The sequence below is a fragment of the Embleya sp. NPDC056575 genome (assembly GCF_042793325.1).
Taxonomy (GTDB): Bacteria; Actinomycetota; Actinomycetes; order Streptomycetales; family Streptomycetaceae; genus Embleya.
The window spans coordinates 170,955-228,116 of the sequence record NZ_JBHTVA010000005.1 but is presented as its reverse complement, the minus strand read 5'-3'; the positions used below and the strand labels follow the sequence as shown (position 1 = coordinate 228,116).

Annotated in this window: 51 protein-coding genes, 2 tRNA genes, 1 pseudogene and 1 riboswitch (2 of these 55 running past the window's edge); of the genes and pseudogenes, 21 read left to right on the top strand and 33 right to left on the bottom strand. The window is 70.5% G+C overall.

The window, feature by feature from the left end; translation table 11 throughout:
- Together ACFRCG_RS05805 and ACFRCG_RS05800 are read left to right on the top strand one after the other, a co-directional pair.
- Positions 1-1,238 carry the 3' portion of an ABC transporter transmembrane domain-containing protein gene (locus ACFRCG_RS05805; protein WP_380029148.1) on the top strand. The gene continues 478 nt to the left of window position 1, outside the view, so only the last 1,238 of its 1,716 coding nucleotides appear in the window; its start codon lies beyond the left edge, outside the window; its stop codon occupies positions 1,236-1,238.
- Positions 1,235-2,974, top strand: coding sequence for an ABC transporter ATP-binding protein (locus tag ACFRCG_RS05800; protein WP_380029146.1), 1,740 nt, complete (start codon positions 1,235-1,237; stop codon positions 2,972-2,974). The genes ACFRCG_RS05805 and ACFRCG_RS05800 overlap by 4 nt, the downstream gene beginning before the upstream one ends.
- Before the next feature lie 37 nt (positions 2,975-3,011).
- Here the strand turns inward: ACFRCG_RS05800 and ACFRCG_RS05795 are convergent, their stop codons facing one another.
- From ACFRCG_RS05795 to tgmA, 3 genes are read right to left on the bottom strand one after another with little or no spacing between them, the layout of a single operon-like run.
- A complete protein-coding gene (locus ACFRCG_RS05795; protein ID WP_380029144.1) occupies positions 3,012-4,211 on the bottom strand; it encodes a methyltransferase in 1,200 nt (399 codons plus the stop codon).
- Positions 4,208-5,149 carry an ATP-grasp ribosomal peptide maturase gene (gene tgmB / locus ACFRCG_RS05790; RefSeq protein WP_380029142.1) on the bottom strand — a complete coding sequence of 314 codons (942 nt, stop codon included), beginning with the start codon at positions 5,147-5,149 and terminating at the stop codon, positions 4,208-4,210. Before tgmB ends, ACFRCG_RS05795 begins: the two co-directional genes overlap by 4 nt.
- A gap of 10 nt (positions 5,150-5,159) precedes the next feature.
- On the bottom strand, positions 5,160-5,366 hold the full coding sequence (tgmA, locus tag ACFRCG_RS05785) for a putative ATP-grasp-modified RiPP (RefSeq protein ID WP_246127263.1): 207 nt from the start codon (positions 5,364-5,366) through the stop codon (positions 5,160-5,162).
- A gap of 925 nt (positions 5,367-6,291) precedes the next feature.
- On the opposite strand from tgmA, the gene ACFRCG_RS05780 reads away from it, so the two are divergent.
- The 3 genes from ACFRCG_RS05780 (at position 6,292) to ACFRCG_RS05770 (ending at position 8,095) form a co-directional block, all read left to right on the top strand.
- Positions 6,292-7,224, top strand: a complete 933-nt coding sequence (locus ACFRCG_RS05780) for a helix-turn-helix domain-containing protein (RefSeq protein ID WP_380029140.1) — start codon at positions 6,292-6,294, stop codon at positions 7,222-7,224.
- Positions 7,221-7,412, top strand: coding sequence for a DUF397 domain-containing protein (locus tag ACFRCG_RS05775; RefSeq protein ID WP_380029138.1), 192 nt, complete (start codon positions 7,221-7,223; stop codon positions 7,410-7,412). The genes ACFRCG_RS05780 and ACFRCG_RS05775 overlap by 4 nt, the downstream gene beginning before the upstream one ends.
- Before the next feature lie 197 nt (positions 7,413-7,609).
- A complete protein-coding gene (locus ACFRCG_RS05770) occupies positions 7,610-8,095 on the top strand; it encodes an NUDIX domain-containing protein (protein ID WP_380029136.1) in 486 nt (161 codons plus the stop codon).
- 200 nt (positions 8,096-8,295) lie between these two features.
- On the opposite strand, the gene ACFRCG_RS05765 is transcribed toward ACFRCG_RS05770, so the two are convergent.
- The gene (locus tag ACFRCG_RS05765; RefSeq protein WP_380029134.1) at positions 8,296-8,679 is read right to left on the bottom strand and encodes a winged helix-turn-helix transcriptional regulator; all 384 of its coding nucleotides are present in this window, start codon (positions 8,677-8,679) and stop codon (positions 8,296-8,298) included.
- Between the two features lie 102 nt (positions 8,680-8,781).
- Between ACFRCG_RS05765 and ACFRCG_RS05760 the strand changes: the two genes are divergently transcribed.
- Positions 8,782-9,177: a PPOX class F420-dependent oxidoreductase gene (locus ACFRCG_RS05760; protein ID WP_380029132.1), complete on the top strand. Its 396-nt coding sequence runs from the start codon at positions 8,782-8,784 to the stop codon at positions 9,175-9,177.
- A gap of 39 nt (positions 9,178-9,216) precedes the next feature.
- Here the strand turns inward: ACFRCG_RS05760 and ACFRCG_RS05755 are convergent, their stop codons facing one another.
- The 10 genes and pseudogenes from ACFRCG_RS05755 to ACFRCG_RS05710 all read right to left on the bottom strand — a co-directional run bounded on the left by ACFRCG_RS05755 (position 9,217) and on the right by ACFRCG_RS05710 (position 23,037).
- Entirely contained in the window at positions 9,217-11,142 is a 1,926-nt protein-coding gene (locus tag ACFRCG_RS05755) for a TIGR03960 family B12-binding radical SAM protein (RefSeq protein WP_380029130.1), read from the bottom strand.
- Positions 11,143-11,297: 155 nt separating this feature from the next.
- The gene (gene rodA / locus ACFRCG_RS05750) at positions 11,298-12,476 is read right to left on the bottom strand and encodes a rod shape-determining protein RodA (RefSeq protein ID WP_380029224.1); all 1,179 of its coding nucleotides are present in this window, start codon (positions 12,474-12,476) and stop codon (positions 11,298-11,300) included.
- 80 nt (positions 12,477-12,556) lie between these two features.
- Complete coding sequence (mrdA, locus tag ACFRCG_RS05745; RefSeq protein ID WP_380029222.1) at positions 12,557-14,812, bottom strand: penicillin-binding protein 2; 2,256 nt, start codon at positions 14,810-14,812, stop codon at positions 12,557-12,559.
- Between the two features lie 49 nt (positions 14,813-14,861).
- Positions 14,862-15,368 (bottom strand): annotated as a pseudogene (gene mreD / locus ACFRCG_RS05740) (rod shape-determining protein MreD); the annotation flags it as partial.
- 4 nt (positions 15,369-15,372) lie between these two features.
- Positions 15,373-16,404, bottom strand: coding sequence for a rod shape-determining protein MreC (mreC, locus tag ACFRCG_RS05735; protein ID WP_380029128.1), 1,032 nt, complete (start codon positions 16,402-16,404; stop codon positions 15,373-15,375).
- Positions 16,405-16,517: 113 nt separating this feature from the next.
- Entirely contained in the window at positions 16,518-17,537 is a 1,020-nt protein-coding gene (locus tag ACFRCG_RS05730) for a rod shape-determining protein (protein ID WP_026218256.1), read from the bottom strand.
- A gap of 430 nt (positions 17,538-17,967) precedes the next feature.
- Positions 17,968-18,378 carry a nucleoside-diphosphate kinase gene (ndk, locus tag ACFRCG_RS05725; protein WP_126642646.1) on the bottom strand — a complete coding sequence of 137 codons (411 nt, stop codon included), beginning with the start codon at positions 18,376-18,378 and terminating at the stop codon, positions 17,968-17,970.
- Positions 18,379-18,558: 180 nt separating this feature from the next.
- On the bottom strand, positions 18,559-18,894 hold the full coding sequence (locus tag ACFRCG_RS05720; protein ID WP_380029126.1) for a DUF4233 domain-containing protein: 336 nt from the start codon (positions 18,892-18,894) through the stop codon (positions 18,559-18,561).
- A 2-nt stretch (positions 18,895-18,896) separates the two neighbouring features.
- Complete coding sequence (locus ACFRCG_RS05715; protein ID WP_380029124.1) at positions 18,897-20,318, bottom strand: bifunctional folylpolyglutamate synthase/dihydrofolate synthase; 1,422 nt, start codon at positions 20,316-20,318, stop codon at positions 18,897-18,899.
- Positions 20,319-20,403: 85 nt separating this feature from the next.
- Positions 20,404-23,037, bottom strand: a complete 2,634-nt coding sequence (locus tag ACFRCG_RS05710; protein ID WP_380029122.1) for a valine--tRNA ligase — start codon at positions 23,035-23,037, stop codon at positions 20,404-20,406.
- Between the two features lie 248 nt (positions 23,038-23,285).
- On the opposite strand from ACFRCG_RS05710, the gene ACFRCG_RS05705 reads away from it, so the two are divergent.
- Together ACFRCG_RS05705 and ACFRCG_RS05700 are read left to right on the top strand one after the other, a co-directional pair.
- Entirely contained in the window at positions 23,286-23,996 is a 711-nt protein-coding gene (locus ACFRCG_RS05705) for a hypothetical protein (RefSeq protein WP_380029120.1), read from the top strand.
- Between the two features lie 132 nt (positions 23,997-24,128).
- A complete protein-coding gene (locus ACFRCG_RS05700; protein WP_380029118.1) occupies positions 24,129-24,260 on the top strand; it encodes a hypothetical protein in 132 nt (43 codons plus the stop codon).
- Positions 24,261-24,305: 45 nt separating this feature from the next.
- On the opposite strand, the gene clpX is transcribed toward ACFRCG_RS05700, so the two are convergent.
- From clpX to ACFRCG_RS05675, 5 genes are all read right to left on the bottom strand, one after another.
- Positions 24,306-25,586, bottom strand: coding sequence for an ATP-dependent Clp protease ATP-binding subunit ClpX (gene clpX / locus ACFRCG_RS05695; protein WP_078979485.1), 1,281 nt, complete (start codon positions 25,584-25,586; stop codon positions 24,306-24,308).
- A gap of 165 nt (positions 25,587-25,751) precedes the next feature.
- Complete coding sequence (locus tag ACFRCG_RS05690) at positions 25,752-26,414, bottom strand: ATP-dependent Clp protease proteolytic subunit (RefSeq protein ID WP_380029116.1); 663 nt, start codon at positions 26,412-26,414, stop codon at positions 25,752-25,754.
- 105 nt (positions 26,415-26,519) lie between these two features.
- The gene (locus tag ACFRCG_RS05685; RefSeq protein ID WP_380002931.1) at positions 26,520-27,161 is read right to left on the bottom strand and encodes an ATP-dependent Clp protease proteolytic subunit; all 642 of its coding nucleotides are present in this window, start codon (positions 27,159-27,161) and stop codon (positions 26,520-26,522) included.
- A gap of 360 nt (positions 27,162-27,521) precedes the next feature.
- On the bottom strand, positions 27,522-28,949 hold the full coding sequence (gene tig, locus ACFRCG_RS05680) for a trigger factor (protein WP_380029114.1): 1,428 nt from the start codon (positions 28,947-28,949) through the stop codon (positions 27,522-27,524).
- A gap of 116 nt (positions 28,950-29,065) precedes the next feature.
- Positions 29,066-29,141 (bottom strand) — tRNA-Pro (locus ACFRCG_RS05675).
- A 96-nt stretch (positions 29,142-29,237) separates the two neighbouring features.
- Here ACFRCG_RS05675 and ACFRCG_RS05670 point away from each other — a divergent pair.
- Positions 29,238-29,311 (top strand) — tRNA-Gly (locus ACFRCG_RS05670).
- A gap of 239 nt (positions 29,312-29,550) precedes the next feature.
- On the opposite strand, the gene ACFRCG_RS05665 is transcribed toward ACFRCG_RS05670, so the two are convergent.
- Positions 29,551-30,393, bottom strand: a complete 843-nt coding sequence (locus tag ACFRCG_RS05665; protein WP_380029112.1) for an EamA family transporter — start codon at positions 30,391-30,393, stop codon at positions 29,551-29,553.
- Positions 30,394-30,554: 161 nt separating this feature from the next.
- Between ACFRCG_RS05665 and ACFRCG_RS05660 the strand changes: the two genes are divergently transcribed.
- The 3 genes from ACFRCG_RS05660 to ACFRCG_RS05650 all read left to right on the top strand — a co-directional run bounded on the left by ACFRCG_RS05660 (position 30,555) and on the right by ACFRCG_RS05650 (position 33,713).
- Positions 30,555-31,448, top strand: coding sequence for an ADP-ribosylglycohydrolase family protein (locus ACFRCG_RS05660; protein ID WP_380029110.1), 894 nt, complete (start codon positions 30,555-30,557; stop codon positions 31,446-31,448).
- A 283-nt stretch (positions 31,449-31,731) separates the two neighbouring features.
- The gene (locus tag ACFRCG_RS05655; RefSeq protein WP_380029108.1) at positions 31,732-32,523 is read left to right on the top strand and encodes a hypothetical protein; all 792 of its coding nucleotides are present in this window, start codon (positions 31,732-31,734) and stop codon (positions 32,521-32,523) included.
- Between the two features lie 314 nt (positions 32,524-32,837).
- Positions 32,838-33,713: a hypothetical protein gene (locus tag ACFRCG_RS05650; protein WP_380029106.1), complete on the top strand. Its 876-nt coding sequence runs from the start codon at positions 32,838-32,840 to the stop codon at positions 33,711-33,713.
- Between the two features lie 56 nt (positions 33,714-33,769).
- Here the strand turns inward: ACFRCG_RS05650 and ACFRCG_RS05645 are convergent, their stop codons facing one another.
- Positions 33,770-34,768, bottom strand: coding sequence for a LacI family DNA-binding transcriptional regulator (locus ACFRCG_RS05645; protein WP_380029104.1), 999 nt, complete (start codon positions 34,766-34,768; stop codon positions 33,770-33,772).
- Positions 34,769-34,927: 159 nt separating this feature from the next.
- Positions 34,928-36,712 carry a bifunctional metallophosphatase/5'-nucleotidase gene (locus tag ACFRCG_RS05640; protein ID WP_380029101.1) on the bottom strand — a complete coding sequence of 595 codons (1,785 nt, stop codon included), beginning with the start codon at positions 36,710-36,712 and terminating at the stop codon, positions 34,928-34,930.
- A 242-nt stretch (positions 36,713-36,954) separates the two neighbouring features.
- Here ACFRCG_RS05640 and ACFRCG_RS05635 point away from each other — a divergent pair, with 242 nt between their 5' ends.
- A complete protein-coding gene (locus tag ACFRCG_RS05635; protein WP_380029099.1) occupies positions 36,955-37,767 on the top strand; it encodes a protein phosphatase 2C domain-containing protein in 813 nt (270 codons plus the stop codon).
- Positions 37,768-37,882: 115 nt separating this feature from the next.
- Here the strand turns inward: ACFRCG_RS05635 and ACFRCG_RS05630 are convergent, their stop codons facing one another.
- The 3 genes from ACFRCG_RS05630 to ACFRCG_RS05620 all read right to left on the bottom strand — a co-directional run bounded on the left by ACFRCG_RS05630 (position 37,883) and on the right by ACFRCG_RS05620 (position 40,044).
- Positions 37,883-38,374 carry a glutathione peroxidase gene (locus ACFRCG_RS05630; RefSeq protein WP_380029097.1) on the bottom strand — a complete coding sequence of 164 codons (492 nt, stop codon included), beginning with the start codon at positions 38,372-38,374 and terminating at the stop codon, positions 37,883-37,885.
- Between the two features lie 95 nt (positions 38,375-38,469).
- Positions 38,470-39,417 (bottom strand): NAD-dependent epimerase/dehydratase family protein, encoded by a 948-nt coding sequence (locus tag ACFRCG_RS05625; RefSeq protein ID WP_380029095.1) that lies wholly within the window; start codon positions 39,415-39,417, stop codon positions 38,470-38,472.
- Between the two features lie 255 nt (positions 39,418-39,672).
- Entirely contained in the window at positions 39,673-40,044 is a 372-nt protein-coding gene (locus ACFRCG_RS05620) for a hypothetical protein (protein ID WP_380029093.1), read from the bottom strand.
- Between the two features lie 814 nt (positions 40,045-40,858).
- Between ACFRCG_RS05620 and ACFRCG_RS05615 the strand changes: the two genes are divergently transcribed.
- From ACFRCG_RS05615 to ACFRCG_RS05590, 6 genes are all read left to right on the top strand, one after another.
- Entirely contained in the window at positions 40,859-41,719 is an 861-nt protein-coding gene (locus ACFRCG_RS05615) for a class II aldolase/adducin family protein (RefSeq protein WP_380029090.1), read from the top strand.
- Between the two features lie 138 nt (positions 41,720-41,857).
- Entirely contained in the window at positions 41,858-42,403 is a 546-nt protein-coding gene (locus ACFRCG_RS05610; protein WP_380029088.1) for an RDD family protein, read from the top strand.
- Between the two features lie 187 nt (positions 42,404-42,590).
- Positions 42,591-42,800, top strand: a riboswitch (cobalamin riboswitch).
- Positions 42,801-42,827: 27 nt separating this feature from the next.
- A complete protein-coding gene (locus ACFRCG_RS05605; RefSeq protein ID WP_380029086.1) occupies positions 42,828-43,541 on the top strand; it encodes an energy-coupling factor ABC transporter permease in 714 nt (237 codons plus the stop codon).
- On the top strand, positions 43,538-43,918 hold the full coding sequence (locus ACFRCG_RS05600) for an energy-coupling factor ABC transporter substrate-binding protein (RefSeq protein WP_380029083.1): 381 nt from the start codon (positions 43,538-43,540) through the stop codon (positions 43,916-43,918). The genes ACFRCG_RS05605 and ACFRCG_RS05600 overlap by 4 nt, the downstream gene beginning before the upstream one ends.
- Before the next feature lie 3 nt (positions 43,919-43,921).
- Positions 43,922-44,665, top strand: coding sequence for a cobalt ECF transporter T component CbiQ (gene cbiQ / locus ACFRCG_RS05595; RefSeq protein ID WP_380029081.1), 744 nt, complete (start codon positions 43,922-43,924; stop codon positions 44,663-44,665).
- Positions 44,662-45,501, top strand: a complete 840-nt coding sequence (locus tag ACFRCG_RS05590; RefSeq protein ID WP_380029078.1) for an energy-coupling factor ABC transporter ATP-binding protein — start codon at positions 44,662-44,664, stop codon at positions 45,499-45,501. The genes cbiQ and ACFRCG_RS05590 overlap by 4 nt, the downstream gene beginning before the upstream one ends.
- Before the next feature lie 12 nt (positions 45,502-45,513).
- Here the strand turns inward: ACFRCG_RS05590 and ACFRCG_RS05585 are convergent, their stop codons facing one another.
- The 8 genes from ACFRCG_RS05585 to ACFRCG_RS05550 all read right to left on the bottom strand — a co-directional run bounded on the left by ACFRCG_RS05585 (position 45,514) and on the right by ACFRCG_RS05550 (position 52,753).
- On the bottom strand, positions 45,514-46,644 hold the full coding sequence (locus ACFRCG_RS05585; RefSeq protein ID WP_380029075.1) for a PP2C family protein-serine/threonine phosphatase: 1,131 nt from the start codon (positions 46,642-46,644) through the stop codon (positions 45,514-45,516).
- Between the two features lie 34 nt (positions 46,645-46,678).
- Entirely contained in the window at positions 46,679-47,506 is an 828-nt protein-coding gene (locus ACFRCG_RS05580; protein ID WP_380029073.1) for an Fpg/Nei family DNA glycosylase, read from the bottom strand.
- A 140-nt stretch (positions 47,507-47,646) separates the two neighbouring features.
- A complete protein-coding gene (locus tag ACFRCG_RS05575; protein ID WP_126642621.1) occupies positions 47,647-48,114 on the bottom strand; it encodes a ribose-5-phosphate isomerase in 468 nt (155 codons plus the stop codon).
- Between the two features lie 37 nt (positions 48,115-48,151).
- Positions 48,152-48,913: a hypothetical protein gene (locus ACFRCG_RS05570; protein ID WP_380029071.1), complete on the bottom strand. Its 762-nt coding sequence runs from the start codon at positions 48,911-48,913 to the stop codon at positions 48,152-48,154.
- A gap of 118 nt (positions 48,914-49,031) precedes the next feature.
- The gene (locus tag ACFRCG_RS05565; protein WP_380029069.1) at positions 49,032-49,628 is read right to left on the bottom strand and encodes a biotin transporter BioY; all 597 of its coding nucleotides are present in this window, start codon (positions 49,626-49,628) and stop codon (positions 49,032-49,034) included.
- A gap of 154 nt (positions 49,629-49,782) precedes the next feature.
- Positions 49,783-51,180, bottom strand: a complete 1,398-nt coding sequence (locus ACFRCG_RS05560) for an aldehyde dehydrogenase family protein (RefSeq protein WP_380029067.1) — start codon at positions 51,178-51,180, stop codon at positions 49,783-49,785.
- Between the two features lie 130 nt (positions 51,181-51,310).
- A complete protein-coding gene (locus ACFRCG_RS05555; protein ID WP_380029064.1) occupies positions 51,311-51,997 on the bottom strand; it encodes a hypothetical protein in 687 nt (228 codons plus the stop codon).
- Between the two features lie 126 nt (positions 51,998-52,123).
- Entirely contained in the window at positions 52,124-52,753 is a 630-nt protein-coding gene (locus tag ACFRCG_RS05550) for a disulfide bond formation protein DsbA (RefSeq protein WP_380029062.1), read from the bottom strand.
- A 266-nt stretch (positions 52,754-53,019) separates the two neighbouring features.
- On the opposite strand from ACFRCG_RS05550, the gene pepN (ACFRCG_RS05545) reads away from it, so the two are divergent.
- Positions 53,020-55,563 (top strand): aminopeptidase N, encoded by a 2,544-nt coding sequence (gene pepN / locus ACFRCG_RS05545; protein WP_380029059.1) that lies wholly within the window; start codon positions 53,020-53,022, stop codon positions 55,561-55,563.
- Between the two features lie 89 nt (positions 55,564-55,652).
- Positions 55,653-57,162: the 5' portion of an aminopeptidase N gene (pepN, locus tag ACFRCG_RS05540; protein ID WP_380029057.1), read on the top strand. 1,037 nt of this gene lie beyond the right edge of the window; the window shows 1,510 of its 2,547 coding nt (coding positions 1-1,510); its start codon is at positions 55,653-55,655; its stop codon lies off the right edge, out of view.

Below are 57,162 nucleotides of genomic sequence, written 5' to 3'. Positions count from 1 at the left end.
CCGTCGTGCTGTTGCAGATGTCGGTACCGCTCGGGTTGCTGGTCCTGATCGGTGTGCCACTGCTCATGGGTCTGGTCTCGCTGCTGCTGCGGCCGCTGCACCGGCGCCAGAACGCCTACCGCGAACTGCAGTCCGGGCTGGCCGATCGGGCCGTCGACATCGCGTCCGGGCTGCGCGTGCTGCGCGGCATCGGCGGTGAGCGCAGCTTCGGGGCCCGCTACCGGCGCGAATCGCAGGAGTTGCGGGTGGCGGGCGTACGCACCGCCAGGATCGAATCGATGTTGGAGGCCGCGCAGTTCCTGGTGCCCGGCTTCTTCGTCGCGTTCGGTACCTGGCTGGCCGCCCGGTTCGCCCTGGACGGCCGCCTGACGGTCGGTCAGATGGTGTCCTTCTACGGCTACGCGGCGTTCCTGACCGTCCCGCTCTCCACCCTCACCGAGTTCGCCGACCGCGTCGTCCGCGGCCACGTCGCGGCCCGCCGCGTGGTGCGCGTGCTCGGCCTCGCGCCGGGCGTCGAGGACCGGTCCGACCCGCTCGCCTGGCCGGCGCCCGGCGACCTGGTGGACCGGCGCTCCGGCCTGGTGGTCCGGCCCGGCGTGCAACTCGGCATCGCCTGCGAGGATCCGCAGGACGCGCCCGCGCTGGCCGATCGACTCGGCCGCTACGAGGACGCCGACGTGTTCTACCACGACGTGCCGCTGGCCGACCTCGCGGTGGCCGACGTGCGCCAGCGCATCCTGGTCGCGCACCACGACGCCGGACTGTTCTCCGGGCCGCTGCGCCGCGAACTGACCCCCGGCGGCGGGGGCGGTGGCGGCGTCGACCTCGCCGAGGCGGTCGAGGTGGCCTGCGCCGCGGACGTGATCGACGCGCTGGACGAGGGCCTGGACACCGAGATCGCGGCCCGCGGCCGGGAGTTCTCCGGCGGCCAGGTACAACGCCTGCGCCTGGTCCGGGTGTTGGTCGCCGACCCGCAGACACTGGTGCTGATCGAGCCGACCAGCGCGGTGGACGCGCACACCGAGGCCCGGATCGCCGGCCGGCTCGCCGCGCACCGGCGCGGGCGTACCACGGTGGTCGCCACCACCAGCCCGCTCGTCCTGGACACCATGGACGAGGTCGCCTACGTCCAGGACGGCAAGGTCATGGCGGTCGGACCGCACCGCGAACTGCTCGCGAACGAGCCGGGATACGCGGCGCTGGTCACCCGTGTCGACGACGAGGAGGAGAACGCGTGAGCGCGCACCGCCTGTTGCCGGTGGCCCCGGCCGCCGAGGTCGGCCGGCACGCCGTGCGGCTGCTGCGCGAGCGGCAGCGCGACCTGATCCTGACCGTGCTGTTCTACGCGCTCGCCGCGGTGGCCGGACTGGTCGCGCCACGTCTGCTCGGTGTACTGATCGAGAAGGTCCGCGACGACGCCCCGACCCGGACGATCGATCTGCTCGGCCTGGGCATCGCCGGCGCGCTGCTGCTCCAGGCGCTGATCGTGCGCCAGGCGGCGGTGGCCGCGGCGCGGCTCGGCGAGGGCCTGCTCGCGCAGGTCCGCGAGGAGTTCGTGGAGCGCATCCTGGACCTGCCGCTGTCCACCGTCGAGCGGGCCGGCTCCGGCGACCTGCTCGGCCGGGCGAATCGCGACGTGGCGGCGATGTCCCGCTCGGCCCGCCGCGCGGTGCCCTCGGTGCTGGTCGCGGCCGTGACGATCGTGCTGACCTTCACCGGTCTGCTGCTGCTCAACCCGCTGCTGGCGCTGCCGCTGCTGATCACGGTGCCGCTGCTGATCCCGGTGACCTGGTGGTACCTGCGCCGGGCGCCCGCGGGCTACCTGCGCGAGAACGCCGCCTGGGCGCAGGTGACCGACTCGCTCGCGGAGACGGTCGAGGGCGCGCGTACGGTCGAGGCGCTGCGGCTCGCCGATCGGCGTCGGCGGCGCGGTGACGACGACGTCGGCAAGGCGTACGCGGCCGAGCGGTACACCTTGTGGCTGCGCACCATCTGGTACCCGACGGTCGACTTCGGCTACATGTTGCCGGTGGTGGCGACCACGGCCTTCGGCGGCTGGGCGTATCTGCACGGCTGGGCCACGCTGGGCGAGGTGGCGACCGCGGTGTTGTACGTGCAGTTGATCATCGGGCCGATGGACGAACTGCTCAACTGGCTGGACGAGGTACAGATCTCGGCGGCCTCGCTGGCCCGACTGCTGGGTGTGGCCGACGTGCCGTCCGACCGCGAACCCACCGACGCCAAGCCGGTGGACGAGACGCTGACCGTGCGCGATGTGCGGTTCGCGTACGACTCGGGACGCGAGGTGCTGCACGGCATCGACCTGACGGTGCGACCGGGCGAGCGGATCGCGATGGTGGGGCCGAGCGGGGCCGGAAAGTCCACGCTGGGGCGGCTGTTGGCCGGGGTCAACGGGCCGACGTCGGGCAGGGTGGAGGTGGGCGGGGTACCGCTGGTCGGCCTGCCTCTCGACGAACTGCGCGGGCGGGTCGCTCTGGTGACCCAGGAGCACCACGTGTTCCGGGGCACGTTGCGGGACAATCTGCTGCTGGCGCGCGAGGACGCCGACGACGACGCGGTGTTGGCGGCGCTGCGCGCGGTCGACGCGGACTGGGTTGCCGGGCTCCCCGCCGGGGTGGATACCGAAGTCGGGCCCAAGGGCTACGAGTTGACGGCCCCTCAGGCCCAACAGCTGGCACTGGCCCGGTTGGTACTGGCCGACCCGCACACGCTGGTACTGGACGAGGCGACGTCGCTGATCGACCCTCGGGCGGCCCGGCATCTGGAGCGGTCGTTGGGCGCGGTGATCGAGGGCCGGACGGTGATCGCGATCGCACACCGCCTGTACACGGCGCACGACGCGGACCGGGTCGCGGTGGTCGAGGACGGCCGCATCACGGAGCTGGGCAGCCACCGGGAGCTGATCGCGGCCGACGGGGCCTACGCGGCACTGTGGCGCTCCTGGCACGGGTGAGCCCCGGCTCGCCCGTGGCCGGGGCCGTCCCGCTGCGTCAGAGCGTCCAAGACTCGCCACCTGGTTCGTCCAGCCACACCACGTTGGCCCGCGCCGTGACCGTAAGCCCATACCGCCCCAGGCCCGGTCGGCCATTCGACAACCAAGAAGCCATCACCGCTTCGAGGTTGCTCCCCAACGGTCGAGTTCCGCCCTCGTACAACCTGCCCACACCTGCGGCATCGCTCTCCACGACCGCCCACGCCCCGTCGGGGTGGAGGAACCAGCGCCCCGTCACCTCACTCGCGACGGAGTAACGGAGGCGAATCGTGCCCGGGAGGGCAAGCTGCGCCGCCCACAGAAAAGCCGGATCATCAAGCACTCCGGCAGCAACCCGAGTGGCGCGCCCGGTCGTTGCCACCCTGCCGGCGATCGCCGCCCGCATCATGGGCCCGATCTCCGGCGACGAACTCTCACGTGAGGCCATAAAGGACACGACGGAGTCAACGAACCGCCCTTCGGCACGCCCATCCTCGATCATGCGCAACTTGACGTACCCGTAGGCACCCAACGCCCCGGTGAGCGAGACCAGAAGTACGGCGTCCCGGTCCGCCTGCGCCAACCAGGCCGGCGGCACGGAGTCCGGCGAGTAGGCGGCAATGATGCGCTGATACGGCGCCCGCTCGCGATGCCCCAGCGCACCGTCGCCCACCACCAGAGTGGGACGAAAGCCCAAAGTCCCCAGACGCTTGGCGTCGGCCGCAGAAAGCCCCGCGTCGTACTCAACGCTCGTCACGCGTCGATCGCCGAGCCGAGCGCAAAGAAGCGCCGTCGAGTACCCCGTGCCCGTCCCCACTTCGAGAACGTTGTGCCCGTCCTGGACATCAAGGTCTTCAAGCATCCGCACCACAGTGGAAGGAAGCGTGGACGAGCTGGTAGGCGTGCCAGTGACCAAGGCACCTGCGGATGGCAACGCCGCCGCGCCATAGTCGAGCTGGGTAACCCACGTCCTGTTCGCGTACGCCAAGCGCAGCCACTCCTCGGACGACGTCTCGTGGCTCACCGCCCTGTACGTCGTAACACCACGCTCGTCCGGCACATCCGCAAAGAAGGTCGGCAGGAAAGCATGTCGCGGCACAGCCCGAAGCGCTCTCCGCCACGGCTCCGTACGCAACGAACCATCCTGTTCCAGCTTCTCGACGAGGCGTTCGCGCAGCAACCGCGCACGAACTTCCACCAGCGCGGCAGTGTCGGTCATACCGTGTCGCCCTTCTCCAAGAGGTCGGCAATGGCGCACGAAATAGGCACGCCGGTCTTGTGTTCGATCCATGACCACTGGCCGTTCGGGTTCACCTCGAGAAAACGCCAGTCGCCGCCGGGGGTCACGATGAAGTCGAACGCCCCGAAGACGAGTTCAAAGTGCGCCATAAATGCCATCACACGTCGGCGCACGTCCTTCGGCACCACTGCAGGCTTGTAGCTGAGGCTCGAATAGTCAGCACGCCAATCGACCTTCGCGGCCTCGGAGCCGGCATGGATCTCCACGGCGAAGAACCTGTCGCCCACCACGGTCAGCCGCACCTCGTGGCGCTTGTCGATCCACTCCTGGAAGAGGTGGGCACAGAGGGCAATCGAGTCGTCGAACTCGGCAGGATCGACGACGACCGTATGGACGGCCGCCCCGAGACTCTTCGTGATGACGGGTCCGGCGACGTCGTCGGCGAATTCCCGCGCCGCCGCACCGTCGTTGGTCACGAGTGTGCGGGGCGGACGGAGCCCCAGTCGCCTCGCCACGGCGAGTTGAAGGGGCTTGCGGTTCGCTTCGAGGTCACGTGCGGGGTGATTGATCCACAGGCCGGGGATGGCGCCGACGACCCCGAGGAATCCCGCCCGAGACTGGGCGGCGGCGAACCGCCGCCCGGCCTCGGAGACGCCGTCGGGCATGCGGAACTCCTCTGGCCTGCGGAAGTACACAGACCGCACGGCGGCCAGGTCGAGACGTCGAACCCCGTTGTCGAGAGTGCCCGCCCAGCCGTTCGCCAGTGTCGCCGAGAGGGTGATCTCGGTGGGGAACTCGGCGGTATCACAACGAAATACGGGTACACCTCGGTGATTGAGGTGATCGACGACCAGGTCTGCGGTGGGATCGAGCCGGTTCGTGAGGACCAGCACCGTCCCGCCCGAGTGTTCCGCCATTCGGCGCTCCCTACCAGAGGTCCGTGCCCTCGTCGTTGCGACTGTCGGAGTTGGTGGCGCTGCTCGTGTCGTTGGGCGCGCTGAACGCCCACGGATTGCCGTCTGCGGCGACCGCGATCTGCAACTCCCGGTCGTACGTCACTCCCCCGCTGTCCACCGGCGCGCTGGTCTGGCCGGCCGCGTACCGCATACCGAACGGCTCGCGCGCGGTACTCATCGACGTCACGTCAACGGCTCCTTCCTGTTTCGGGGCGTCGGGTGCCGGCACGGGCGCCGGTGCTGCTGTGGACCTCTGCATCGACATTCCTCTCTATTGGTTGTTCCTGTGGGATCGGGATTCGGTGGATTTCGTGCTCCCATCGAACCCATGGCATTGCCTGGCCGGGAGGCTGGACGATCACGGATCGGCCGGGCGGGAAAACGTCGACCGCGACGACCTCGCCATCGGGTTGCGTGCCGCGCTCTCCGTCCGCGTTGATCCGGACCCAATCGCCCACCACCAGTGGGCCGAACCGTCGGGTCGGTGGCGGCCCCGGACCCGGCCCATCGACTCGTTCACATCTGCGGACCACCGTCGGAAGCAACTCGGCCCCGCCCTGGCCGCTTGGGCCCGCGAACGTGCGGGGCGCGCTACCACGCGCCGGCGCGGGACCGGCGAGTCGATCGCGCACGTCCATCGGGTCCCCTGGCCTCTCTCTGGTCGGGATGCAGCACGAGCTGATCGCCGGACACCACGAATCGGAACGGCACCACCCACCAACCGCGCACCCGGTAGTGGACCCCGTCCGGCCGCTCGATCACGTCCAACACTCGACAACGCGGCACCTGTTGATGGACCGGCTCGGGGTCGTCGCCCACGAAGGTCCGCGCCCACCCACGACGCGCGACCACGTATTGGCCACGTCGGAACGAGACTTCCGTCTCGCCCTCGGTCATCGCCCACTGCACCCGGGACGGCATTTCTCGGGCTTCGCCGAAGCTGTCGCTTCGCTCTGCGGAATGGTCGCGCTTCGGGGCAACCACCGCGATACATCGCCCAGTTCGAAGCCCTCAACAGGCTTGATCTCCTCGCGCTCACCATTCGGATGGAGGCGGTAGACGCTCAGGGTCATCCGGCTCACACCTTCTCTCATGCCCATGGAGTGCTCCTCGCAACGGTGTTCTGTAACCGAATCGCTACTGAGCCAACACCATGGGAACTACCTTTGGTACGGGGCGGGGTTCAGCAGCCGAATCTGACGGATTGGCGCACAATGCCGGCGGCAAAAGATCTTGATCCGGAGGCATCCCTATGGGACCTCTTTGGCGCTCACCTGCGATTTCTCCGCAAGCTCGCAGGCAAGACACAGCAGGAGCTCGGTGGCGAGTTGCATTCAACAGGGGCGTTTGTTGGACAGATTGAGACCGCCGACCGGCGGCCGAGTCCGGAATTCGTAGCAGACCTCGATCGAGCCCTCGGTCGAACGGGCTTGCTAACCGCTATCGCCTTCCACGCGTACCGCTTGACGGAAGGACAGCCCGGCTGGTTCGAGAACTTCGCGGAGTCCGAGCGGCAGGCATTCCGCATCCGTACCTTCCAGCCACAGGCAATCCCCGGGCTCCTCCAGTGTGAGGAGTACATCCGGGCTCTCCTGCAAAAGGCAAGGGTTCCGCCGCCGATCATCGAAGCCTGGCTTACACGACGGCTCAAGCGGAAGCGATTGCTCACCAAGAAGGAAGCGCCACAGTATTGGGCGGCCATCGACGAGGCTGCCGTCCTACGGTTGAAGCATGACTCGCGCGTAGCCGCGACTCAACTTCTGCACCTGCTGGAGGTAAGCGAGTTGCCGAATGTGGTGCTTGAAGTAGTCCCGATGGACTGCGGCCTGCACGCGTGCATGGATGGAGCATTCGTCCTGCTTTCGATCCCCGGCCGTGGTGAGTGCGCCTTCGCGGATGGCATGGTCGAAGGAAAAATGATCACCGAAGGACACATGGTTGCGGAGTTCCAGCGTCGATACGATCTGTTGCGAACCGAGACCCTGTCGCCCGCGCGTTCGCAACAGTTGCTGCGAAACCTCTTGGAGAGCACATGACGAAGGCACGCTCTGAGCCTCCCACTTGGCGGAAGTCGAGCTACAGCGGCCAGACTGCCCAGGAATGCGTCGAGGTCACCGCACTCGACGGCTCCATCGACACTCGTGACTCCAAGGATCCGAGCATCGGCCACATCACCGTCGCGCCCGAGTCGTGGTCGGCACTGCTCGGCGCGATCAAGGCATGACCCCCGCTCGGTAGTTGTGTAGAAATGACGGCGGGCCCTGCCAACGGCGGGCCCGCTGTCCTTTTTGCCGTCTCGCGCCACCGACGGGGGCCTTTCCGGCGAGAGTGCACTTCGGTTGCGAGGTGTCGGTGCTGGTACCGGGCCGGTCAGAGTCGTGGGGTGGGTCGCTGCCGGCGCCGAGAGGACGGAGTGCATGCGTGTCCGATGAAGTCCGTTGCGACGAGCGTTTGATGGTCATGCTCGCTGTTTCCGTCATCGTTCATGATCAGACGAACGGGCGGGTCGTGCTGCTGCGGCGGGGTGAGAACAAGGCGTTCGCACCTGGCATGTGGAGCCTGCCGAGTGGCAAAGGGGCGCCGGGAGAGCCGATTACCCACACGGCCGTTCGTGAACTCCATGAAGAAACCGGCATAAAGGTCGAGCCTGACGCGTTGAGGCTTGTGCATGTGACGCATAGCGCGCACAGACCGGATGCGCCGGAGGGGTTTGTCGTGCTTGTGTTCGCCGCGAGGGAGTGGGACGGCGAGCCTGTCAATGCGGAGCCCGGCAAGCACTCGGTTGTGGCCTGGGTCGACACCGACGCCCTGCCGAGCGAGTTCGTGCCGTCGACTCGCTATGCGTTGCGGCGGTACCTCGCCGGTGAGTACCCCGAGGTCGCTGTCGACGGGTGGGACGACCTATAACGCCGCCCGGGTTGTCGGTCAGGGGCGTTGGCAGGGTTGGCGTGACGAGAACCCCGAGCGTGTGGCCCTGATCCAACGGGTCACCCTCGCCTACCTCCGCCACGCCCTCGGCATCGACGACGCCGACTGGGCGGAAGCAAGGAACGGCACAGCCATGGGGCGCCTCGAATCCAAGTGACTCCCCCGTGCCTGCCCCGCGCTCACCCCTGCGCGCGGTCGTACGCCTCGCGCGATGCCGTGACCGCCGGTTCGTGGCGTTCCGCCCAGGCGGTGAGGCCGGACAGGTACTCGAACAGTTCCCTCGCCATCACGGTCGCCTCGTACTCGACCTTCGGCGGCACCGTCGGGTACACCGTGCGGATCAGCAGACCGTCGCGTTCCAGGCCGCGGAGCGTCAGCGTGAGCATGCGGCGGCTGATGCCGTGGATGGCGCGTTCCAACTCCGTGAAGCGCACGGGGCCGTTGCGGGCCTCCATCAGGACGCTGATGCTCCACTTGCCCGCCACCCGGTTGAGCACGTCCAGCACGCGGCAGGCCTGGGTGACCTCGGCCGCCTCCGTTACACAGATGTTCCGCTGTGACATGAAAGTGCCTTCTTTCGTCGGCCTCCATGGTCACGGAGGATGTGTCCCGTAACAAGAAGTGCACCAAACGAACACCCTCACGCACGGAACCGGGAGCACCCCATGTCCATCACGCTCGACGACGCGACCCTCAAGCTCCTCGACGCCAGGAACTTCGCCACCGTCTCGACGCTCAACGCCGACGGCGGCCCGCAGTCCTCGGTCGTCTGGTTCCAACGCGACGGCGACACCGTCGTGTTCTCCGCGACCGACGGCCGGGCGAAGGTCCGCAACCTACGCCGCGACCCGCGCGTCAGCATCACCGTCTTCGACCTCGAAAACCCGTACCACTCGGTCGAGTTGCGCGGCACCGCCGAGATCGTCCCGGACCCGACGAAGGAACTTCCGCTCGCGCTCTCGCTGAAGTATCTCGGCGAGGCCCCGCCGCCGGAGCCCGACACGATCGCCCGGGTGATGGTCCGCGTCACGCCGACCAGGGTGAACAGCTTTTCCGTCTGAGCTGCCCGAACCCCGGTCGGCGACGCGCTGCTCCACGCGCTACTTGACGACCGACAGCGGCAGCAGCTTCCGGCCCGTCGGGCCGATTTGGATCTCCGTGCCCATTTGGGGGCATACGCCGCAGTCGAAGCACGGGCTCCAGCGGCAGTCCTCGACCTCGGTCTCGTCGAGGGCGTCCTGCCAGTCCTCCCAGAGCCAGTCCTTGTCCAGACCGGAGTCGAGGTGGTCCCACGGGAGCACCTCGTTCCACTCGCGCTCGCGTGTGGTGTACCAGTCCAGGTCGACCGGCTCGTCGGCCAGCGCCTCGCCCGCGCAGCGCACCCAGCGGTCGTAGCTGAAGTGTTCGCTCCACCCGTCGAAGCGGCCGCCGTCCTCCCACACCGCGCGGATGATCCGGCCCACCCGGCGGTCGCCGCGCGAGAGCAGGCCCTCGATCGCGCCCGGCTTGCCGTCGTGGTAGCGGAAGCCGATCGACTTGCCGTACTGCCGGTCCGCGCGGATCGCGTCGCGCAACTTGTGCAGCCGCGCGTCGGTGGCCGCCGGGTCCAGCTGCGGGGCCCACTGGAACGGGGTGTGCGGCTTGGGGACGAACCCGCCGATCGACACCGTGCAGCGGATGTCGCGGCTGCCCGAGACCTCGCGGCCCTTTTGGATGACCTTCTTGGCCATGTCCGCGATCTGCAGCACGTCCTCGTCGGTCTCGGTGGGCAGGCCGACCATGAAGTAGAGCTTCACCTGGCGCCAGCCGTTGCCGTAGGCGGTGGCGACGGTGCGGATCAGGTCCTCCTCCGACACCATCTTGTTGATCACCTTGCGCAGCCGTTCGCTGCCGCCCTCGGGGGCGAACGTCAGGCCCGAGCGGCGCCCGTTGCGGGTCAGCTCGTTGGCCAGGTCGATGTTGAACGCGTCGACCCGGGTGGACGGCAGCGACAGGCCGATCTTGTCGTCGGTGTACCGGTCGGCCAAGCCCTTGGCCACCTCGGCGATCTCGGTGTGGTCCGCGGAGGACAACGACAGCAGGCCGACCTCCTCGAAGCCGGTCGCCTTCAGGCCCTTGTCCACCATCGCGCCGATGCCCTCGATGCTGCGCTCGCGCACCGGCCGGGTGATCATGCCGGCCTGGCAGAACCGGCAGCCCCGGGTGCAGCCGCGGAAGATCTCCACGGACATGCGCTCGTGCACCGTCTCGGCGAGCGGGACCAGCGGCTGCTTGGGGTAGGGCCACTCGTCCAGGTCCATCACGGTGTGCTTGGACACCCGCCACGGCACGCCCGAGCGGTTCGGCGCGACCCGCTGGATCCGGCCGTCCTCCAGGTAGTCCACGTCGTAGAAGCGCGGCACGTACACACTGCCCGTGACCGCGAGACGGAACAGCAGCTCGTCCCGACCGCCCGGCCGGCCCTCGGCCTTCCAGGCCCGGATGATGTCGGTGATCTGGAGCACGGCCTGCTCGCCGTCGCCCACCACCGCGCAGTCGATGAAGTCCGCGATCGGCTCGGGGTTGAACGCGGCGTGTCCGCCGGCGAGCACGATCGGGTGCTCCTCGGTGCGGTCCTCGGCCTCGATCGGGATGCCGGCGAGGTCGAGCGCGTTGAGCATGTTCGTGTAGCCCAGCTCGGTGGAGAAGCTGAGTCCGAAGACGTCGAACGCGCCGACGGGCCGGTGCGCGTCCACGGTGAACTGCGGCACCTCGTGCTCGCGCATCAGCTTTTCCAGGTCGCCCCACACCGCGTAGGTGCGCTCCGCGAGCACGTCGGCGACCTCGTTGAGGACCTCGTACAGGATCATCACGCCCTGGTTGGGCAGCCCGACCTCGTACGCGTCGGGGTACATCAGGGCCCAGCGGACCGCGCACGCGTCCCAGTCCTTGACGGTCGAGTTGAGTTCGCCACCGACGTACTGGATGGGCTTCTGCACCTGGGGCAGAAGCGGCTCCAGACGCGGGAACAGGGACTCGACGGGCATGGCGGTCCTTCCGGGAGTGCGGGGAGGGGATCGACCACCTCGGTGCGGGAAGGGTGATCGACCTCCCAGCCTAACGCGACACGGGCGGACCCCCTACCGAGATGTCGGCGAGAGCCCGCCCGCACAGGGTGCGATCAGGGGTGCGACCAGTACGATCAGGCGGATTTGAAGGCGCCGGCGTGTCTCATGTGCACCGACTGCAACAGCCCTATCCCCATCCACACGGCGAACATCGACGATCCGCCGTAGGAGACGAACGGCAGCGGCAGCCCGGCCACCGGCATGATGCCGAGGTTCATCCCCATGTTCTCGAACGCCTGGAAGGCGAACCAGCCGACCACACCCGCCGCGACGATCGTGCCGAACAGGTCGTCGGCGTGCAGCGCGATCCGGATACCGCGCCACAGCAGCAGCGCGAACAACCCGATGATCACCGCGCTGCCGACGAAGCCCAGTTCCTCGCCGGCCACCGAGAAGACGAAGTCGGTCTGCTGTTCGGGTACATACGAGCCGCTGGTCTGCTCGCCGTGGAACAGCCCCTGCCCGGTCAGCCCGCCCGAGCCGATCGCAAGCCGCGCCATGGCCGTGTTGTAGCCGACGCCCCCCGGATCGAAGCTCGGGTCGGCGAAGGCCCGGAACCGGTCGATCTGGTACTCGCTGAGCAGCCCGAAGTGCATCACCGCCGCCGCGCCGGCCCCGGCGAGAGCGAACATCAGCACCATCCACCGCGCCCGCGCGCCGGAGGCGAGCAGCACACACAGCACGATCATCGCGATCACCATGACCGACCCCATGTCGGGCATCAGCATGATCACCGCCATCGGCACCGCGGCCACCACCAACGCCCAGAACACGGCCTTTTCGCCCGGTCTGGCCAGGTCCCCGGTATCCACCCGCTCGGACAGGATCATCCCCATGCACAGGATGATCCCGATCTTGACCAGCTCGGCCGGTTGCAGCGAGAAGCCGCCGCCGATCTGGATCCACGCCCGTGCCCCGTTGACCGTGCTGCCCAACGGGCTCAGCGCCGCGAACAACCCGAGCACGGCCACGATCGCCACTATCGGGGAGAACGCCCGGATCCGACGGTGACCGATTATCGCCACCGCCGTGGCCAGCACCAACCCGATCGCCAGGTTGAGCAGGTGCCGCTTGAAGAAGAACTGCGGATCGCCGCCGGTGAGTCCGCGCCGATTGCGGGTCGCCGACCAGACCAGCAGCGAGCCCACCCCCGACAACAGCAGCGCCGGGCCGAGCAGCAGCCAGTCCAATCGGCGCACCGGCGCGTCGCGCTCGATGATCTGCCGGGTGATCGACCGGCGCGGGGTGAACACCGGTGCCAGACGGCCCAGGTCCGGTGTCCCGAATCCGGCCACCCGCGAGGCGGGCCGCAGTCGCAGGTTCAGGTTCAGGTTCATGTCCCTCTCCCGGTCCGGTAGGTCACCCGCTCGGGTGGCAGTGCCCCGGGCCCGAAAGCGGCCACGTCCACCGTGCGCCCGTCACCGTCGCCGAACGGATGTGCCGGCGACAGGAGGGACGGTGCCCGGAAGGAGACGGGGGTCACCGTCCCGTCCGCCTGGATGTGCGGCAGGTCCGCGGGCGGGCTGGGCAACAGCGCCTTGCTCGGGTCGATCGCGCCCTTCTCGTCCACGCCGAGCAGCGCCTCGTAGATCTTGCGCACCGACGGACCCGAGGTGCCGGAGCCGGTACCGCCCTGGCTGACCATCATCACCACGGCGTACTGCGGACCGTCCTTGGACCCGCCGTAGGTGGCGAACCACGACGTGCTCTGCTTGCCGTACACCGAGCCGGTGCCGGTCTTGGCCGCTATCGGCATCTGCGCGTTCGGCCAGTTGGCGAACACGCCGGCCGCGGTGCCGTTCATCTCGACGCCGATCAGCGCGTTCTGCAGGTACTTCATGGTGGCCTCGCCGACCGGCACCTTGCCCGCGGCCTGTGGCTGGATCTCGCGCACCAGCTTGCCGTCGGGGCTGACCACGGCCTTGCCGATGGTCGGCTTCCACAACGTGCCGCCGTTGGCGATCGCCGCGTACACCCGGGCCATCTGCAACGGGGTGACCGTGGTGTCGCCCTGGCCGATCGCGAAGTTGATCGCGTCACCGGCGCGGAACTGCCAGCCGTCGACGCAGTTCTCCTTGGCGATCTTGTCCACGTACTCGTTGCCGGTGTTGCCCTGCTTGCACCACGCGTCCTTGTTCTGCTCCCAGTTGCGCTTCTTCCAGGCCCGGTCGGCGATCCGCCCGCCCGACTCGCCGGGCAGGTCGATGCCGGTGGGGGCGCCCAGGCCGTAGTTCTTGGCCATGGTCACCATCGGGTCCTTGGGGCTCTTCCCGAAGATCCCGCCGTCCTTGAGCCACATGTCGTAGCCGATGCCGTAGAAGACGGTGTTGCAGGAGACCTCCAGCGCGCGCTGGAGCGAGATCGGGCCGTAGCCCCTGGACTCCAGGTTGTTGAAGGTCGTGCCGCCGACCGAGATGCTGGGCGAGCAGTCGTAGTTGGCCTTGGTGGAGTAGCCCGACTCGGCCGCGGCCGAGGTGGAGACCACCTTGAAGATCGAGCCCGGCGCGAACTGACCCTGTATGGCCCGCGACACCAGCGGCACACCGGCCTTCTCGTCGGTGAGCGCCTTGTAGTCCTGCGGCGAGATGCCGCCCACCCACACCGACGGGTCGTAGTTGGGCGCGCTCGCCATCGCGATCACCCGCCCGGTCTTGATGTCCATCACCACCGCCGCGCCCGCGTCGGCGATGAAGTTCTTGTGCGTGTTGCCCGCGTCGTAGGTCGCGCGCGCCCGCTTCATCGCCTCGTCCAGCTGCTGCTCGGTGATCGCCTGGATCTTCGCGTCGATGCTGGTGACCAGGTGGTTCCCGGCCACCGGCGGCGTCTCCGAGACGGTGCCGGTGACCCGGCCCAGGTGGTCCACGGACAGCCCGGTAACCCCGGACTTGCCGCGCAGGTCGGCGTCGTAGGTGCGCTCCAGACCGCTGCGGCCGACCTCGTCGGCGCGCTGGAGGTCCTTCTTGCCCTCGGCCTTCTGCTTGCTCAACTCGTCGTCGGAGACCGGCGAGAGGTAGCCGACCACGTGCGCGCCGTTGGCCCCCTCGGGCGCCGGGTACTGGCGCACGGCGGTGGGCTCGGCGGTCACCCCGGGGAACTCCTCGCGGTGCTCCATGATGGTCAGCGCCTGCTCGGTGGTGGCGTTGTCCGTGACCGGGATCGGCTGGTACGGCGAGCCGTTCCAGCACGGCTTGGGCACGTTGCGCTCACACAGCCGGGTGCGCGCCTTGACCTCGTCGACCGGCAGTTCCAACACCTTGGCCAGCCGGGTCAGCACGGCCGTGCCCAGGTCCGGCATGCGCATCAACTCGGTACGGCTGACCGACACCACCAACGCGGTGCGGTTGTTCACCAGCGGTCGGCCCTTGTCGTCGAGGATTCGACCGCGGACCGCGGGCGTCACCACGTCCCGGACCGCGTTCTGTGTGGCCGCCGCCGCGTAGTGGTCGCCCTCGCGGATCTGGAGGTACCAGAGCCGGCCGAAGAGGGTGACCATCAGCGACAGGACCAGGATCAGCAGGATCACCATCCGGGCACGCACGGTGTGCGCGCCGTCCCCTCGCGATCGCCCGGCGTTGAGCAGGCTGGGCATACGTTTGCGCATCCGGTTCGGTCACCCCCTACCGGGACAGGCCCGAGAGCAGCGGTTTCGGATCCACCTTGCGGGCCAGCGCCATCACCCACGGGACCACGAACGGGGCCAGGATCGCGTCGTAGAGCACCGCGGTCAGCAGCAGCTTGGTCAGCCCCACCTCGCGCACCGCCCCGTCGCCGACCAGCGCGCCGACCGCCGCGTACAGCACGGTGGTGCCGGCCGCGGCGATCGCGACCACCGCGATCGGGGTGAGCACCGAGCGCCGGGGGTGGCGGGAGGCGAACATGCCCGCCACGTAGCCGGTCAGGCACAACACGAACGCGTACCGCCCGGCCGCGTGGTCCGCCGGCGGCGCCAGGTCGGCGCACAGGCCCGCCGCGAAGCCGATCACGCACCCCGAGGTCGGCCCGTACGCCAGCGCGAGTCCGACCACCACCAGCAGCAGCAGGTCCGGCACCGCGCCGGGCAGACCGAGCCGGGCGAGCACGCTCACCTGGACCACGAGCGCGATGACGATCAGCAACGCGGCGTAGAACACGCGGGAGATCCGCACCGTCTCAGTCCCTTCCGGTCGGTGGGGTCGTGCCGCCCGCCGGCGGCTTGGCGTTGGTGCTGCGGTTGCCCGCCGTGGCCGGCTTCGCGGCCGTGGCGCCGCGCGGCGGCTCGGTGCTCGCCGGCGGCGCGGGCGGCGCCTGCTGCACGGGCGGCGGGGCGGGTGTCTCCGGGGTCGGCGCGGGCGGCAGTATCGAGTCGCGCGGATCGGTGCGCGGCGGCTCGATCACCACGCCCACCGTGTCCAGGCTGGAGAAGTGCACGTAGGACTTCACCTCGACGCTGCGGGTCAACTCGCCCGGGGTGTTGCGCACCTCGGCGACCTCACCCACCGGCACGCCCGGCACGAAGGGCTTGCCGCCCTGCGAGCCGAACGTCACCAGCCGGTCGCCCTTCTTGACCTGGGCCTGTCCGTTGAGCAGCTTGAGGTTCATCGGCTTGCTGCCGCGGCCGGAAGTGATCCCTATTTCCATCGACCCCGCCAGGCGCGAGCCGACCGAGAAGCCGGGGTCGGTGGCGAGCAGCACGGTCGAGGTCATCGGGCCGACCTGGGTCACCCGCCCGACCAGACCGTCGCCGTTGATCACGGTCATGTCGGGCTTGATGCCGTCGCCGGCGCCCGCGTCGATGGTGACCGTCCAGGAGAAGCCCTGGGCGGGGCCGATGGCGACCACGCGCGCGGGCTTGATCCGATACTGGCCGGCCGCCGATACCTTGAGCAGTTTGTCGAGTTCGGCCGCGCGATTGCGGTCGAACTCGATGTTGTCCACCTGTTGCCGGAGTTTGGCGTTCTCGTCCTGCAGGCGCTTCTTCTCGCCCTCGTGGGAACCCGCGTCCTTGACCGCGTTCACGGCCCGGCCGACGGGATCCACGGCGGCGGACACGCCGCGTTCGGCGGGACCGAACACGGCCGAGGCCCAGTCGCGCACGTTCGCGATGGGCGAGTTCCGGCCACCGCGGATGTCCACGGTGATGAGGGCGAAAGAGATCGCCAGCAGCAGCACGAGGACCAGCCGACCATGCCGGGAGTCCCTCACGATGCGCGCCCGCCCCTTTCGTACATTGCGGCGCTGGTGGGCAGTTGTGGTGTGGCCGCGCCGGATCGGGCACGGAGGGCGGCGCGTACGGCCGACCGCCTCCGTCGGCTCGGTCAGCGGCGCGGTTGGGCGTCCAGTACCTGCTGAAGCTTCTCGTACTCCTCGACGCACTTGCCCGCGCCCAGAGCCACCGAGTCCAGCGGGTTGTCGGCGATGTGGATCGGCATGCCGGTCTCGGTCCGCAGCCGCTCGTCGAGGCCGCGCAGCAGGGCGCCGCCACCGGTGAGCACGATGCCGCGATCCATCACGTCGCCGGCGAGTTCGGGCGGACACTGGTCCAGGGTGCTCTTGACCGCGTCCACGATGGTGTTGACCGGTTCCTCGATGGCCTTGCGGACCTCGGAGGTGGAGATCACGATCGTCTTCGGCAGCCCGCTGACCAGGTCGCGGCCGCGGATCTCGCTGTGCTCGTCCTCGCCGAGGTCGAAGGCCGAGCCGATCGACATCTTGATTTCCTCGGCACTGCGCTCGCCCAACAGCAGCGAGTATTCCTTCTTGACGTAGGCGATGATCGCGTTGTCCAACTCGTCGCCGGCCACCCGGATCGACTGCGCGGTGACGATCCCGCCGAGCGAGATCACCGCCACCTCGGTGGTGCCGCCGCCGATGTCGACGACCATGTTGCCGGTCGCCTCGTGCACCGGCAGGCCGGCGCCGATCGCGGCGGCCATGGGTTCCTCGATGATGTGCACGCTGCGCGCGCCGGCCTGGCTGGACGCCTCGACCACCGCGCGGCGCTCGACGCCGGTGATGCCGGAGGGCACGCAGATCACCACGCGCGGACGGGCCAGGTAGCGGCGACGGTGCACCTTGAGGATGAAGTAGCGCAACATCCGCTCGGTGATCTCGAAGTCGGCGATCACGCCGTCCTTGAGCGGTCGGATCGCCACGATGTTGCCGGGCGTGCGCCCGATCATCTTCTTCGCCTCGGCGCCGACCGCCAGGATGCCCCCGGTCGTGGTGTTCTTGGCGACCACCGACGGCTCGTTCAATACGATGCCGCGGCCTCTGACGTACACCAGCGTGTTGGCCGTACCGAGGTCGACCGCCATGTCACGACCGATGAACGACAAGTTGTTCGCCATAAAAAGAACCTAGGGCCTTCCCGAGCTCGTAGCCATGAGGACATGAGCCGGCCGGGGGACGTCGCGTCCGGGACGCCGAACCGGCCGACCACAATCGTAGGCACGGTGTAACGGCGGTAGAACCACGATGTTCCGGGGGCACGGCTGCACCCTCCATCCACCATGACGTGATCACCGGGTGAGGGGTTGCGTGCCACGCGCGGCGAATGGAGGGATTTCCCTCTAACAGCGCACGCACGGCGCCCGATCGGCACCTCCCGCGATCGCGCGCGGACGCACCCGGCGTGGTCGTGAAAAAATTCGACGCCCGGTGCGGCCCGCGCGCGTCGCGCGGCTCCGGGGATCGTGCCGGCACGGGGTCCGGCCCGACGCGCGGGTCGCGATCGCGGGATCCGCCCGGGGCGTCGCGGCCGAACCGTCAGGCGTGCTCGGGGAAGAAGTTCTTGATCTCGCGCTCGGCCGACTCCACCGAGTCGGAGCCGTGCACGATGTTCTCCCGGGTGATGGTGGCGAAGTCGCCGCGAATCGTGCCCGGCAGGGCCTTGATCGGGTCGGTGACGCCCGCGAGCGTGCGGAACGACTCGATCACGCGCTCGCCCTCGACGATCATCGCCACCGACGGCGCCGAGGTCATGAACTCCACGAGCGGGGCGTAGAACGGCTTGCCCTCGTGCTCGGCGTAGTGCCGCTCGATCGTCTCGCGGTCCATCACGCGCAGATCGAGCGCGGTCAGGGTGAAGCCCTTGCGCTCGATGCGGCCGATGACCTCGCCGACGAGACCGCGCCGGACTCCGTCCGGCTTGACCAGGACGAGCGTGCGCTCGGACATGGGGCTCCTTGCTTGATCGGAGAGGGGGGCTGGGTACGGGTGTTGCGCCGTACGGGTATCGCACCGTACGGATGATGCGACGTACGGATGATGCGACGTACGGGTGGCGCGACCCTGCGAATGGGTCAACGCCCAGAGCCTATCCGGGGTAACGCCCGGACCATTCGGCCGTATCCCGGATCACTCGGCCGTGGCCGCGCGGGCCGCCTTGGCGGCGTCGATGATCCGCCCGACCCGGATGCAGCCGTACCAGATGAGGCCGAACACCACGCCGATCAGGAACATCATCGGGACCACGAAACCGGTCAGGAACAGGCCGGCCTGGAGCACCCAGCCCGCGGTGATCGCCCACGGCTCCCCCAGCTTGGCGCACAACCACACGCACACCAGCGCCGAGGGCCCCGCGACCGCCCACAACACCCCGGTGGAGATGTCGGTGAGTTGCATGGCGACCAACGCGGCCAGGCAGATCACCAGGGCCTGGCCGATCAGGTGGGTCGAACACAGCGCGCGCATCCTCAGGCGTTCCTTCCGTCGGTCCGGCCGGTTCCGCCCTCGCGTGCGCCGCCCTTGAGCAACACCCGCGCCTCGCCGACGGTGACCACCGAGCCGGTGATCAGGACGCCGGCGCCGCCGAGGTCGCCCTCCTCCTCGGCCAGGGTGACCGCGGCATCGATCGCCTCGGGCAGCGCGGGCTGTACGTCCACCCGGTCGGCGCCGAAGACCTCGACGGCGAGCGCGGCGAGTTCGTCGACGGGCATCGCGCGCGGCTGCGAGTTCTGCGTGACCACGACCTCGGCGAGCACCGGCTCCAGGGCCTCCAGGACGCCCCTGACGTCCTTGTCGGCCATGACCGCGACCACCCCGACCAGGTGCCGGAAGTCGAACGAGTCGGTCATCGCGCGGGCCGTGGCCAGGGCGCCGGCGGGGTTGTGCGCGGCGTCGATCAGCACGGTGGGGCTGCGTCGGACCACTTCCAGCCGACCCGGCGAGGTGACCGACGCGAACGCCTCGCGGACCAGGTCGGCGTCCAGCGCGCCGGCGCCGGTGAGCCCGGGTCGATCCGCCGTGCCGACGCCCAGGAACGCCTCCACGGCGGCCAGCGCCACCGCGGCGTTCTCCGCCTGGTGCATGCCGTGCAGCGGCAGGAAGACGTCCTCGTACTCCCCGGCGAGACCGCGCAGGGTGAGCAACTGGCCGCCGACCGCGAGGTCGCGCCGGACCACGCCGAACTCCATGCCCTCGCGGGCCACCGTCGCGTCCACCTCGACCGCGCGCCGCAGCAGCGACTCGGCGGCGTCGACGGGCTGGCGGGCCAGCACGACCAGGCTGTCCTTCTTGATGATCCCGGCCTTTTCCACCGCGATCTCGCCGGGCGTGGAGCCGAGCCGGTTGGCGTGGTCGACCGCGATCGGGGTGACCACCGCGACCGTGCCGTCGACCACGTTGGTCGCGTCCCACGTGCCGCCCATGCCGACCTCGACCACCGCGACGTCCACCGGCGCGTCGGCGAACGCCGCGTACGCCATGGCGGTGATCACCTCGAAGAAGGACAACCGGTACGGCTGCGCGGCGTCGACGATGTCGATGTAGGGCTGGATGTCGCGGTAGGTCTCGACGAAGCGTTCCGCGCTGATCGGCTCGCCGTCCAGGCTGATCCGCTCGGTCATCGACTCGACGTGCGGGCTGGTGTAGCGGCCGGTGCGCAGGCGCAGCGCGCCCAGCAGGCTCTCGATCATCCGGGCCGTGCTGGTCTTGCCGTTGGTGCCGGTGATGTGGATGACCGGGTAGGCCCGCTGGGGTTGGCCGAGCACGTCCATCAGCGCGACCACACGTTCGGTGGAGGGGTCGAGCTTGGTCTCGGGCCAGCGCCCGACCAGTTCGGCCTCGACGGCGCGCTGTGCGGCCAGGGCCTCGGCGGGGTCTGTCACAGGTGTCACCGGTTCTGATCGAGTTCTTCGGGAGCTGGTCGAGTGCCGGCCGTGCGCGCGGCCCGGAGGTGCCCGGGCCGCGCGGCCGTACGGGTCAGGCGGAGGGCAGCCGGTCCAACTGGCCCTCGATGCGTGCGATGTCGGCCTCGGCGCCGGCCAGCTTCTCCCGGACCTTGTCCACCACGTCGGGGGCGGCCTTGGCCAGGAAGCCCGCGTTGCCGAGCTTCTTGGTGTTCACGTCGTGGACCTTCCGCGCCTCGGCCAGGTCCTTGGACAGCCGCTTGCGCTCGGCGGCGAAGTCGATCGCGCCGGACAGGTCCAGCTCGATCAACGCGCCCGCGACCGGGAAGGACGTGGTCGCCGAGAAGCCCTCGCCGGCCGGCGTGCAGCGGGCGAGCTGCCGCAGCGCCGCCTCGTGCGCGGCGATCGTGGTGCCCGCGAGCGAGATGTTGGCCGGCACCCGCTGGCCGGGCTTGAGGCCCTGGTCCGAGCGGAATCGGCGGACCTCGGTGACCACCTGCTGGAGGGTGGTGATCTCCGCCTCGGCGGCCGGGTCGGCGAACCCGCCGGCCCGCGGCCATTCGGCGACCACCAGCGACTCGCCGCCGGTGAGCGTGGTCCACAACTCCTCGGTGACGAACGGCACGACCGGGTGCAGCAGCCGCAGCGTCACGTCGAGCACGTGGCCGAGCACGCGCCGGGTGGCCCGGGCCGCGGCCTCGTCGTCGCCGTTGAGCGGGAGTTTGGCCAGCTCGACGTACCAGTCGAAGACCTCGTCCCAGGCGAAGTGGAACAGCGTGTCGGACAACTTCGCGAACTGGTAGTCCTCGTAGTAGGCGTCCACCTCCGCCACCACCGCGTCCAGGCGGGACAGGATCCAGCGATCGGTCGCCGACAGGTGCTCGGCGGCCGGCATCGGGCCCTCGACGGTGGCGCCGTTCATCAGCGCGAACCGGGTGGCGTTCCAGATCTTGTTGCAGAAGTTGCGCGAGCCCTGGACCCAGTCCTCGCCGATCGGCACGTCGGTGCCCGGGTTGGCGCCGCGGGCCAGGGTGAAGCGCAGCGCGTCGGTGCCGTACGCGTCCATCCAGTCGATCGGGTCGACCACGTTGCCGAACGACTTGGACATCTTCTTGCCGAACTGGTCGCGGACCAGGCCGGTGAGCGTGATGGTGTGGAACGGCGCCTGGCCGTCCATCGCGTACAGGCCGAACATCATCATCCGGGCGACCCAGAAGAAGATGATGTCGTGGCCGGTGAGCAGCACGTCGGTCGGATAGAACTTGGCCAGGTCGGCGGTCTGTTCGGGCCAGCCGAGGGTGGAGAAGGGCCACAGGCCGGAGGAGAACCACGTGTCCAGCACGTCGGTGTCCTGCGTCCAGCCCTCGCCGGTGGGCGCCTCGTCGTTCGGGCCCACGCAGACCGTCTCGCCGTTCGGGCCGTACCAGACCGGGATGCGGTGGCCCCACCACAGCTGCCGCGAGATGCACCAGTCGTGCATGTTGTCGACCCAGGCGAAGTAGCGCCCGGCCAGCTCCTGCGGGTGGATGGCCACCCGGCCGTCGCGCACCGCGTCGCCGGCGGCCTTTGCCAGCGGCTCGACCCTGACCCACCACTGCATGGACAGGCGCGGCTCGACGGTGGTCTTGCAGCGCGAGCAGTGCCCCACGGCGTGGGTGTACGGGCGCTTCTCGGCGACGATCCGGCCCTGCTCGCGCAGCGCGGCCACGATCGCGAAGCGCGCCTCGTAGCGGTCCAGGCCCTGGAACGGCCCGTGTGCCGTGACGATCGCGCGCTCGTCCATGATCGTCGGCATCGGCAGGTCGTGCCGGCGGCCGATCTCGAAGTCGTTCGGGTCGTGCGCCGGGGTCACCTTGACCGCGCCGGTGCCGAACTCGGGGTCCACGTGCTCGTCGGCCACGATCGGGATCCGCCGACCGGTGAGCGGCAGTTCGATCTCGGTGCCGATCAGGTGCGTGTAGCGCTCGTCGCTCGGGTGCACCGCGACGGCCGTGTCGCCGAGCATGGTCTCGGCGCGGGTGGTGGCCACCACGATCGAGGCGTCGCCGTCGCCGTAGCGGATCGAGACCAGCTCGCCCTCGTCGTCCTGGTGCTCGACCTCGATGTCGGAGATCGCGGTCAGACAGCGCGGACACCAGTTGATGATGCGCTCGGCGCGGTAGATCAGCTCGTCGTCGTAGAGCCGCTTGAAGATGGTCTGCACGGCCCGGGACAGGCCCTCGTCCATGGTGAAGCGCTCACGCGACCAGTCGACGCCGTCGCCGAGTCGGCGCATCTGGCCGAGGATCCTCCCGCCGTACTCTTCCTTCCACTGCCAGACCCGGTCCACGAACGCCTCGCGGCCCAGATCGTGCCGCGACTTGCCCTCCTTGGCCAGCTCGCGCTCGACCACGTTCTGGGTGGCGATGCCGGCGTGGTCCATGCCGGGCAGCCACAGCGCCTCGAAGCCCTGCATGCGCTTGCGGCGGGTGAGCGCGTCCATCAGCGTGTGCTGGAACGCGTGACCGAGGTGCAACTGCCCGGTCACGTTCGGCGGCGGGATGACGATCGTGTACGGCGGCTTGTCGCTCTTGGCGTCGGCCTCGAACCAACCCGCGGCTACCCAGCGCTCGTACAGCTTCCCCTCTACCTCGGCGGGGGTGTACTGGGAGGGAAGGGCCTGCGGCTGCTCGGCGGCAGCGGCTGCGGGAGTGGTGTTCTCGGTCACCGCCCCAGTCTACGGAAGGCGCGTGGGCACCTTCGACGCGGCGGGGAACGCGCGATGGCGCGGCGGGCGCGGGCCGGTTTCGCGTCGACGGCGTCCCGCGCTTGTCACCGTGCTGTCACCGCGACCCCGCCGATCGGCGGGCACCGCTAGTTTGCGGTACGAGCCGTTCCGGTTTCGCCGATCACGCGTCGGTCGCAGCCTCGGGAGCGGCCCGATATCCGTGAGTTCTCGAATCCGGGGGGATTTTCGTGCGCACTCGCACCACGACACTGCTCACCGCCGTCACCGTCTCGCTGCTCGGGGCGACCGTGCTGACGGGTTGCCAGGCCAAGGACGACAAGGACGACAAGGCCGACCGGAGCGGCCCGGCACAACCCGCGACGGCCCTGCCGGACAACGCCGGGTCGACCGCGGCCGTCACCAAGCCGCCGACCCTGCCGCCCGGCAAGGACGTGTCGAACGCGCCGTCGACGTCGACCCGGCCGTCCACCTCGGGCGGTGTCCTGCGGCTGCGGCCGTCCGCCCAGGCCGGTGGCCTGGCCCGGCTGCTCGACGGGCCGAGCGACGTCCCGGTCGATCCGGGCGAGGTGCGCTCGCCCGCGAACAACGTGCTGGTCGCGGCGTACGGCGCGGCCGGGTCCGGCCCGCGCTCGGTGTTGTTCGTCGGGGTGGACGGGATGACCGGGATCGACGGGAAGCGTCTGGAGCACATGGTCCGCGGCATGGTCGACTACGTGGCCGCCACCGACGGCGGCGTCCCGTCGGGGCTCGCCATGAAGGGCTACGACCCGGGCCCGCTGGGCGGCACCCTGGAGTGTGTGCCCGCCCAGGACGCCCGCCCGGCGGCCATCTGCGGGTGGGCGGACAAGTACACCACGGCCGTGGCGTACTTCGACCGGTTGTCGGCGGACCAGGCCGCGGTGAAGTTCAAGGCGATGCGCGCGGACCTGGAGAAGTAGCGCCCGTCGGCGACGCGCGGGGCCGGCCGGTGTACCGACGACGTTCGGCCCCGCGACCGGCTCCCGCCCGGGTCCGGGCGCCCGGCGGGCCGAAGGGATACCCCGCCCCGCCCGCCGCCGGTTTGGCCCGCGGTGCCCGAGGAGACGGCGCTGCCCGGCGGTCCGCCGGGGCTGCCCCGCTGCCGGCACAACCCCACCACGGCGATGTGCCTGCGGGGCGACGAGCACGACCTGATCGACGTCGGCGCGGGCACCGCCCGCTGAGCCGGGTATCGGGGGCGCCGGCACTCCACCCCGACCCGGCCTCGCTCAGGCGCTCTTGTCGCGCCGCTCGCGCTTGACCACGTCGCGCGGCACCAGCGTGGGGTTGACGTGCTTGAGCACCACCTGGTCGGTGACCACCACGCGGGCCACGTCCTTGCGGGACGGGACCTCGTACATCACCGACTGGAGCACCTCTTCGAGGATCGCGCGCAGGCCGCGGGCACCGGTGCCGCGCATGATCGCCTGGTCGGCGATCGCCTCCAGCGCCTCCATCTCGAAGTCCAACTCGACACCGTCGAGTTCGAACAGCCGGCGGTATTGCTTCACCAGCGCGTTCTTGGGCTCGGTCAGGATCTGGATCAGCGCCTCGCGGTCCAGGTTGTGCACCGAGGTGAGCACCGGGAGCCGGCCGATGAACTCGGGGATCATGCCGAACTTGAGCAGGTCCTCGGGCATCACGTCGGCGAACGAGTCGGCGCTCTCCACATCGCGCTTGGAGCGGATCTGCGCGCCGAAGCCGATGCCCTTGCGCCCGACCCGGCCCTCGATGATCTTCTCCAGGCCGGCGAACGCGCCGCCCACGATGAACAGCACGTTCGTCGTGTCGATCTGGATGAACTCCTGGTGCGGGTGCTTGCGCCCGCCCTGCGGCGGCACACTCGCGGTGGTGCCCTCGATGATCTTCAGCAGCGCCTGCTGGACACCCTCGCCGGACACGTCGCGGGTGATCGAGGGGTTCTCGCTCTTGCGAGCGATCTTGTCCACCTCGTCGATGTAGATGATCCCGGTCTCGGCCTTCTTGACGTCGTAGTCGGCCGCCTGGATCAGCTTGAGGAGGATGTTCTCCACGTCCTCGCCGACGTAGCCCGCCTCGGTGAGCGCGGTGGCGTCGGCGATGGCGAACGGCACGTTGAGCATCCGGGCCAGGGTCTGCGCCAGGAGCGTCTTGCCGCAGCCGGTCGGCCCGAGCAGCAGGATGTTCGACTTGGCCAGCTCCACGCCGTCGTCGCGCGAGGCCTTGCCCGCCTCGCCGGCCTGGACCCGCTTGTAGTGGTTGTACACCGCTACCGAGAGCGCCTTCTTGGCGACTTCCTGCCCGACCACGTAGCCGTCGAGGAATTCGTAGATCTCCCGCGGCTTGGGAAGCTCCTCGAACTTCAACTCGGAGGACTCGGAGAGCTCCTCCTCGATGATCTCGTTGCACAGGTCGATGCACTCGTCGCAGATGTAGACACCCGGACCGGCAATGAGCTTCTTCACCTGCTTCTGGCTCTTTCCACAGAACGAGCACTTGAGCAGGTCGCCACCGTCACCGATGCGTGCCACGAGGTGCATCTCCTTCGCCTGGGCCCCGGATGTGTACCGGACCTGGTGCCTGGTCTTTCGACGGTACCCCGCCGGAATCTCCGCTCCCCCGGTTTCCCCCGGTTTTGACCATCAACCGGTCACCGTTGTCCGGTCGGCGGCAAGCCGCCGACCGGGCGGGGACAACTAGCCGACGACCTTCCGAGGTGCGGTGATCTCGTCGATGAGGCCGTATGCGAGCGCCTCTTCGGCCGTCAGGATCTTGTCGCGCTCGATGTCGTCGCGAATCTGCTCGATCGGCTTGGTCGTGTGCTTGGCGAGCATCGTCTCCAGCATGGTGCGCATGCGCTGGATCTCACGAGCCTGGATCTCCAGGTCGCTGACTTGCGCGCGCCCGGTTTCACTGTACGGCTGGTGGATGAGGATGCGGGAGTTCGGCAGCGCCATTCGCTTGCCCGGAGTTCCCGCGGCGAGCAGAACGGCCGCAGCGGAGGCCGCCTGGCCCATGCACACCGTCTGGATGTCGGGGCGCACGAACTGCATCGTGTCGTAGATCGCGGTGAGCGCCGTGAAGGACCCGCCGGGCGAGTTGATGTACATCGAGATGTCCCGATCGGGGTCCATCGACTCGAGCGTCAGGAGCTGCGCCATCACGTCGTTGGCCGACGCGTCGTCGACCTGGACGCCGAGGAAGATGATCCGCTCTTCGAACAGCTTGGTGTACGGGTCCTGCTCGCGGTAGCCCTGCGACGTGCGCTCGATGAAGCGCGGCAGGACGTAGCGGCTCTCGGCGCCGCGCGAGGCCAGGGGTGCCAGGCCCTCGGGCCGGTGGAACAGATTGTCGTTCATGAAATCTCAGCCCTCCGGGACTGCGGACTCGACTCGGTTGCCGGGCGACCGGTGACCGCCGTCAGCGCTTGTCGGCTGTGCGGTCGGTCGGTACGGACGCCGGGATCAGCTGGTGCTGCCGGTGTTGGGAACCTCGGCCGCACTGCGAACCACGTGGTCCACCAGGCCGTATTCCTTGGCCTCTTCGGCGGAGAACCAGCGGTCGCGGTCCGAGTCGTGCTCGATCTTCTCGGGGGTCTGCCCGGAATGGTGTGCGATCAGGTGAGTCATCTTGCGCTTGGTGCGCAGCAGCTGCTCGGCCTGGATCTTGATGTCGGACGCCGAGCCGCCGAGGCCGGCGGACGGCTGGTGCATCAGGATCTCGGAGTTGGCCAGCGCGATGCGCTTGCCGGGGGCTCCGGCGGTCAACAGGAACTGGCCCATGGAGGCGGCCAGGCCCATCGCGACGGTCGCGACATCGTTGCTGATCCACTGCATCGTGTCGTAGATCGCCATACCGGCGGTGATGGAGCCACCGGGCGAGTTGACGTAGAGCCAGATGTCCTTTTCCGGGTCCTCCGCGTTCAGCAGCAGAAGCTGGGCGGAGATCGCGTTGGCGATCTGGTCCTCGACGACCGAGCCGAGGAAGATGATCCGCTCGCGCAGCAACCGGTTGTAGACCTGGTCGTCGAGCCCCATCCCACCCGGCTGAGATGCACGCGAAGTGGGCACCGCGAGCCCCGGAGTCACGATCTGCGGATTCGTCACGTATCCACCTGCTCGTTTCCGACGGCAATCCCGAGCCGTCACGAAGTCGACCTTGGGAGGCACCTGCTTTTGTGGCGGGTGACCCCCTTCGTACAGCGACCCTAACGCGCGGATCGTCGCAGGCCATCCCAGACTCAGGACTGTTCGCCCAGAGCGCAGCAGGGCGATATCCGGCCGGTGACGGGGTAGTCGCGCGCGGATCGCACCCGGGTCGACCACGGGCCCCGGATGCCTCCACGAAGGCGTGTGCGCGCTTCCGCGGGCCTTCGGAGCATGCCGACGGGCCCGGCCCCCGCCGAAGCGGGGACCGGGCCCGGGTGTCGCGTGCCGCGCCGGTCGTGGCCGGTGCGGGAGGGTGGATCAGGCCTCGGCCTTGTCCGTCGCGGTCTCGTCCGTGCCGGCCTCGTCCGTCGCCGCGGCCTCTTCGGTCTCGGCGTGGTCGTGGCCCTCGTGGTCGTCCGCGTGCAGGTCGACACCGAGGCCGACCTCGTTGCCCGAGGCGTCCTTGGCCTTGGCGCTCTTGGCGATGACCTCCAGGGCCTTGCCGCGGGCGACCTCGCCGACCAGGACCGGCACGTAGCCGGACTGCATGACCTGCTGGGCGAACTGGTCGGGGCTCATGCCGGACTGCTGCGCCCGCTGGATGAGGTGCTGGGTCAGCTCTTCCTGGTTGACGGAGAGCTGCTCCTTCTTGACGACCTCGTCGAGCACGAACTGGGCGCGCATGCCCTTGCGCACGCTGTCCTGGAGCTCTTCCTCGTACTCCTCGGCGGTCTGGCCCTGGATCTCCAGCCACTTGGCCAGGTCCATGCCCATCATGCCGAGCTGCTGCTCCAGCTGACCGCGGCGCTGCTCGATCTCCTCGGTGACGATGCTCTCCGGCAGCGGCACCTCGATCTGTTCCAGCAGGGCTTCGAGGACCTTGTCCCGGCCCTCGTTCTGCTGGTCGTGCAGCTTCTGGTGGCCCAGCTTCTCGCGCAGGTCCGCCTTCAGCTCGTCCAGCGTGTCGAACTCGCTGGCCAGCTGCGCGAAGTCGTCGTCGAGCTCGGGGAGCTCCTTGGCCTTGACGGTGGTCACCACGACCGAGACCTCGGCGGTCCGCCCGGCGGCGCTGCCGCCCTGGAGCTCGGTCTCGAAGGTCTTGGTCTCGCCGGCCGACGCGCCGATGACGGCGGCGTCGAGGCCGTCCAGCATCGTGTCGCCACCGATCTGGTACGACATCGCCTTCGCGACGCCGTCCTCGAGGACCTCGCCGTCGACCTTGGCCTCGATGTCGATGACGACGGTGTCGCCCTCGGCCGCGGCCCGCTCGACGGTGTTCAGCGCACCGAAGCGGTCGCGCAGCTCCTCGATCTTCTCGGCGACGTCCTCGTCGGTGACGGTGATGTCATCGACCTCGACCTCGATGCCGGAGTAGTCCGGCAGCTCGATCTCGGGACGGGTGTCGACCTCTGCGGTGAACTTCAGATCGGCGCCGCCGGCCAGCTCGGTCACGTCGGTGACCTCGGTGACCTCGGGCTGGCCCAGCACGCGCAGCTCGTTCTCCTCGACGGCCTTGCCGTACGACGAGGACAGGATGTCGTCGAACGCCTCGACGAAGACGGCCTCGCGACCGAAGCGCTGGTCGATGATGCGCGCCGGGATCTTGCCCTTGCGGAAGCCCGGGACCGTCACCTGCTTGCCGATCTTCTTGTACGCCGCGTCGAGGCTGGGCTTCAGCTCCTCCGAGGGAACCTCGACGGTGAGCCGAACCCGGGTCGGGTTCAACGTCTCGACGGCGCTCTTCACGGTAAGGGTCTCCTTGCTGCGGGCTGTTCTTCCGGGCCTGTGCATCTTGCCTGACGGCACACTGAAGGTTCAGAACCGGTGGTACCGATCCATCCTGCAGCGAATTCTCGATGTGGTGGTCGGGGCGGGGAGACTCGAACTCCCGATCTCCTGCTCCCAAAGCAGGCGCGCTAGCCACTACGCTACGCCCCGTGGCGCCCGATGAAGTCTAGAGGACGACACGCTAGAGTCTGCACTGGCCGCGCACCAATCCGCTAACCTAGGCGCCACGTGCACGCCACACCAGCTGCGGGTGTAGCTCAATGGTAGAGCCCTAGCCTTCCAAGCTAGTGGTGCGAGTTCGATCCTCGTCACCCGCTCCAGAGGTAAAGGCCCAGGTCGGAGGTTGTTTCTCCGGACTGGGCCTTTGTCGTGCCCCGGCTGCGGCCCACGGGGGCTTCGGCCCCGGCCCGGTGGACCTCGGTCCCGACTTTTTCGGGTTGTCGCCGGGTTCCTCGGGGCGGATTCTCGGATCTCTTACGGGGTCGACCGGCCGATGGGCTCGATGTGAAAAGTCGCCAATCTCACTTTTTGTCCCGGTTGGCGGGTTTGCTTCGGTGGGCTACGCGATGTTGATCGCGGTGATGCCGAGCAGGACCAGGATCGTGGCCACGAGGCGGTGGCGGCCGTAGGTCTCGTGGAAGACGACCGTGCCGATCACGGCGCCGATCACCACCGAGGTTTCCCGCAGGGCGGCGATCGTGGCCAGGGCGCCTCGGGTCTGGGCCCAGATGACCAGGGTGTACGCGGCGATCGACATGGCGCCGCCGAGCAGACCCCACACGCGCTGCGGGTTGCGCTCGCGGGTGGGGTCGCGGCGCAGGCGCAGCCGCAGGACCACGATGGTCGGGGCCGATTCGAGGACGAAGAGCCAGGCCGCGTACGACATCGCCGAGCCGGAGGAGCGGGCGCCGACGCCGTCCAGGACGGTGTACAGCGCGATCGCGCAGCCGGTGGCGAACGCGGCCGCGACGGCGGCGGCCTCGGCCCGGCGCGGTATTCCGCCGGCCAGGGCGAGCACGAGCATCCCGATCGAGATCACCACCACGCCGACGGTCTGCGTCACGGTGAGGTATTCGTGCAGCAGGGTCACCCCGATCAGCGCGGTGACCCACGGGGAGGTGCCCCGGGCGATCGGGTACACCTGACCGAAGTCGCCGAGCCGATAGGTCTCGAGCAGCAGCAGGTTGTACACCATGTGCAGGGCGGCCGAGCCCAGCAGCCAGGGCCGGGCGCCGGCCGCCGGGACGCCGACGAACGGCAGGCAGACCAGCCCGATGCCCAGGCTCGCCACCTGGATCATGACCATGGTCGCGAGTCGGTCCTTGAGGCCGTGCGCGAGCGCGTTCCAGGCGGCGTGCAGCCCGGCCGAGCCGAGTACGGCGGCGGTGACCGCCGGGGTCACGCGCGAACCGCGAGCCGGCGGTCGACCCCGGATGGCCCGGCCGGCGCTCGAGGCCGAAGGCGAGCACCGCCCGGGAGGGGGAACTCGCAGCCGGACGCGGGTAGCTGATGGCACGTCATTCGCATCATCCAAGCACGGCGGGCGCGATAATGGCCGTGCATATGACCCATCACTCCTCCGCCCTCGCCTCGCTGCGCGGCCTCGCGCTCGGCGACGCCCTGGGCGCCCAGTTCTTCGTCCCCGACAACCTCCCCCACCTGGCCGGCCGGCGCCTTCCGCACGGCGAGTGGCCGTGGACCGACGACACCGAGATGGCCTGCGTCCTGCACGCCGAACTCGCCCTGCGCGGGCGGGTCGATCAGGACGCGTTGGCCCGGGCGTTCGCGGCGCGGCACGACTTCGATCGGGGCTACGGGCCCTCGACGAACCGGATGTTGCGCCTGGTGCGCCAGGGTGGCGACTGGCGGGCGTTGGCCGCCGAACCGTTCGACGGGCAGGGCTCGTGGGGCAACGGGGCCGCGATGCGGGTGGCGCCGCTGGGCGCGTGGTTGGCGGCCGACCTCGACGCGGTGGTGGAGCAGGCGGCGCATTCGGCCGAGGTGACACACACCCACCCCGAGGGCATCGCGGGCGCGGTGGCGGTGGCCGTGGCGGCGGCGGGCGCGGTCACCCTGGAGCAGCCGGAGCCGGCCGACTTCATCGCCTTCGTCCGGGACCGTACCCCCGCCGGCTTGGTTCGTGAACGCCTGGGCGCCGCAATGGAGTTGGTGGGACGGACGGACTCCCGGGCGGTGGGTCGCACGCTCGGCAACGGTCGCCTGGTGAGCGCCCCCGACACCGTGCCGTTCGCGATCTGGTCGGCGGCCCGGCATCTCGACGACTACGCGGCGGCGTTCTGGTCGACCGCGAGCGCGGGCGGGGACGTGGACACGACGTGCGCGATCGTCGGGGGAATCGTCGGCGTTCGGGCCGAGTTGCCGGCCGGGTGGGTCGGGCGTGTGGAGGCGCTGCCGACGTGGTGGCGCGAGGTGATCGAGGCCGATCGGCTCAAATAGTTGGCAAAGACGAGAGCGCTGCACCATGATGAGCGCGCTCTCCTCATCCGGGCCCGGACTCCCCTGCCACGCGGGGTGGTTCGCGTCGCGTCGGACGAGAGCCCGCGGCCCGTTCGCCGTCGCACGCACGTCTCGTGGGGGGACGTCGATCGGCGCACGGTCGCTGCCACCGCTTTCCTGACGGCCAATCACATCCCGCCGGTCCACATCGCCTCGTCCGCTCCCTCGTGACGACGCGGTACGGCCCGGCCACGGCCGACATTCCCCGGAGGATTCCGTCTTCATGCGCAAGTCCCTGTTTCGGTCGAGTTCGCTGGTGATCATCGGTTCGGTGGTGTTCGCGGCGACCGCGTGCGGCTCCGACGACGACAGGAAGACCGAGGGGAAGCCCGCCGCGAGCAGCGCGACCACCACGAGCCCGGTCACCGCGCCCTCGCCGGCCGCGGGGGCACCGAGCGCGGGGGCACCGAGCGCGCCGGTCGCCTCGGGTGCCCCGGCCGGAACCCCGCTGACCGCCGCACAGTTGGAGAAGGCGGTCCTCACGGCGACCGAGCTGCCGCAGGGCACCTACCTCACCCGGGAGCCGAAGGGGGCCGGCGAGCGGGTGACGGCGGCGGCGCCCGACTGCCAACCGGTCACCGACCTGCTGCTGCCGCGACAGGGCGCCGTGAAGCCGGTCGCCGCGGCCCAGGCCGCGGTGACGATCGGCGCCCCGATGCCGTCGACGGTGATCACGACGGAGTTGTTCTCGTTCGCGGCCACCGACGCGGAGACGATCGTGGGCAAGGCACGTGGCGCGCTCGCGAAGTGCGGTTCGCTCACCACGAAGGACGCCGAGGGCGAGACCTCGACGGTCAGGCACGCCGAGGCCGCCCACCCGAAACTGGGCGACGAGACGCTCGCGATCCACAGCACGCCGGAGGACGGCGGCAGTGGCGGGCAGGTCGTGGTCCGCGTGGGCGGCACATTGGTCGTCGTCAGGATCGTCGAGTTCACCGGCACCACTCCCAAGCTGCCGGATACCGCGACGGTGACCAGGCAGGTCGAGAAGGTCGTGGCGGCGGCCAAGGGCTGATCCGGGGCGGTGGGTCGGTCTCGGATCGGCCCACCGGCCTCGCTGTCGTACCGGAGCGAATCCGGGGAGTGTGTGGGCTTTTTGACGGTTGGTCAGGCACCGATGCGGGTGGCGCCGGACGGTTGGCAAAGGCGTGGGCGTCCGCGATGATGAGGCCCCTCGCGTCGCCGACTCGACGACGCGCCGGTCCGCGCCGGGGTGGGGTGGGGGCGCCACGCCGCCTCGTGGCATGCGGCCGGCGGTGGCGGTTTTCGGTCGTCGGGATCGTCCCGGCCCGCGGCGGGTCGGGCCCGTTGCTTCGGAGGAAGGCGCGTATGCGCAGGATCGGGATCCGGGTGGGTACGGCGGCGGTTGCCGGGGCCCTGCTTCTGGCCGCCACCGCGTGTGGTCGGGACGAGGAGGCACTGGCGCGCGAGTACGAGGCCGGTCGGGCGACCGCGCCGGCCGCGAGCGGGGCCGGCGTACCGTCGACGCCTGCCGGTACGGCACCTGCCACGGGTCCGGCCGCCAAGGCCGCGCCGAGCGTGGCTTCGCCGGCCGCGACGACCGCGCCGGGGGAGCCGCCGCCGGCGCTGCCGCCCATCGAGGAGTCGTCCACGCCGACCGGGGCCGGGACCGGATCCGATCCGACCGCGCAATCCCGGCTCGACACCGCGCTGTTGACCGCCGCCGAGATGCCCGCGGGCGCCTACGACGGCTCGAGCGGCGACCCCGAGAGCCGGGAGCGGGCCCAACAGCCCTCCTGCCAGGCGGTGATCGACCTGCTGCGTCCCGGGCAGGCGGCCGCCGCCCCGATCGCGTCCGCCCAGGCGTCGGTGACCAGGGGCGCTCCGAACCCGAGCGGGTTCACCGTCGTCGAGTTGTTCGCCTTCACCGACACCGGCGCCCGGGACCTGTTCGCGCAGGGTCGCCAGGCGCTGCGCGGTTGCCCGTCGATCACCTCGATCGACGCCGACGGCGCGACCGAGACCGACACGTACGCCGAGATCCCGCACGCCGCGCTCGGCGACGAATCGCTCGCGGTCGGGATGAGCCCCGGTGCGGGCGGCGCGCTCGGCATGATCGTGGTGCGCGTCGGCCCGACGATCGTCGTGGTGAGCAACGCCGACCCGGCCGCGTCCGCCCCCGCCCTGCCGGCCGACGACCTGGTGGCCCGCCAGATCGCCAAGCTGAGGACCGCCGGCGGCTGACGGGTCCTTCGCCCACCGTCGGGACACGGCGCGAACAGCCCCGACGGGCGGGCGATTCAGCCCGACTCGCGCACCCGCATCGCCATGCGCCACTGCGTCAGCTCGCCCGCCACCGCGCCCTCGCCCGCCGCGACGATGGCCGCCGCCACCGCGCGCATCGGGATGACCTCCTCGAAGGCGACCGAGGTCAGCCGCGGCCGGACCATCTCACACAGCGTCAGGTCGTCGGTGCCGACCACCGCGAGCCGCCCCGGCACCTCGAGGCCGGCGTCGGCCAGCGCGCCCAGGAGCAGCGCCGCGTACTCGTCGTTGTAGCCGTACACCCCGTCGGGGCAGTCCCCGGCGCGCCACTCCCCCACGACCCGCGCCGCCTCGGCCGCGTTCTCCGCCATCTCCACCACACGGACCGTGCCGCCGGCCGCCTCGGCGCGGGCCCGAAAGCCCGCCAGCCGTTCCCGGCCGATCTCGACCAGCCCCGGCTCGCGCGGCACCACCACGGCGAAGTCGCGTCGCCCGCCCGCGATCAGGTGTTCCGCGGCGCACGCGCCGGCCGCCGCGTGGTCGATCCTCAGGGTGAGCGCGACCGGCACCGCGCTGTGCCCCAGGGCCACCACCGCGGTTCCGCGCGCGGTGAGGTATTCCACGCCCTCGGCAGACATACGCTCCGGCAACACCAGGACCACGGTGGGGTTCAGCGCGCCCCACGCCTTGGCCGCCTCGATGCCGTGCGCGGCGGGATTGCCGTGGATCACCAGGGTGTGGCCGAGCCCGTGCAGTTCGCGGGCCAGGCCGTCGAGGAACCGCTGGATGAGTTGGCCGAACGGCACCACGTAGGTGGGCACGATCACCAGGTCGGTGCGCCCGCGCCGGAGCGAACGCGCGTCCGAACGCGGCTCGTAGCCCAGCTCGGCGGCCACCTCGCGCACCCGCCGTCGGGTCTCCTCGGGGATGCGCGCGTCCTGCACGTCGTTCATCGCGTACGACACGGTGGCGCGCGAAACGCCTGCGGCACGGGCCACATCGGCCCCGGTCGGGGGGCGTCTCGGTGTGCTCATGGGGCGATTGTGGCCCAGCCGCGGGGCGAACCCGGCATCCGGACCGCCCGATCGCCCCCGTGTCGGGACGCCCGCCGGGGCGTACCGTAGCGGCGCGCCGATACGTCGGAAAGGCCCGGCCCCCACGGGACCGGGCCTTTCCGGACGATCAGCCGCGGGTCACCCGATGAAGGTGATCCGGTCCGCCGCCGGCGGCGCGAGCGGCGCGCTCGCCGACGAGTGGGCGGCGAAGTAGGCCAGCAGCGCGTCCAGGTCGGATCCGCCGACCAGCTTGTTCGTACCGGTCTTGAAGGCGGCGAAGCCGTCGCCGCCACCGGCCAGGAACTCGTTCGCACCGACCTTGTAGGTCGCGGCCGGGTCGATCGGCACACCGTTCAGCTTGACGCTGCCCGGCACGATCTTGTCGGCACCCGTCCTGGACCGGTCGGTCGTGTAGGTCAGGCCCTTCGAGATCTGCAGCACCTTCGGGTTGGCCGCGTTGGCGCCGGAGTACTGCTGCGCCAGGATGTCGAGCACCGCCTGACCCTTGAGGTCCAGGGTCTGCATCATGTTGGTGAACGGCTGCACCGTGAACGCCTCGGCGTAGGTGACCACGCCGTCGCCCTCGGCTCCGGCGGCCGCGTATTGCAGGTCGGATCGGATGCCGCCCGGGTTCATGAAGGCGATCTGCGCGCCGCCCTTGTCGGCCGGCGCGGTCGCCTCCAGTTGCGCGTCGGCGATCACGTCGCCCAGCGGGGTTTCGGGCGTGGTGGCGCCGCGGCCGCGGATGTCGGCGCCGATGTAGCCGATCGGGCGGTTCGCCACCGGCGCGGCGAGCTTTTGCCAGTCGGCGAGCAGTCGCGTCAGGTCCGGGGCCTTCGGGGTGTCCCGGCGCACGACCGTGTTCTGTGCCTTGACCGAGGTGCGCACGATGTCGCGGGTGCGCTTGTCGTAGGTCAGGTCGATCTTGGTGTACATCTTCCCGTAGGACGACGCGCTGGTGACCATGCGCGGCTTGCCCGCCGGATCCGGGATGTTGCACGCGTACGCCTGGTGGGTGTGGCCGGTGACGACGAGGTCGATCGCCGGGTCCAGGTTCTTGGCGATGTCCACGATCGGGCCGGACAGGCCCAGGTTGCCGCCCGCGTTGCAGTCGTAGTTGTACGCGTTGCTCGTCGGCAGGCCGCCCTCGTGCAGCAGCACCACGATCGACTCGACGCCGAACAGCCGCAGCCACGGCACCACCGCGTTGGCGGTCTTGACCTCGTCCTTGAAGGTCAGGCCCTTGACGCCCTCGGCGGTGACGATGTCGGGCGTGCCCTCCAGGGTCATGCCGATGAAGCCGACGCGCGCCCCGCCCACGTTCTTGATGCTCACCGGCGCCAGGATCGGCAGCCCGGTGCGCTCGTCGAGCACGTTCGCGGCGAGGTACTGGAAGTCGGCGCCCTCGAAGGTGCGGCCGGGCGTGTAGCAGCCCTCCTTGGGGTGGCAGCCGCCGTACTGCATGCGCTGCAGTTCCTTCTTGCCCTCGTCGAACTCGTGGTTGCCCACGGAGGTGACGTCGAGGCCGACCTTGTTCAGCGCCTCGATCGTCGGTTCGTCGTGGAAGAGCCCGGAGAGCAGCGGGCTCGCGCCGATCATGTCGCCGGCCGCGATGGTCAGCGAGTTGGGGTTCTTCGCCCGCTCCGCGCGCAGTTGGGTGGCCAGGTGCTCGATGCCGCCGGCCGGGATCGAGACGGGTTTGCCGTCGGGACCGATCTCGGTGACGTTTCCGGCGGAACCCTGCGGTTCCTCCAGGTTGCCGTGCAGGTCGTTGAGCGCGAGGAATTCGAGGTCCGTCGTGCCGGAGGGTCGGCCGAGGTCGGCGTCCGTGCCGGCCGTCGCGGTGCCGCCCATGGTGAGCAGGCTCGCGGCGACCAGGCCGGTGAGAGCGAGGCGACCGCGGCGTCGTCCAATCCCGAACATGGGATCCCTTCGCAGGGCGCGCCGGATGGTGACGCGCGTAGAAGTGGGGCCTGAAGGTGTCTCGAAGCCAGAGAGTAGGGGCAGTTCCCCGGCCCACACGAGACCTCACGCGAAACCGTTTCGTGAAACCGCTGTGAACTTCGCGAGCGTCCCAGGCAGGGGGGCATGATCAACGGCCGTTTCCCGGCCCCGGGCGCGGGGCAGCCGTACGGCGTGGCACCTATAAGGGAGGGATGTCCGCGATGCGCGTGGAATTCGCGACCGAACCGGGTCATCCGGGCGAGCCGAACGAGGATTTCGTCGTCGCGGGACCGACGACGCTGGTGCTGCTCGACGGTGTGACGTCGAGTTCGGACAACGGCTGCAAACACGGCGTTCCCTGGTTCGTCACGCGGTTGGGCACCGCGTTGTTCACCCACAGCGGCGGGCGCCCGGACCGCTCTCTCGCCGAGTGCCTGCACGACGCGATCGAGGACACCTCGGCGCTGCACGTGGACGGGTGCGACCTGGCCCGGCCCGACGCGCCGGCCGCGACCGTCGTGGTGGTGCGGGTGGTCGAGGACCGGCTGGAATACCTGGTGCTGTCCGATTCGACGCTGCTGATCGAGCGGGACGACGACCTCACCGTGGTCACCGACGATCGACTGGGCGTGGTCGGCGCCGCGGCACGGCGTCGGCGCGACGATCATCCGTCGGGCAGCCCCGGCTACTTGACGGCACATCAGGAGTACGCCGACACGGTGCGGGCCACGCGCAACGTGCCCGGCGGTCACTGGGTCGCGGCGGCCGATCCGGCGGCCGCCGGCGAGGCGCTGACGGGCGGCCTGGCGCTCGGCGAGGTGCACGCGTTCGCCGCGCTCACCGATGGGGCCAGTCGGCTGGTGGACCGGTTCGGGATCGGCGACTGGGACGGACTGATGACCACGCTGCGCCACTTCGGCCCGGCGGAACTGCTGGCGCGGGTACGGGCCGCGGAGGCCTCCGACGCGGACGGCGCGCGCTGGCCGCGCGGCAAGGTCTGCGACGACGCGACCGCGGTCTGGGCACTGATCTGACCCCGCCGATCCGGACCCGTCCCGCGAAGCGCCTCGTGCGACACCCGCGCCCCGCCTCGTCCGCGAACCCCGGTCGATGTCGACCCGGGGTTCGGGAACGAGGCGGACCTGCGGGCTATTTGGGTAGGACGCTCTCGATCGCGGCGATCAGGTTCGGGTCGTGCGGGTCGGTCTTGGGACGGAACCGGCCCACGATGGCGCCGTCGGCGGAGAGCAGGAACTTCTCGAAGTTCCACTGCACGTCACCCGCGCCGCCCTCGGCGTCGGAGGCCGCGGTGAGCACGTCGTAGAGCGGGTGCCGGTCGGCGCCGTTGACGTCGATCTTCTCGGTGAGCGGGAAGGTCACCCCGTAGGTGGTCGAGCAGAACTCCCGGATCTCCTCCGCGCTGCCCGGCTCCTGGCCCATGAACTGGTTGCACGGCACGCCCACCACGGTGAAGCCGCGCGGGCCCAGTTCCTGCTGCAACTCCTCCAGGCCGGTGTACTGCGGGGTCAGGCCGCACTTGGACGCGACATTGACGACGAGTGCCACCTTCCCCTCGGTCACCTCGCCCAGGGTCGTGCTCTCCCCCGCCAGCGTGGCGATGGGGGTATCGAGGATGCCCATGATCGTTGTCCCTCCTGCGTGGTGCCGCCGCAGCCACCCGATCCGAGGACGTGGAGCGCTCCGCGACGGCGCGAGTAAGACGTGACGACTCGACGCTATCGAGCGCTGCCCGAAGCCGCCCGACCCGGTCGGGCGGAATCGTCGCGCCGGGAGGCGTATACCCGGGCCAGCCCCGCGCGCCAGTCGACCGCGCACGGCCCGGTGATCGCCGCCCGCTTCGTGGTGTCCTGGATCTGCCCGCGCAGCGTGCCGGGCTGCTCGCGCACCACCACCTCGGCGGGCAGGCCGCTCAGCTCGGCCGTGTACGCCGCCCACTCCTGCACGCTCACCGGCTCGTCGCCACCCCAGTTGACCACCGTCGCGGGGGTGGACGCCGCGTCCAGGAGCGCCGCCGCCTGGCTGTTGATGTCGTCCTGGTGGATCGGGCTGTACATGCACGGGTCCCAGCGGGTCGTGATCGGCCGGCCGGCCAGCACCGCGTCCATGTGCATCGTCGGCAGTCCGCCGCCGGGGCCGTAGGAGGCGTTCATCCGGGCGATCACCACGGGCAGGTCGAAGGCGCGGGCGCAGTAGCGGGCGACCGCCTCCTCGGCGGTCTTGGACACCGAGTAGGTCGGCGCGTGCGTGACGTTGGCGTCGCCGAGCGGGTCGCCCTCGTGGAAGACGTGCATCGGATCCGGATGGGGCTTGAGTACCGACGCGGTGGACATCACCAGCGCGGCCTTGGCCCGACGACAGTGCTGAAGCAACAATCCCGTGCCCTCCGCGTTGACCCGCAGCGCCTCGTCGTAGTCGAGTCCGGGTCCCTGGAAGGTGGCCAGGTGCAGGACGTGGGTGAAGTCCTCGGGCAGGTCGTCGAACGCCCCCGAACCCAGGTCGACGGCGCGCGTGGTCACCCCGAGGGCGTCCACCCGCGCCCGGTCCTCGGCGTTCGAGAAGCGGGCGATGCCCCACACCTCGTTGTCCCGGGCCAGGTATTCGGTCAGCGGATAGGCGATCTGGCCCGCGGGACCGGTGATCAGGATCTTCTCGCCCGACAACATGCGGCTCCTCGGAGGACTCGGGGGACACGATCCGCGCACGATCGGGTGAGTGATCGCCCGCGCGAGGTACGTCGAGGTTCGACGGTACATCTGACGTACCGTCATATCCGAGACGGAGCGGGGAGACCAGGGCCGCCGCACGTGTCCCCGGACACCCCGCCGGAGCCTGCCGCACGGGGGTGGCGGGGTGGCGGAGGTGTCGACGATGGGTCTGCGGATGCGCCGGTGGGCCCGGGCTCGCCGGCGCGTCCGGGCTCAGACCTCGATCTCCTCCTCGACACGCTTGAGGGTGTGTCGGGCCAGCGCGAGGTTGGCGCGGTCCTTCACCAGCACGAGGTACAGGAACAACCCCTTCCCGGCCCGACCCGACAGCGGTCGGATCAGGTGGTATTGCTTGCCGAGCGTGATCAGGATGTCCTCGATCTGGTCGCCGAGGTGCAACATCTCCATCGTGCGCAGCTTCGCGCGCATCACGTCGGTATTCCCGGCGGCGGCCACATTGAGATCGAGTTCCTTGCTGCCGCCGAGAATTCCCAGCGCCATTCCGCTGGTGTAGTCGACCAGGGCCACTCCCACGGCACCCTCGATCGTCATTGCTTCCTTGAGGGCCGTTTCCATATTGGCCATGATTGCCTCCGGGGCGATCGGCGGTGCGGCTTTCCGGTGGACTCCGACGGGCTCGTCGTCGGACCCGGCCGGTCCCGGGTCCGGATCGCTCGGGAGCGGCCCGCCGACCGCGGTCGCCTCGATCGGTGCGATCGGTGCGACCTCGGTCGGCGCGGGGGGATCGGCCTCGACTGCTTCGATGACATCCACCTCGATCGATGGGGCCCGCCCGGGACCGGATCCGGTCGGCGGGTCGGCTGATCTGCGCCGGGACGGTCTGGATCGGCGTGGGGGTGGTGCCATCTCCGCCCAACTCCTCGCGATCGGGCTCCTGGACGCGGGCGCTCGCGCGGGCGTGCCCCGGCGGCCCGCCTCGGTCCTGGCCCGCGACCCCACCGTGTCGCCCCGGCCGGACCCGGGCGCCCCCGCGGGTGACCGTACGCCGATATTCGCGACCTCCGTGGAATGCACTCCCCCGACGCTCACCTCACGCGCCCCTTCCCCCTGAATACGTCCGCGCGTACTTTTCCCGTCGCCTTCGAGCGGGTCCGGGAATTCGAGTTCGACTGCTTCGGACTCGACCTCCCGGACTCGCTGAACGGCAGCGTAGGAGCGGCCCGAAGGCGGTCGTGGGCAATATTCGATTAATTTCCGGAAACCCGATCCACACGACGTTCGCCCGCTAGAATCCCGGGCCGCGTGCCCCGGGCCCGCGCACCGGCTCACCGGCCCCGTACCCCCGCGCGATCCGACGCCCGCGCGAGGCTGTCCCCGGATGTGACTCGCGGGTAGCGTCGGCGGCACCCGTGCGCGCCCCGAGTCCGAGGAGATGGACATGTCCGCCACCGATGCGCCCCGCCCCCAGGACGGCCCGCCGAGCACCGAGCGGTCGGCGCCGCCGCGACCGGTCTCGCCCACCGACCTGAGCTTCGCGCTGCCGCCCACGTTCGAAACCGTCGAGCAGGAGCGCCGGCACCGCAAGGAGCGACTGACCGCGGCACTGCGGCTGTTCGGCCGGTTCGGCTTCGAGGAGGGGGTGGCCGGGCACATCACCGCGCGCGACCCCGAGTTCGCCGACCACTTCTGGGTCAACCCGTTCGGGATGTCGTTCAAGCACATCACCGTGGACGACCTGATCCTGGTCAACCACGAGGGGCAGGTCGTCGAGGGCCGATTCCACGTCAACCAGGCCGCGTTCGCGATCCACTCGCAGATCCACGCGGCCCGCCCGGACGTGGTCGCCGCGGCGCACAGCCACTCCACGCACGGACGCGCGTTGTCCGCGCTCGGAATCCGGCTGGAGCCGATCACCCAGGACGTGTGTCCGTTCTACGAGGACCACGAACTCTTCGACGACTACGCGGGCGTGGTGCTCGACGCCGAGGAGGGACGGCGGATCGCCAAGACGCTCGGCTCGCACAAGGCGCTGATCCTGCGCAACCACGGTCTGCTCACCGTCGGACAGTCGGTGGACGCGGCGGCGTGGTGGTTCATCACCATGGAGCGCTCCTGCCAGGTCCAGCTGTTGGCCCAGGCGGCCGGCGAACTGCGGCCGATCTCGCCGGAGAACGCGCGGCTGACCCGGGAGCAGCTCGGCAACGACACGGTGGCGTGGATCAACTACAAGCCGCTGTACGACGTGATCAGCCGCTCCGAGCCGGACCTGTTCGGGGTGGACGGCCCGATGACGAATTGATCGTTTTCGGTCGATCTCGCCGATCGATGATCATTTCGCCGCCGCCCGGTCGGGCCCGTTGTCCGCCGACCGGGCGCAATCTCCGCGAGATCGGCCGTGCCGGGAGTCAACCCGCCCGGTTGCGGAAAGTACAACGACATGTACGAACGGAGCCTTCCGCAGCGGTTCGCGCGCTCGGCCCATCCCGTCGGGCCACGCGCCCGGGTGTGGCTGCCGGCGATCGAACATCGAGTCGGCCCGTCGGTGCTGTACCGGCGGATCGGCCAGTTCGTGGTGGACGTGATCGCCTCCGCGCTGCTGCCCGGTGCGGCGATGTTCCTGTTCGTGCTGCTGCCCACCCACCCCGACGGTTCGATCCGCAGCGGTCCGCTCACCGCGACGATCACCGCCGGCGTGCTCGTGGTCGCGGTGGCGATCCTGTTCTGGTACTGGGTGCTGCGGCCCGCCGAGCACGACGGGCGCACCTGGGGCATGCAGGTGTTCGGGATCCGCGTGGTCGACGTGTCCGGCGGTCGGGCCGGGCGGCGCCAACTGGCGATCCGTTGGGTGCTGTTGTGCGTCGACGCGTTCGCGCTCGGTGTGATCGGGTTGGTCGCGGTGCTCACCAGCGAGCGGGGCCAGCGGATCGGCGACCGGGTCGCCGGCACCCTGGTGGTCCGTGGGCGCGGCCCCGGACTGCACTGAGGCCCCGCTTCCCTCGCGGGCAAGGGCGCCCGGCCCCACGATCGCGAGCGTGCCCCGCCCCGCGCTCCCGCCCCGACGGGCCGTCGCGCGCCGTCCCGGAATGCGGCTATTGCTCCGCCGCTCCGCCCGCCTTGTGGTCTTGCGCACGGTTTGCAGATGCCATCTTGTCGCCATGTCCACTCGACCACTAGTGTCGGCTCGCCGTGGTGCTCGGGAAGCCGGTTCGATGCCGGCGCGGCCCTCGCCACTGTGATCGGGAAGTTCTCCTCCACCCCCGCGGAAACGTTGATTCGTCGCCTCGGGAAGCCACTGGGACCGCTGTCGCGGACCCGGGAAGGCGGAGACGTGAACGCACGACCCGTCAGCCAGGAGACCGGCCACGGCGATCGTCCGTCCACGAGGTGTTGGAGAGGGACCCTTCCTCATGCATATCGCCGAGGGCTACCTGCCCTGGGAACACGCCGCCGCCTGGGGCGTCGCGTCGACCCCGTTCGTCGTCCACGGTGCCCGCGCGCTCACCCGCGAGGTGCGCGACCGGCCCGAGAACACCCTGCTGCTCGGCGCGTCCGGCGCCTTCTCGTTCGTGCTGTCCGCGCTGAAGATCCCATCCGTCACCGGTAGTTGCTCGCATCCCACCGGCACCGGCCTGGGCGCCATCCTGTTCCGGCCGCCGATCATGGCGGTGCTCGGCACGATCACCCTGCTCTTCCAGGCGCTGTTGCTCGCCCACGGCGGGTTGACCACGCTCGGCGCCAACGTGTTCTCGATGGCGATCGTCGGTCCCTGGGCCGGCTACGGCGCATACCGGCTCGCCCGCTCGCTCCTGGACCGGCGCGGCGGCACCGTGCCGCTGGACGTCGCGGTGTTCGCCGGCGCGTTCGTCGCGGACCTGAGCACCTACTGCGTCACCAGCGTGCAGCTCGCCCTCGCCTTCCCCGACCCGGACAGCGGATTCCCGGGTGCGCTGGCCAAGTTCGGCGGCATCTTCTCGCTCACCCAGATCCCGCTGGCGATCAGCGAGGGCCTGCTGACCGTCCTGGTGGTGCGCCTGCTGCGCCAGTCGAGTCGCGGTGACCTGGTCCGCCTCGGCGTGCTGACCGACGTGCGGCCCGTGCGCGAGGAGGAGAAGAGCAAGTGAAGCGCTCGACGAAGATCAACCTGCTGATCGTGCTGGCCGTGGTGCTGCTCGCGGCACTGCCCGTGGTGTTCGGCATGGGCGACGACAAGGACGAGCCGTTCACGGGCTCCGACACCCGGGCCGAGACCGCGATCACCGAGAACGACCCTGACTACAAGCCGTGGTTCAGCCCGCTGTACGAGCCGCCGTCCGGCGAGATCGAGTCCGGCCTGTTCGCGCTCCAGGCCGCGCTCGGCGCGGGTGTGGTCGGGTACATGTTCGGGGTCAAGCGCACCCGCCGAAAGCTCGCGCCCGAGGCGAGCGACACCCTCGACGAGTCAGGCCCGGGCCCCGATCCGGCCGCCGCGCAGGACCCGGTATCGGTCCCGGGTCGCTGACCCGTGTTGCCGATCGACGCGGCGGCGCATGCCAGTGTCTGGCGCCGCCGTCATCCGGCCGACAAGGCCGTGCTCTCCTTCGGGCTGCTCGGGTGCGCGGTGGCGCTGCCGCCGTGGCCCGGCGCGGTGCTGGTCGCGGTCACCGTGCTGACCATCGCGCTCGGCTTCGCCGAGGTGCCCGCCCGACGACTGTGGCGGGCGGCCCGCGCGCCGCTGGGATTCGCGGTGACCGGCGCACTGACCCTGCTCGTGTCGATCCGCTCGGACGGCGTCGGCTGGGCGCCGGACGGGCCGCGCCACGCGGGCGAGTTGGTGGCCCGCTCCGGTGCGGCCGGGTTGGCGATGTTGTTGTTCGCGTTCACCACGCCGCTGTCGGACGTCCTGCCCCGGCTGACCCGGGTGGGGGTGCCGGCGGCCGTGGTGGACGTGGCGGCGGTGATGTACCGGATGTTGTTCCTGCTCTACGACACCACCGCCCGGATCAACCAGGCCCAGGCCGGGCGGCTCGGGCATCGCACCCGGCGGGCCCGATGGCGCTCGGTGGCCGGGCTGGGGTCGGCGGTGTTCGTCCACGCCTTCGCGCGGGCCCGGCGGCTGGAGGAGGGGCTGGCCGGGCGCGGCTACGACGGGCGGTTGCGGGTGCTCGTGGACGAGGTGCCCGTCTCGCGCGGCTTCATCGCCCGGTCCGTGCTCCTCGTGGCGGCGGTCGTCGCCGCCACTCTTCTTCTGGGATCGGTGATGCCGTGATTCCGCTGCGGGTACGAGAGGTCGGCTACGCCTACGAGGACGGGCCGCCGGTGCTGAGCGGGTTGTCCCTGGCCGTTCCGGCGGGCCGGGCGCTGGCCCTGCTCGGGCCGAACGGCAGCGGCAAGACCACGCTGCTGCGGCTGTTGACCGGTGGCCTGGTGCCGGGTTCGGGTCGGGTGGAACTGCACGGCACGCCGATTCGGCACGACCGCAAGGGACTCGCCGAACTGCGTCGGGTGGTGCAGCTGGTCGTGCAGGATCCCGACGACCAGCTGTTCTCCGCGTCGGTGGCCCAGGACGTCTCGTTCGGGCCGCTGAACCTCGGGCTCGCGCCGGAGGAGGTGCGCTCGCGGGTGGCCGAGGCGTTGACCGCGCTGGGCATCGCCGACCTGGCCGAGCGGCCGGTGCACCTGCTGTCCTTCGGGCAGCGCAAGCGGGTCGCCATCGCCGGCGCGATCGCCATGCGGCCGCAGGTGCTGGTCCTGGACGAGCCGACGGCGGGCCTGGATCCGGCCGGTCAGGAGGCGCTGCTCGACACGCTCGCCGAGCTGCGTGCGGCCGGGACGACGGTGGTGATGGCCACCCACGACGTGGATCTGGCGCTGCGCTGGGCGGACGACGCGGCCGTGCTCGCCGACGGGCGGTTGCACACCGGGCCGGCCGCGGAGCTGCTCGCGGACACCACGCTGCTGGCCGCCGCGAGCCTGCGGCCGACCTGGGCGCACGCGGTGGCCGCGGTACTGATCGCGCACGGGGTGGCCCCGCCCGGCACGCTGCCCCGGACCCCGGCCGAACTGAGCGCCCTGGCACCGCCCGCGCGGCCGCTTACGCGCTGACCGCGGCCGGGCTCAGCGTCGGCGCAGCAGCACCACCGCGCGGTCGTCGCCCACGTTGCGCCCGGCCGCCGCCACGATCCGCCGCGCCGCGTCGTGGAAGTCGTCCCGGACCAGCCGCTCCGCCTCGCCCAGGAACCGGTCGATGCCGGTGGCGATGTCCTCGCCGGGCAGTTCCACCATGCCGTCGGTGAACAACAGCAGCGCGTCGCCGTGGTCCAGTCGACCGCGCGCCCCCTCGAACGCGGCGTCGTCGAGCACGCCCAGGAGCGGGCCGACCGCCTCGACCACCCGCCACCGCCCGGTCCCGGCGATCCAGTGCACGCCCGGCGGGTGGCCCGCCGACAACAACTCGTACTCGCCCGACTCCAGGTCGAGCACCACGTGCACCGCCGTCGCGAAGCCCTCGGCCCATTCCTGGCGGAGCAGGTAGTCGTTGGCGGCCGGCAGGAATTTGTGCGGCGGCAGCGAGCCGAGCAGCCCGCCGAACGCGCCGGAGAGCATCAGCGCCCGCGTCCCCGCCGCCAGCCCCTTGCCGGAGACGTCGACGAGCACCACTTCGAGCACCCGGCCACCGGTCGAACTGCGGGCGGCGACCAGGAAGTCGCCGGAGAACGACTGCCCGCCGGCCGGCCGCAACACCACCTCGGTGTGCCACTGCGGCGGCAACACCGGCATCTCGCCCTGTGCCCGCAACCGGTCGCGCAGGTCGAACAACATCGACTCGCCGCGCGTCCACTGCACGCCCAACCGGGTCCGCATCCGGGCCATCAGCAACACGATGCCGGCGACCGCCGCGACCACCAGGACGGAGCCGGCGGTGACCTCGTCGGGGTCGTGCACCCGGTCCTCCGCGACCAGCACCCCGGCGGTCGCCGCGTAGAGCAGCAGCAGGCTGGGCATGCGCAGCACCAGGCCGCCGACCAGGATCGGCAGCACCGGTGCGGTCGCCGGGAACCAGTCGCCGTTCAGATCGGAGAGCAGCCCGCACGCGGTGACCGCGACCAGCAGAACCGCCAGCGCGAAGCGGTCGGAGGGGAACACCCGATGCCGCAACCAGGCCACGATCCGCCGGCCCCGGCGAGCCAGCGCCGCCCGCCTGCCCGTCCGGCTTGCCCGGTTCGTCCTGCTCGTCGGCGCGGCCACCCCGCGACACTACCGAACGGGAACCAACCGGAGGTTACGCCGACGGCTGGCAGGTGGGACACCAGAACAGATTCCGCCCGACCAACTCGGCGGTCCGCACCGGGGTTTCACAGATCAGGCAGGGCGCGTCGGTGCGCCGGTAGACGTACACCTCGCCGCCGTGGTCGTCCTTGCGCGGCTCGCGACCCATCGCCTCGGGGGTGTGCTCGGGCCGCACCGTGTCGATCCGGCCCAGCCGCACGCCCTCGTGCATCAGCAGCACCAGGTCGGCCCACATCGCGTCCCAGGTGGCCCGCGCCAGCCGTTTGCCCGGCAGCTTGGGGTCCACCCCGAAGCGGAACAGCACCTCGGCGCGGTAGACGTTGCCCACACCCGCGAGCACGTCCTGCTCCATCAGCAGCGCGCCGATCGGCTTCGCGCTGCGCTCGATCCGCCGCCAGGCCGCGGCCGGGTCGGCGTCGTCGCGCAGCGGATCGGGACCGAGCCGGGCGTGCACCGCGTCCTTCTCGGCCCGCTCCAGGAGCCGGCACGCGGTCGGTCCGCGCAGATCGGCCCAGCTCGCCCCGGCGGGCACCTTCGCGGCCATCCGCAGCCGGACCTGGCCGACCGGCTCCGGCAGCTTCTCGCCCTCGCCGAAGGAGAACTGTCCGTAAAGGCCCAGGTGCACATGCACGAAGCGCTCGCCGGGGAACTCCAGGAACAGGTGTTTCCCGTGTGCGTCGGTATCCACCAGACGCTCCCCGTCGAGCAGCGCGGCGCTCTCCGCGAAGCGCCCCTGCGGACTGCTCAGCCGCAGCGGCGCGTCGGCGAAGCGCTCCCGGTGCTCGGCGGCGAGACGGTGAATGGTGTGGCCCTCGGGCACGCGGCCTCCAGCGCTGCGACGGATGGGGGGACACGGGCGGTGTGTCGCCCTCCACGCTACCGACCCGCACCGACACGCGGCCGCCCCCGACCGGACGGACCGATCGGGGGCGGCGGGAGGTGCGGGGTACGGGGCGCGGGCTACGGCAGGGCCGGCAGCTCGCCGGTGTTCTCGTACTTGGTCAGCATGGAGATCCGCCGGGTGTGCCGCTCGGCCTCGCTGTACGGGGTGTTCACGAAGACCTCGAGGAACTTGGTCGCGTCGTCGAGGGTGTGCATGCGCGCGCCCATCGAGATCACGTTCGCGTTGTTGTGCTCGCGGGCCAGCGACGCGGTCTCCTCGCTCCACACCAGGGCGCAGCGCACCCCCTTGACCTTGTTCGCCGCGATCGCCTCGCCGTTGCCGGAGCCGCCGAGGACCACGCCCAGGCTGCCCGGGTCGGCCGCGACGCGCTCGCCGGCGCGCAGACAGTACACGGGGTAGTCGTAGGAGTCGGCCTGGACGGCCGGGCCGCAGTCGACGGCCTCGTGGCCGTTGGCGTCGAGCCACGCGATGAGGTGCTGCTTGAGGTCGTAGCCGGCATGGTCGGAGCCGAGGTAAACGCGCATGGGGCGCAGTCTCTCAGGCCCGGTCCCGAACGTCCCCTCAGGGCCGGTATCCACCGGGTGGCGTGTCCGGCGCACCGGTCGGCCGCGGCGGCGCGGTGGGCGGCGGCCCGGCCGGGCGGATGGTGGTCGGCGCGCCGTAGCCGGGGGCGGCGGAGGCGGGCGGGGCGCCGTAGCCGGGGGCGCCGGGGGCGGGCGGGGCGCCGTAGCCGAAGGGTGGGCCGTATCCGCCCGGCGACAGGGGCGAGGCGGGCGGCCCGTACGTCGCCGCCGACCGGTAGGCGGCCACCGCCGCCAGGCCGACCAGCCAGCCGACGAGGACGCCGAAGTAGGCCCCGGACTGTGCGTGGGCCATGGTCCGGTCGAAACCGGGTCCCCTGCGGATGAGCGGGTCGTCGTCGTAGGCGATGGCCACCACGGTCAGCCCGTACACCGCACCGCCGATCACCAGCGAGAACCAGCCGACGACGAACGCGGTGAACCCGCCGGACCGTTCGCCCAGACCACGCGCGCCGAGCGCGAGCAGGGCGGCGACCACCAGAAGCAACAGCGCGAAGCCGACGAATCCGGCGGTGACGTAGCGTGTGGTGAACACCTCGTGGAACTCGTCGCCCAGGTCGTCCCGATCCACGATCCACACCGGATAGCCGATGATGCGCAGCAGCGTGAGGTACCACTTGTTCTCGTCACGGCCCTGCGTCCACACCTCCTTGAAGACCCACTGGTTGCCCAGGCCGGCCACGAGGAGGAAGGCCACGATCGTCCCGCTGACGGTGATGCGTCTGGTTGCCCCGGCTCTCATGAGACGAGGTTAGGCGCCTTCGCACGACCTCCGCCGAAAAATCCGTACCCCGCCTCCCACGAACGGGGGGACGGGGTACGGGTGATCGGGATTCGCGTCCCGTGGGCGTGCCGAGACGTCAGCCGCGCCGGCCGACCAGCTTCCAGGCGCTGGGCAGCAGCGCCATCGCCAGCGCGATCTTGACCGCGTCGCCGAAGAGGTAGTTGCGCATGCCGATCTCGTACGCCTGCGACATCGAGATGCCCAGGTCGTGCGCGAGGTAGGTGAGGCCCGCCGCGTAGATCACCGCGTTGCCGAGGAGCATCGTGCCCGCGGTGCGCAGCGGGCTGCGGTCGGTGCCGCGCTGGGCCAGGAAGCCGGCCGCGGCCGCCGCGAGCACCATGCCGAACACGTAGCCCAGGGTCGGGAATCCGGTCCCGGAGGTACCCTCCGCGAACCAGGGCATCCCGGCCGCGCCCAGGCCCAGGTAGAGCACCATCGCGGCGAGCCCGCGCCAGGCGCCGAGCGCGCTGCCGGCGAGCAGGACGGCGAAGGTCTGGCCGGTCACCGGCACCGGCGAGCCGGGCACCGGGACCGAGATCTGGGCGGCGAGGCCGACGAACGCGGACGCGCCGACGATCAGCGCGGCGTCACGAACGGCCGCGCCGCGAAAGACGCGGGCCGGGACGAGGTCGGCCAGAACGGGGCGGCGCGCATCGAGAAGGGCAGTGCTCACAGCGGACTCCACACTCTTGTGTTGCGGGACTCTGTGAACTTAACCAATCGGACATCGAGTGGTCACAGTGGTGCCCGACAACGTACGGATCCGCACTTTGTCGAACACCACCGAACAACCCACCGCTACCGCAACGCCTCGGAGCGAAGGCGCCTCAGAACTGCAGCGCCTTGACCTCCAGGTACTCCTCCAGGCCGTGGCGCCCCAGTTCGCGCCCGTTGCCCGACTGCTTGTATCCGCCGAACGGCGCGATCGGGTTGAACGCGCCGCCGTTGATCTCCACCTGCCCGGTACGCAGCCGGCGCGCGAACGCCACCGCCGCCTCCCGGGTCGGCGCCCACACCGCGCCGGACAGGCCGTACGGGGTGTCGTTGGCGATCCGCTCGGCCTCCTCCTCGGTGTCGTAGGCCATGATCGACAACACCGGCCCGAAGATCTCCTCGCGCGCGATGGTCATCTCGGGGGTCACGTCGGTGAACACGGTGGGCCGCACGTGGTAGCCGACCTCGACCCCCTCGGGCAGCTCCGCGCCGCCCGTGGCCAGCGTCGCCCCCTCGGCCAGCCCCTTGGCGATGTAGCCGCGCACCCGCTCGAACTGGGTCGCGTTGACCAGCGGGCCGAGCCGCTGTGCCGACGCCTCGGCGGCGGCGGTGGCCAGCTCGACCGCGCGCGGCAGGTCGTCGCGGTGCACCAGCATCCGGGTCAGCGCGCTGCACGTCTGACCGCTGTTGCGGTACGCGCCGTCGACGCCCGCCCGGACCGCCTTGTCCAGGTCGGCGCCCGGCAGGATCACATTGGCGGACTTGCCGCCGAGTTCGAGCGCGACCCGCTTGACCGTCGCCGACGCCAGCTCCGACACCCGGGTGCCGGCCCGGGTCGAGCCGGTGAACGAGACCATGTCCACGTCCGGGTGGGACGCGATCGCCTCGCCCACCACCGGACCGGTGCCGGAGACCAGGTTCACCACACCCGGCGGGAAACCCGCGTCGTGCAGGATCTCGAAGAACAGGTGCGCGGCCTGCGGCGCCACCTCGCTGGCCTTGACCACCACGGTGCAGCCCGCGATCAGCGCCGGGGCGAGTTTGTTGGTGATCTGGTGCAGCGGGTAGTTCCACGGGGTGATCGCGCCGACCACGCCGACCGGTTCGCGCACCACCAGCGAGGTCCCGGCGTGCTCCTCCCAGGGGAACTCCTCGGCGAGCGCGATGTAGCTCGCGAGCACCGTCAGCGGCAGGCCGACCTGCACCCGCGAGGCCAGCCACGCCGGCGCGCCCATGTCCGCGGTGATCACCTCGGCCATCGCGTCCGTGCGCTCCGCGAGCAGGTCCCGGGCCTTGGTCAGCAGCGCGGCCCGCTCGGCCGGGGCGGTCGCGGCCCAGCCGGGGAAGGCCCGCCTGGCCGCGGCCACGGCCAGGTCCACGTCGGCGGGTGTGCACTGCGGCACCGTCGCCACGACCTGTTCGGTGTTGGGGTCGACGACGTCGATGGTCTCGGTGGACGAGGGCGCCGTCCACGCGCCGTCGATGTAGATCGTGTCGTAAGCCTTGCTCATGCCGCCGGACTCCTCGCCGTTCGCCGCTGGTGACCTCCCCCGAGCGTACGGCGACACGGATACGATCCCCAGCGCCGAACCGAGTGCCCCGCGACCGGCCCGAGCGGGCCCGCGCCGCCGGCCGCGCCGGTCAGCCCGTCGGACCGTTCGAGGTCCACACCAGTTCGCCGCTGTGTCCGGTGACCGGGAACTCCCGGGCCAGGCCCACCTCGTGCAGGTGGGCGAGCGGGGTGAACGACATCCCGTACTCGTCCTTGTCCTTGTCGAAACCCCAGTCCTTGTACACCTCGACCCGGTACACCAGCCGCACGTCGGGCAACACCGGCGAGCCGGGGAGCGCGGTCGTCCCGGGCAACACCTCGATCCGGCCGGTGATCCGGTACTGCAGACCGCGCATCGCCAGCCACCAGTCGGTGTCGTCCGAGCGGCGGATGAGCACCCCGTGCCAGTGCGTGGTGGTCTCGAAGACGCTCTCCGTGCCCTCGCTGTCGTGCCACCGGATCGCCGCGAGCGCCCACCACTCCTCGAAGTGGGTGAGCGCCGCGCGGCGGAACGGCTTGGCCCGCAGCGGCTGGGCCGGGTCGATCACGAACGGCGCGCCGCGGCCGACCAGGTAGTGCCGCAGCGAGGCGGCGCCGGTCCGCAGCCCCACCAATCGCCACAACGGGACCAGCGCGCGCAGCCCCACGGCCAGCGCGCGGTCGCGCCACCGGGGCATGCGCGACGCGTAGGGGGCGTTGCCGTTGGGTGTGCGCGGATCCGGCCGCCCCGTTCGGGAGGTGTGGATCACACTGCTCTGGCGTTCCGGAGCCGTCATTTATCCAGATTAATTAGCTTTGTTTTACTTTGTAGTCGAAGGCGAGCCGGAATCGACAGGTTTCATCCGGTCAGTCGAAACCGCCGGCGGCCGGTGCGAACCGCCGATCCCGGCCCGGCAGGACCGTCAGTCGAAGATCGGCCCCTGGTCCCGGGTGCGCTTGATCTCGAAGAAGCCGGGGGTGCCCGCGACCAGCACCACACCGTCCCACAGCCGGCCCGCGTCCTCGCCCTTGGGCGCCGGGGTCACCACCGGGCCGAAGAAGGACACGCCGTTGACGCTGATCACCGGGGTACCGACGTCCATGCCCACCCGGTCCATGCCGTCGTGGTGCGACTTGATCAGCGCCTCGTCGTACTCGGTCGAGTCGGCCGCGTCGGCGAGGTCGGTGGGCAGCCCGGCCTCGGTCAGCGCCGCCTCGATCATCTCGCGCGAGAACTCCTCGCCGCCCGGGTGCCGACGGGTGCCCAGCGCCGTGTACAGCGGCAGCAGCACCTCGTTGCCGAACCGCTGCTCGGCGGCGATGCACACCCGCACCGGGCCCCAGCCGCGCTCCAGCATCTCCTTGTACGCCTCGGGTATGTCGTCCCGACCGCTGTTGAGCACCGACAGGCTCATCACGTGCCACTGCACGTCCACGGGGCGGATCTTCTCCACCTCGAGCATCCAGCGCGAGGTCATCCACGCCCACGGACACAGCGGGTCGAACCAGAAGTGCGCGACGTCGCGGGCGGAGCCGTTGTCCTTGGTGGTCACTGCGGTGTTCCTCTCGGTCCTGATCTTCGGTCGAGCAAAGTCTGTGGTCGAGCAAAGTCCTGCCTGACACCGCCTGTGCCGCCTGGTTCGCGACGCGGTACGCCCGGCCGACGCCGAAGCGCGGTTCGGGCACACCGGCGTCCGCACGGCCGGCGTCGACTGTGCAACCGGCGACCGCGGTCCGCCATTCCCGGACAACCGGGCCGACAGGCGCCCCCGCGCCGTGAAAGGATCGCCGGGACCGCAGCCAACCAGGGAGTGATCCAGTGCCCGGCAGGAACCTGACCCGCGAGGAGGCCCGCGAGCGGGCCCGGATCCTGAGCGTCGAGGACTACGACGTCAGGCTCGACGTCAGCACCGACAGCACGGAGACGTTCCACTCCGAGACGGTGCTCCGTTTCGGATGCCGAGAGGCGGGTGCGGCCACGTTCGTGGATCTGCTCGCCCCGGAAGTACACGAGGTCGTGCTCAACGGCCGGGTACTCGATCCCGCCGAGGTCTTCGACGGCACCCGCGTGCGGCTGACCGACCTCGTCGAAGGCGCCAACGAACTGCGCGTACTCGCCTCCTGCGCCTACAGCCGCACCGGCGAGGGTCTGCACCGCTTCGTCGACCCCGTCGACGATCGGGTCTACCTCTACACCCAGTACGAACCGGCCGACTCGCGCCGGGTGTTCGCCAACTTCGAGCAGCCCGACCTCAAGGCCTCGTTCCGGTTCTCGATCACCGCGCCGGCCGACTGGCGGGTGGTGTCGAACTCGACCACCCCGGAGCCGGAGCCGGTCCGCGAGGGGGTGGCCCGCTGGGACTTCGCCCCGACGCCGCGGATCTCCACCTACCTGACCGCGATAGTCGCCGGTCCCTACCACGCGGTCTTCGACACCTACACGAGCGACGCGGGCCTGGTCGTCCCGCTCGGCGGCTTCTGCCGCGCGTCGCTGGCCGAGTCGTTCGACCACGAGGAGATCTTCGCGGTCACCAAGCAGGGCCTGGACCTGTTCCACGACCGGTTCGACTTCCCCTACCCGTTCGGGAAGTACGACCAGCTCTTCGTGCCCGAGTACAACCTCGGCGCGATGGAGAACCCGGGCGCGGTCACCTTCACCGAGGAATACGTCTTCCGCTCCAAGGTCACCGACTCCGCGTACGAGGGCCGCGCCAACGTGCTCCTGCACGAGATGGCGCACATGTGGTTCGGCGACCTGGTCACCCCGCGCTGGTGGGACGACCTGTGGCTGAAGGAGTCCTTCGCGGACTTCATGGGCTCCTACTCGCAGGGCGCGGCAACCCGCTGGACCGACGCCTGGACCAGCTTCGCCGCCCGCCGCAAGGACTGGGCGTATCGCCAGGACCAGTTGCCCACCACCCACCCGATCGTGGCGGTGATCAACGACCTGGAGGACGCCAAGCTCAACTTCGACGGGATCACCTACGCCAAGGGCGCCTCGGTGCTCAAGCAGCTGGTCGCCTACGTCGGCGAGGACGAGTTCTTCGCGGGCGCCCGGTCCTACTTCCGCACCCACGCCTGGGGCAACACCACCCTCGCCGACTTCCTCACCGCCCTGGAGGAGACCTCCGGCCGGGACCTGAAGTCGTGGTCGGCGGACTGGCTGGAGACCTCCGGCGTCAATACGCTGCGGCCGGCGATCGAGACCGACGCCGCCGGGGTGATCACCTCCTTCGCCGTGCTCCAGGAGGCCGCGCCGGGCTTCCCGACGCTGCGCCCGCACCGGATCGCGATCGGCCTGTACGACGGCGCCGAGCGCGTCGCCCGGGTCGAGGTGGACGTGGTCGGCGAGCGCACCGAGGTACCGGCACTGGTCGGCCGCGTCCGAACCCCGCTGATCCTGCTCAACGACGACGACCTCACCTACGCGAAGGTGCGCTTCGACGCCGAGTCGTGGCGGGCCCTGCTCGACTCGCTCGGCGCGATCGAGTCCTCGCTGGCCCGGGCCCTGTGCTGGGGCGCGGCCTGGGACATGACCCGCGACGGCGAGCTGTCCGCCCGCGACTACCTGGACCTGGTGCTGCGGCACGCGGGTCGGGAGAGCGACGTGGGCGTGGTGCAGAAGCTGCACACCCAGGTCAAGACCGGCCTGGACCACTACACCGACCCGGCGCTTCGGGCCGAGGCGCTGCACCGGCTCGCGAGCGGCGCCGCCGACGAGCTGCGGGCCGCGCCGGCCGGCGGCGACCACCAGCTGGCCTGGGCCCGCTGCCTGGCCGCGGCCTCCGCGACGCCCGACGAACTCGCCTTCCTGCGCGAGCTGTTGTCCGGCGCACAGGAGATCCCCGGGCTGGCCATGGACACCGAGCTGCGCTGGGCGATGTTGCGCGCGCTGTGCGCGGGCGGCGCCGCCGACGAGCCCGAGATCGCCGCCGAACTCGAGCGCGACGGCACCGCCGCGGGCCGGCGGCACGCGATCGAGTGCCGCGCGGCACGGCCCACCGCCGAGGCCAAGGCCGAGGCGTGGCACCTGGCGGTGGAGACCGACGAGTTGCCCAACGCCACCCTCGGCGCGGTGATCGCCGGCTTCGCCACCGCCGGCCAGGAGGAGCTGACCGAGCCGTACGTCGACCGCTACTTCGCCGCCCTGGCGCCGGTCTGGCGGGACCGCTCGATCGAGATCGCGCGACGCATCGTGGTCGGCCTGTACCCGTCGGGTCGAATCGACCCCGACACGTTGCGCCGCACCGACGACTGGCTGGCCGCCGCCGAACCGGTACCGGCTCTGCGCCGCCTGGTCCTGGAATGCCGCGACGACGTGGCCCGCGCCCTCCGAGCGCGCGGGCGCGACCGGCGCGACTGAAGTCCCTCCCGGGCCCCGCCGCCGACCGCGGCGGGGCCCGATCCGTCGGCCGCCCATCCCGGCGGCGCCCATCCCACAAGGAGCGCAGCGTGCCCGGTACCAACCTGACGCGTGACGAGGCCCGCGAGCGGGCCCGGATCCTCACCGTCGACTCGTACGACATCACCCTCGACCTGACCGACACGGGGGCGACGTTCCCGTCCACGACCGTGGTGCGGTTCGGGTGTACCGAGCCCGGCGCGGCGACCTTCGTCGATCTGATCGCCCCCGAGGTGCACGAGATCACCCTCAACGGCAGGGCGCTCGACGTCGACGCGGTGTTCGCGGACAGCCGGATCGCGCTCGCCGACCTGGCCGAAAGCAACGAGCTGCGCGTGGTGGCGTCCTGCGCCTACATGAACACCGGCGAGGGCCTGCACCGCTTCGTCGACCCGGTCGACGGCAAGACCTACCTCTACACCCAGTTCGAGGTGGCCGACGCCCGCCGGGTGTTCGCCAACTTCGAACAGCCAGACCTCAAGGCCACGTTCGCGTTCACCATCACCGCGCCGAGCGAGTGGCAGGTGGTCTCCTGCTCGCCCACCCCCGAGCCGACGGCGGGCAACGACGGCGCCTCGGTGTGGGCGTTCGAGCCGACCCCGCAGATCTCCACCTACATCACCGCGCTGGTCGCGGGCCACTACCACGCGGTGCACGACACCTACACCGCCGCCGACGGCACCGTGGTGCCGCTCGGCGTGTACTGCCGCTCCTCGCTCGCGCCGCACCTGGACGCGGACGCCATCTTCGACGTCACCAAGCAGGGCTTCGACTACTTCCTGGGCCAGTTCGACTTCCCGTACCCGTTCGGGAAGTACGACCAGCTCTTCGTGCCGGAGTACAACGCGGGCGCGATGGAGAACGCGGGCTGCGTGACGATCCTGGAGGACTACGTCTTCCGCTCCAAGGTCACCGACGCGTCCTACGAGACGCGGGCCGAGACCATCCTGCACGAGCTGGCGCACATGTGGTTCGGCGACCTGGTCACCATGCAGTGGTGGGACGACCTGTGGCTGAACGAGTCGTTCGCGACCTACGCGTCGGTGCGCTGCCAGGCCGAGGTGACCCGCTGGTCGCACGCGTGGGCCACGTTCGGCAACAAGATGAAGACGTGGGCCTACCGGCAGGACCAACTGCCGTCCACCCACCCGATCTTCGCCGACATCCGGGACCTGGAGGACGTCGAGGTCAACTTCGACGGCATCACCTACGCCAAGGGCGCCTCGGTGCTCAAGCAGCTGGTCGCCTACGTCGGCAGCGAGAACTTCTTCGCCGGTGTGCGGACCTACTTCAAGAAGCACGCGTGGGGCAACAGCCGGCTGGCCGACCTGCTCGGCGCGCTGGAGGAGACCTCCGGCCGGGACCTGAAGGCGTGGTCGCGCGAGTGGCTGGAGACCGCGGGCGTGAACACGCTGCGGCCCGAGATCTCACTCGACCCGGACGGCGTGATCACCTCCTTCGCGGTGCTCCAGGAGGCCCCGGAGGCGTGGCCGACGCTGCGCTCGCACCGCATCGCGATCGGCTTCTACGACCGCACCGACGCGGGCCTGGTGCGCACCC

Bases quoted from the DNA above. Each gene is read 5' to 3' on its own strand.
- ACFRCG_RS05625 (WP_380029095.1), bottom strand. From the start codon at position 39,417: ATGTTGTCGGGCGAGAAGATCCTGATCACCGGTCCCGCGGGCCAGATC.
- ACFRCG_RS05570 (WP_380029071.1), bottom strand. From the start codon at position 48,913: ATGAGAGCCGGGGCAACCAGACGCATCACCGTCAGCGGGACGATCGTG.
- ACFRCG_RS05775 (WP_380029138.1), top strand. From the start codon at position 7,221: ATGACGAAGGCACGCTCTGAGCCTCCCACTTGGCGGAAGTCGAGCTAC.
- ACFRCG_RS05620 (WP_380029093.1), bottom strand. From the start codon at position 40,044: ATGGCCAATATGGAAACGGCCCTCAAGGAAGCAATGACGATCGAGGGT.
- ACFRCG_RS05765 (WP_380029134.1), bottom strand. From the start codon at position 8,679: ATGTCACAGCGGAACATCTGTGTAACGGAGGCGGCCGAGGTCACCCAG.
- ACFRCG_RS05645 (WP_380029104.1), bottom strand. From the start codon at position 34,768: ATGAGCACACCGAGACGCCCCCCGACCGGGGCCGATGTGGCCCGTGCC.
- tgmA (WP_246127263.1), bottom strand. From the start codon at position 5,366: ATGAGTACCGCGCGCGAGCCGTTCGGTATGCGGTACGCGGCCGGCCAG.
- ACFRCG_RS05690 (WP_380029116.1), bottom strand. From the start codon at position 26,414: ATGAACGACAATCTGTTCCACCGGCCCGAGGGCCTGGCACCCCTGGCC.
- ACFRCG_RS05555 (WP_380029064.1), bottom strand. From the start codon at position 51,997: ATGACGGCTCCGGAACGCCAGAGCAGTGTGATCCACACCTCCCGAACG.
- ACFRCG_RS05650 (WP_380029106.1), top strand. From the start codon at position 32,838: ATGCGCAGGATCGGGATCCGGGTGGGTACGGCGGCGGTTGCCGGGGCC.
- tgmB (WP_380029142.1), bottom strand. From the start codon at position 5,149: ATGGCGGAACACTCGGGCGGGACGGTGCTGGTCCTCACGAACCGGCTC.
- ACFRCG_RS05795 (WP_380029144.1), bottom strand. From the start codon at position 4,211: ATGACCGACACTGCCGCGCTGGTGGAAGTTCGTGCGCGGTTGCTGCGC.
- ACFRCG_RS05755 (WP_380029130.1), bottom strand. From the start codon at position 11,142: ATGCCCGTCGAGTCCCTGTTCCCGCGTCTGGAGCCGCTTCTGCCCCAG.
- ACFRCG_RS05660 (WP_380029110.1), top strand. From the start codon at position 30,555: ATGACCCATCACTCCTCCGCCCTCGCCTCGCTGCGCGGCCTCGCGCTC.
- ACFRCG_RS05630 (WP_380029097.1), bottom strand. From the start codon at position 38,374: ATGGGCATCCTCGATACCCCCATCGCCACGCTGGCGGGGGAGAGCACG.
- ACFRCG_RS05575 (WP_126642621.1), bottom strand. From the start codon at position 48,114: ATGCGCGTTTACCTCGGCTCCGACCATGCCGGCTACGACCTCAAGCAG.
- ACFRCG_RS05605 (WP_380029086.1), top strand. From the start codon at position 42,828: ATGCATATCGCCGAGGGCTACCTGCCCTGGGAACACGCCGCCGCCTGG.
- ACFRCG_RS05720 (WP_380029126.1), bottom strand. From the start codon at position 18,894: ATGCGCGCGCTGTGTTCGACCCACCTGATCGGCCAGGCCCTGGTGATC.
- ndk (WP_126642646.1), bottom strand. From the start codon at position 18,378: ATGTCCGAGCGCACGCTCGTCCTGGTCAAGCCGGACGGAGTCCGGCGC.
- mrdA (WP_380029222.1), bottom strand. From the start codon at position 14,812: ATGCCCAGCCTGCTCAACGCCGGGCGATCGCGAGGGGACGGCGCGCAC.
- ACFRCG_RS05615 (WP_380029090.1), top strand. From the start codon at position 40,859: ATGTCCGCCACCGATGCGCCCCGCCCCCAGGACGGCCCGCCGAGCACC.
- ACFRCG_RS05760 (WP_380029132.1), top strand. From the start codon at position 8,782: ATGTCCATCACGCTCGACGACGCGACCCTCAAGCTCCTCGACGCCAGG.
- ACFRCG_RS05560 (WP_380029067.1), bottom strand. From the start codon at position 51,180: ATGAGCAAGGCTTACGACACGATCTACATCGACGGCGCGTGGACGGCG.
- ACFRCG_RS05655 (WP_380029108.1), top strand. From the start codon at position 31,732: ATGCGCAAGTCCCTGTTTCGGTCGAGTTCGCTGGTGATCATCGGTTCG.
- ACFRCG_RS05640 (WP_380029101.1), bottom strand. From the start codon at position 36,712: ATGTTCGGGATTGGACGACGCCGCGGTCGCCTCGCTCTCACCGGCCTG.
- ACFRCG_RS05610 (WP_380029088.1), top strand. From the start codon at position 41,858: ATGTACGAACGGAGCCTTCCGCAGCGGTTCGCGCGCTCGGCCCATCCC.
- ACFRCG_RS05635 (WP_380029099.1), top strand. From the start codon at position 36,955: ATGCGCGTGGAATTCGCGACCGAACCGGGTCATCCGGGCGAGCCGAAC.